This is a genomic window from Flavobacterium sp. ZB4R12, from assembly GCF_048276375.1.
Taxonomy (GTDB): Bacteria; Bacteroidota; Bacteroidia; order Flavobacteriales; family Flavobacteriaceae; genus Flavobacterium; species Flavobacterium gawalongense.
Map to the genome: position 1 here is coordinate 115344 of NZ_JBLNKS010000001.1, position 57671 is coordinate 173014.

Here is a 57671-nt window from a genome sequence, read left to right on the forward strand (position 1 = left end):
TGCGGGATGGGCTAAGAACGATATTTTCGGAATAAACATAGGTTCGTCTCGTGGCGCAACTGATTTATTTGAAAAGCACTATCAGGAATATTTAGAAACGGGGAAAGCACAAACTTTGGCATCTCCAACTACAACTTTAGGGAATATTTCTTCTTGGGTTGCCCACGATTTGCAAAGTTCTGGTCCAGAAATATCGCATTCTATAACCTGTTCTACGGCTTTGCATGCAGTTTTAAATGGGGTGGCTTGGCTTCGAGCAGGAATGGCTGATAAATTTCTGGTTGGAGGTAGCGAAGCTCCTTTAACAGATTTTACAATTGCGCAAATGCGGGCTTTGAAAATTTATTCGAATAGTAAAGAGGATTATCCTAACCGAGCTCTTGATTTCGAAAAGAAACAAAGCACCATGATTCTTGGTGAAGGTGCCGGCGTTTGTTGTCTTGAAATAGGTAAAAAAGAAAATGCGTTGGCTTATATCGAAGGGATTGGGTATGCTACGGAAATTTTGGAACATAATATTTCCATTTCGGCAGATGCGACTTGTTTCCAGAAATCAATGAAAATGGCTTTACAAAATACGGATTTGTCCGAAATTGATGCGATTGTGATGCACGCACCAGGAACCATAAAAGGTGATTTGACTGAATACAGAGCGATTGAGAAAGTTTTTGGTTCGAACTTGCCTTTGTTGACCACCAATAAATGGAAAATTGGACACACTTTTGGCGCTTCGGGAATCTTGAGCATGGAACTGGCTATTATGATGATGCAACACAATACCTTCATCGGAGTCCCTTTTGTGGAAGCGCAAATACAAACAAAACCTATTAGAAAAGTATTGATTAATGCAGTTGGTTTTGGAGGTAATGCGGTAAGCGTGCTCTTGAGTTTGTAATTGGCCAAAAAGATAGCATACGAATTGAGAAAGATTTTACAGATTCATATGGATTGAAAATTTTAAGCTAATCCGTTAAAGTCGTGTTTCAATTCTCAAAATGTTTAGCATGCAGATTATGCAGATTCATACGAATTGAAAAATTCAAAATGGGTGCTAATCCGTTAAATCCGTGTTCCAATTTTCAAAGCTTCGAGCTTTTTCATACACCAAATTGCTTTCAAATCCCCGGCGCAACATATAATCACAAAATTTCTTTCGTTTTTTTAGCATATTTGTTTCTCGGATGGATTCCCAATGTCTTTCTGCCAGCGTATTGAATGTTGCTGCATATTCCTCAGGTGTAATTTCTTTTAGGGCAATATTAATAAGGGTTTGTGTTATTTTTTTTGACTTTAATTCGTTCACAATTCTAATTTTCCCCCAATGTTTTATGCGGTGTTTGCCTCTTGCAAAACTACAGGCAAAACGTTCTTCGTTGAGAAAATTATCACTGATGAGATGGACCATAATGGTGTCAATTTCCTCGGAGTCCATCTTCATGCTTCTCAATTTTTGCACCACTTCTTCGTGACAACGTTCCTGATAGGCGCAAAAATGTTCTATTTTTTGTATAGCATCTTTAATTGAGAAAACGTTTTTCATGTGTCGGTTTTGGTTTTTTTGGAATTGTAATTTAACTATTAATAACGAACAAAACAGGTATTTATAAATAAATTATCTTATTCAAACTAGAGGATATTTTTTATTATGTAAAGGTTTCCTGCCTATTTTTAAAATACAAAAATATAGAATTTACATATAGCAGCAGTACAACGGACAAAGAGGTATTTGAACGGTTTATTTTTATTTATACCATAAGGTTTCTTAATTTTGTATAAGAGTTATGTTGTTAATTATCAATGACATAGGCTGTATTTTTTTATGATAATAATACACAAATAGTCATGAAAACACTATTACATAAACCAAGGGTTTTCATCATTGTGTTGCTGTTGTTCGCTTTTTCTGGAATTGTAAATGCACAATGTTCTATCGCGACAACGACGAATGCAAGCACACTAACTTGTAGCTCGTTTACGGGCTGCACTGTAATATATATCGGAAATGTTACTCCTACTCCAACCACAACCTTATACATGAATGCAGAATTAAATCTAACTTGTTTAGGTCCAATTCAATTAATTGTTAGAAGCGGAGCAACACTCGATTTTTCTTCGGGGAATAACCGTTTGTATCTTAAGGAAGGATCTTCAATAATTATTCAGTCTGGGGGAGGTTTGGTTGGAGGTTCGTGTAATGCATCGGAACGGATATATATCGGTACCAATTTACTTGCGAGTTGCAACGGTGGTGCCGGGGCGGATGTCAGTTTTGCTGATATAGTGACTTTAGGCGGGACAGGGAGTGCAACATCGAACTCCCCTGTTTGCGTTGGGAATCCCATCAATCTTTCGGCTGCTCCACCACCAAATGGAGGTCCCTATACTTATTCATGGTCCGGCCCTGGGATTACTGCTCCAACATACAGTAACAGTCCGAATTATACTTTGTCAGCTACGGTTAGTGGGATTTATCAAGTAAAAATGAAAAGCACAATGCTTAATACTAGTGTTACTCCTAATGTGCCTTTTATAATGATTGCTGAAACCACAGTAACTGTAAATACTGGGTTGTCGACAGCGGCGCCAACAGCAAGTGTAACATTACAGCCCACCTGTTCCACGCCAACAGGAACGATAACCATAACAGCACCAACTGCTGTCGGAATGACCTACAGTATTAATGGATTAACATATACAAACACAACAGGAGTTTTTACTTCAGTTGCTATAGGAACTTACAGCGTGACTGCAAAGAATTCGTCTGGGTGTATCTCACCAGGAACAAGTGTTATCATTGCACTGCCGACTAAAACTTGGGGTGGAAGTTCATGGTCTCCTAGTGCTCCAACAAGTGCAGATAATATCGTTTTTAATGGAAGTTACAGCTCTTCTTCTGACCTAGCAGGTTGTTCTTGTCAAGTCGCTACAGGTACTGTAGTCATTAATCCCGGACATACCTTAACCTTAACCAATGGGTTAACTGTTTCGGGAGGATCGTTGACATTCGAAAACAACGCCAGTTTAGTGCAAATAAATGATGCAGCTGTAAATACGGGCAATATAACTTACAAACGAAAAACTACTCCGGTTGGTAAATTCGATTATACGTATTGGTCATCACCAGTTTCTCCTCAATCACTGTATAATGTGTCGCCTAATACGGCTTCGGATACGTTTTTTTCATTTGATGCTACTGTAGAGAATTGGAAGCAAGAAAATTCAGCTTCCGTTATGTCAGTTGGTATTGGTTATATCATTCGAGGACCAGAAGGTAATCTGTCACCAGCTATTTATGAGGCCTTTTTTATAGGGGTGCCAAATAATGGGGCGAAATCGCTAACTGGTATTGGTGCAGATAGGTCATATCTTTTAGGAAATCCATATCCTTCTGCTTTGGATGCCGATAAATTTTTACTTGCAAACAACACGGTTTTAGATGGCACTATTTATTTCTGGACACACAATACGCCAATTGCTATAGGTACACCTAATCCGGGATCTGGGCTATATGCGTACTCTTCGGATGATTATGCTTCTTATAACGGAGTTGGAGGAACAGAAACGCTTTCCGCCGTAAGTGGCGGTGTAATGCCATCAGGGAAAATTGCAGCCGGACAAGGGTTCTTTACCTCAAGTCAACTTCCGTCTTCGTTTTCTGGAACTACGATTGTTTTCAATAACAGTATGCGTGTTGTGGGTAATAATTCTCAATTCTATAAACATAACACAGAATCGAACACAAAATCCGCTAACTCAGTTGTAAAAAATCGTATTTGGTTGAATTTAACTAATGCACAAGGTCTTTTCAAACAAACATTATTGGGCTATGTTACAGGTGCTACTAATGGATTAGACAGTTCTTTTGATGGGGAAAGTTTTAACGGAAATCAATATGCGGATTTTTACAGCATTATTCAAGATAAGAATTTAGTGATTCAAGGCAGGGCTTTGCCATTTGATGAAAATGATATGGTACCGTTAGGCTATAGTGTTACAATTGCAGGCGGTTTTACTATAAGTATTGATCAAACAGACGGTGTGTTAGCGAATCAAGAAGTATTTATTGAAGATAAAAAAACTAATGTTATCCATGACCTGAAACAAGGGCCTTATAGCTTTACCGCCGAGAAAGGAACATTCAATGACCGATTTGTATTGCGTTATACGAATAAAGCTGAAATAGGGAAAAGTTTTAATATACAAGAAAATGTAGTTTTGGTTTCCAGTAAAAACAGGCAAATAGAAATCAATTCATCAGTTGAAACGATAAATAAAGTTCAGATGTATGACTTGTCAGGAAGATTAATATATCAAAAAAGAAATGTAAACACCAATGAATTGGTTATTTCTAATTTAGTGCAAAATCATCAAACTTTGTTGGTTAAAATTGTATTGCAAAACGGTCAAACGGTCACTAAAAAAAATGTTAATTAAAGAGAATTAGAAAGGTATTTATTCGGATGATCTGATGTTTAAATACTGTTTATTACGCTTAAAGGCTTATTTTAATCCATGAATTGAATCCGTGTTATCCGTATTCCAAATGCTCCAACTCTTTTACTTTCTCAAAGACTAAATTATTTTCATAACCCCGACGTAACATGTAGTCGCAAAATTTATTTCGTTTTTTCATCAAATTAGTTTCTCGTATGGATTCCCAGTGTCTTTCTGCCAGCGCATGAAAAGTTGTCGCATATTCTTCAGGAGAGATTTCCTTTAGTGCACTATTGATAAGCGTTTGTGTTATTTTTTTAGACTTTAATTCATTGATAATTCTAATTTTACCCCAATGTTTAATGCGGTGTTTGCCTCTGGCAAAACTACAGGCAAAACGTTCTTCGTTAAGAAAATTATCACTTATAAGATGTACCATAATGGAGTCAATTTCTTCGGAATCCATTTTCATACTTCTTAATTTCTGTACTACTTCTTCATGGCAACGCTCTTGATAAGCACAAAAATGTTCAATTTTATTTATGGCCTCTTTTATGGAAAAAACTGGATTCATCAATTTTGGTTTTTAAGATTGGAAATTTAAGTGTTTATAATTAATTAAAGTACAGCTAAATGCGTTTGAAATAATTGAAATAATTTCTTAAGGAGTAAAGGTTTTTAAAATTATTTGTATAAATATAATTTTTTAATCTCCTAAAAACGGCGATACAACAGATAAATACGCATATGAACGACATTATTGTGCTTTTGTAATTTTTTTTATAAGGTTTGTGTGAATTATAGGTTTTTACTTATCGAATAATACAAGTTTAGAATTGAATTTATTTAAATTTCACATAAAATAATATGACCAAAAAATTACTCTTTACTCTTTTTATAGTCTTGATTCATACTTTTGGTTTTGGTGCAACTAAAACTTATTTAGGTTCTGGTAATTGGAATACAGCGGCTAATTGGTCTCCGGCTGGAATTCCAACATCTAGTGATGACGTAATTATCTCATCTGGAAAAACTGTTGCTATTACTGAAAATGCAGAAGCTAAAAGCATTAGTTTATCTGGATCTTTAACTATTAACGATGCGAAATTATTAACTGTAGGAAGTAACTCAGTTTGGGGTGATTTTACAGTTAATTCCGGAGGGAGTTTTACTATGGGGTCGGGTAGTGATTTAGCGACTCTAGTAGTCTACGGTAATTATATAAATAACGGAATTACTAATTTTTGGAAAAGTGATGTTGTAATTATTGGTGATTTATTAAGTCCTGCGACTTCAGAATTGCAAAAGCAAGGTAATGTTGTTGTTGGTGGAAATATTATTGGAGATTTTAAGATTACGGGAAGCGAAGTTGGGGTAATTTATGCTGTGAATCCCAATGCTACGGTAACAATTATTCCAGCATCAATTGATAGTAATGTTACACCGGGCACTCAAGTTCCGGCAACACCTAGTAATACTGCTTTATCAGCTTTAGTTAATGCCGTAATTTATGGAAGTGACTGTCCTTTTACTATAACCGGAACAACTAGTATTTCGGGGTGTGTAGGAGGTACAGCACTATTTACAGCTTCAACATCCGGAAGTTCGCCTTCCTATCAATGGGAGGTTAATATGGGTTCGGGCTGGAGTGATTTGGTTAATAACACTGTTTATTCTGGAGTAAATACTTCAAATCTTGCAGTTAGCAACATCACCGCAGGAATGAATAATTATAAATTTAGAGCTAGAATTACAGCATCTGGCTGTACTGAAAAGGGGAATTATGGCTTCTTAACGGTTAGTCCTTCGCCTACGTTTACTACTCAACCAGTAAATCAATTGGATTGTGAAGAAAGTATTGTTACTTTTAAAGTAGTTGCAGGCGGAACTGGGACATTGACCTATATTTGGCAACGCAAAAGACCTTCAGACGCTAGTTTTACTGCAATTCCCGTCGAGACGAATGTTTCTTATCCAAATCCAGGGGAAATTCGACTTCAGAATGTAGGGTCATCGCTTTCCCCAAATGGAACACAATACCAAGTTGTTGTTTCAAATGGTACTTGTAGTGTAACTTCTATCGCTGCACAACTTTCAGTAAATGAAATAACGGACATAACTTCACCGTCACTAACGCCTTCCCAATCTGTAATGGATGTAACGCTTTGTTATGGGACTAATTATTCTTATAGTGCTGCAATTTCAAATCCCTCAAATGGACCTGTTTCATACCAATGGAAAAGCCAGACAGTATCGGGGTCTTGGAATAATGTAGTTGATGGAGCTCATTTTTCGGGTTGTACAACAGCTACCTTGAATATAATTAACGGGACTCCCGCAGAATCTGCTAAATACCGTGTTGATATTGTGTATAGTCGAACAGGTGGAAATTGTAGTGTGAGCAGTTTTTCAAAAATCCGATTATTAACTTTTCTTCCGCTAATGTTATTTCCTGCGATCGTAATTACACAGCCAACCTGTTCAACACCTACAGGAGTTATAAATGTGACTGTTCAGAGTGCTACGGATACGTATAGTTTTGATAATGGTGCTAACTACCAGGTTAGTAATGTAAAATCAGGTTTAGTAGGTGGAACGTATAAAGTAATAATAAAAAACATAGGTGGATGTGTTTCCTCGGTTACGAATTGTGTTATAGCTGGATCAGTTGTGGCTACGTGGAATGGAAGTGCATGGTCGCCGAGTACTCCTACAAGCATTGATAAAATAATTTTTAATGGAAGTTATTTTTCTTCTGGGGATGTATCGGGCTGTTCGTGTCAGGTTACTTCAGGAACGGTTACTATTGCTTCGGGAAATACGATGGCTTTGACCAATGAAGTTACTGTTTCTGGAGGATCATTAACTCTCGAAAACAATGCCAGTTTAGTGCAAATAAATGAGAATGCTATAAATACAGGAAATATAACTTATAAACGAATCACTACTCCAATTCGTAAGTTTGATTATACCTATTGGTCTTCTCCAGTTGTTGGATATGCCTTAGGAGGTGTTTCCCCTAATACGAGTTTGTTCTATTCTTTTGATGCTGTTGTAAATAATTGGAAACAAGAATCAGCAGCAACTGTTATGTCAAAGGGGATTGGTTATATCGTCCGTGGACCCCAGAATTATGATTCAGTTACTGCTGCCGATTTTCCAGCCGTTTTTGTGGGTGTTCCTAATAACGGAGCTTTTTCCCTTACCGGTATTAGTGCAGATAAGTTGTATCTTATAGGAAATCCGTATCCGTCCGCCTTGGATGCAGATAAGTTTTTAACTGATAACAGCTCTGTTCTTGATGGAACTCTTTATTTCTGGACACATAATACGGCAATTCAATTGGCTACAAATATTACTAATGGTTCTGCAGGTTCTGGGACTTATGCGTATACTTCGGATGATTATGCCTCTTATAATCTTACCGGAGGAGTAGGTACAACTGCTATTTCTGGAGGAACCGTTCCTTCTGGTAAAATTGCGTCGGGTCAAGCATTTTTCACCAGTAGTAAACTTGCTCCAACAGGTAGTAGTGTTGTGTTTAATAATACTATGAGAGTAGGTGTAGGAGGAATAACAGGTGATAATTCCCAGTTTTTCAAGATGACTAAAAGTTCGAAAACGATAAGTGCAATCGAAAAACACCGTATTTGGCTTAATCTAACCAATACACAAGGTGCTTTCAAGCAAATGTTAGTTGGTTATGTTTCAAATGCTACCAATGGATATGATAATGCTTTTGATGGAGAAAGTTTTGATGGGAACCAGTTTGTTGATTTTTATAGTGTCAACCAAGATAAAAATTTAACAATACAGGGAAGGGCTTTGCCTTTTGATGAAAAAGATGAGGTGCCATTGGGCTATACTTCTACAATAGAAGGTGCTTTTTCAATAGCTATTGATCAAGTAGATGGATTACTAGTGTCACAGGATATTTTTATTGAAGACAAAAACACCAATGTTATTAATAACCTAAAACAAGGAGCGTATAATTTTTCTACAGAAGCAGGTACTTTCAACGACCGTTTTGTATTGCGGTATATCAATACTATTACCAATAAAACTTTAGTAACAGGTGATTTTGAGACATTAGATAATACAGTTTTAGTTTCTAATAAAAATAAACAAATAAAAATCAATTCATCGGTTGAAGCCATAAACAAAGTTCAGGTATATGATTTGTCAGGAAAATCAGTTTATCAAAAAATAAATGTATATACTAATGAGTTAACTATATCTAATTTAGTTATAAACTATCAGGCATTGCTTGTTAAAATTGTATTACAAAATGGTAAAACTGTAACTAAGAAAATTGTAAATTGAGATGTGTGAATATTAAACAGTCAAACTAAAAAATCAAAAAAAATGGATGTAGATATAAAACGGGATACCTTGACGAACTTTGGAGTTCGTCTCCTACTTTATATTTAATTTTTTGTGGGTACGAATTATGGATTCTTTGTTTTTATAATCTATCCATTTCTGCCCCTTTAGTTTACGCATCAAAACATCAAAATAACGCATAATAATTAGATTGTAGACTGCTTTGGATAAGTTTGAAATTTTTCAAGGAAAAGCCCGTAAACTCATTGAAAAACCAGGTTCGAGATATTTCATATAATGCCAATATCCTTCAGGTATGTATAACATTTCGCCATGATTTAGTGTGCAAATGTATCCTTTTGCTTGTTTTAAAGCGGGCCATTTATCGAAATCAGGATTGTCAAAATCAATATCTTCTCGACAGATTAATGAGTAGGGAATTTTATATAAAAAAAAGGAGTCTGATGTGGATCAAATAAAACGCATTGTTTTTGACCATCAAATTGAAAATGAAGTATGTTCGAATAATCGATATCAAAGTGCATGAATACTTTGGCGTTTTTACCTCCAAAAAAAAGCATCGGTAATTGTTTTATTAAACGTAATCCCACATCGGGGCATTGAAAATCCTTGTGAAGAATGGGTAATCTCTTCATTAAATCATAAAGAAATATTCTGTAATTGGTAGGTTTTGATTGTAATAAATCAATATAATCTGCCATCTTCATTTTGGCATGGGCCTCATTAAAACCATCTTTGTGAGAAACAGGTGTTATCATACAAAGGAACTGCTTTTTCACCTGCAATCGATTTGATATAGTTGAGGTTCCATTTTTTGTATGCTGGCCAATCTTGTGTCAATTTTTCAACAACTAGTGGCTTTTATTTTTTGATATAATTAGTATGAAAATCGTCTTTCGAAATGGTTTTAACACGTTCTATTTCGATGAGATTTATTTTCATGGATAAAAATTAAAAAATGCTCTTAATTTTTAGGCTAAGAGCAAAATTAGAAAAGCTTTAATTTAGGTAGAATCTATTATTTTTCTTTAGCCGATGCTTCAAGATTTCTGTCTATCGTATGTCCTGGTCTCGACCATTTTGGTTTTTCGCCAAGAGGAGCAAATTGAGAATCTGCAGCTTCAACCGTTTGTGGTTGAGAAACTTTTGTAAATGGTTTTTGAGGATTCAAACCTAACATTTCAAACATTTTCATGTCTTCATTTACATCAGGATTTGGGGTAGTTAACAGTTTATCTCCTGCAAAAATAGAATTGGCACCGGCAAAGAAACACATGGCTTGTCCCTCGCGGCTCATGTTCATTCTACCTGCTGATAGACGCACTTGAGTTTCCGGCATGATAATTCTGGTGGTAGCCACCATTCGGATCATTTCCCATATTTCAACTGGTTTTTCTTCTTCCATCGGGGTTCCTTCAACAGCAACCAATGCATTTATTGGCACTGATTCAGGTTGTGGATTTAATGTAGAAAGTGCTACAAGCATTCCTGCTCTGTCTTCGATACTTTCTCCCATCCCGATTATTCCACCACTACAAACAGTAACATTCGTTTTACGAACATTCTCTATGGTTTGCAAACGGTCTTCAAATCCGCGTGTTGAGATTACTTCTTTATAATATTCTTCTGAAGTGTCTAAATTGTGGTTGTAAGCGTATAAACCTGCTTCTGCCAAACGGTGTGCCTGGTTTTCAGTGATCATTCCAAGGGTGCAGCACACTTCCATATCCAGTTTGTTTATGGTACGAACCATTTCAAGCACTTGGTCAAATTCAGGACCGTCTTTTACATTTCTCCAAGCCGCTCCCATGCAAACACGAGAGGATCCGCTTGATTTTGCGCGCAAAGCCTGTGCTTTTACTTGGCTTACGGACATTAAATCATTGCCTTCAATTTCGGTATGATAACGGGCAGCTTGTGGACAATAGCCGCAATCTTCCGGGCATCCACCAGTTTTTATTGACAATAAGGTCGAAACTTGAACAACATTGGGGTCATGATGTTCTCTATGAATTGAAGCTGCTTCAAAAAGCAAATCCATCATAGGCTTGTTGTATATTGCGATAATTTCGTCTTTCGTCCAGTTATGTTTTGTAATGCTCATCGATACGATTTTTTGATGCGCCAAAAGTAGTCAAATTGTTCTAAAGAAGCAATGTAATAGCCTTGAAAAGCCAATTAGAAACAATTTAATGGCTAAAATTAATCCGTTGCATGGCGGTTGTTCCAATATAACATTAATAACATGGTAACAATTACTGAAGATGCGATCCCTTCAAAAAGCAAACAAATGGAATAAGTGTTGACTGATGGATTTCCGCCAAACAAAAAGGTTTTGGGCAATGATTTTACATAGGAACCACCATTCATGGAACTGTAAATAACTAATCCAATGATGCTTAAAAATACTCCTATGAGTGAAGTGATCATTGCCGAAATAGCATTAGCAACAAAATTTTTTTTGCCTTCTGCGAGATTCATTTCGATGGTCCTGTTTACGCCATAAAAAACAAAAAATACATTAATGAGACGCAAATAAAATACATCGGCGAATCCCAATGCATTCATCAGCAAAAAATAAACCCCAATTCCGATGAAAATAATACATCCGTTCAATAATTCTTTTGGTAGTTTCATGCGCTAGTTTTTAAAATTTAAAAATAGAATACATGTTTGAATTAAAAAAGGTATGTCTTTTTTGAAATCGATACAAATCAGTAAAATTTTGATTTCTTATTGATTTAATTTTGGTGTTTATCGGAAGTATAACGAGTGTCCCAATACAACATTAGCATAAATGTTACAATTACGGCTGATACGATTCCTTCGAAAAGCAAAGAAATGGAATAGGTCATCACTGATGGATTTCCTCCGAACAAAAATGTTTTTGACAATGATTCCACATAGGAATCACCACCTTTTGAAAAACTGTAAATGATTAGTCCAATGATGCTTAAAAACACCCCTGTGAGCGATGTGATCAATGCTGAAACAGCATTTGAAACAAGAATTGTGTTGCCTTCTGCAAAATTTGCTTTTAAGGTTCTGTTGGTTCCATAAAATACAAACAAGATGTTAAATAGGCGTAAGTAAAGCACGTCGGCAAGACCCAAAAGCTCCATTGACAAAAAGTAAAGTCCAATTCCGATGAAAATAATAAATCCGTTGTAAAATTCTTTTGGCAGTTTCATATGATTAGTTTTTAAAAAAGTTAAAAATAATACCGCTATGATAAACAATACATTATGTATCAAATTTACAGAAAATATGACAATATTTTATGAAATGTGTTAAAAAATAATTTATGAAAAATCTAAATTTTATTTAGATAGGCTATCGCAGTTTTTTTGTCTTTTTCAAGTTGCTCTTTTAAAAGCGCAACAGATTCAAATTTTTGCTCTGAACGAATTCTGTGTAAGATAGAAACCCTTATTTTTTGATTGTATAAATCTTCATTGAAATCAAAATAATGGATTTCTATAGATTGACTTTCTCCATCAACAGTAGGGTTGAATCCAATATTCATCATACCAAAAACGGTTTTTTGATTGATGGTGCTTTTTACAATATAGACCCCGTTTTGTGGGATAAGCTTGTAGTTTTCTTCGATTTTTAAGTTAGCCGTTGGAAAATTTATAGTTCTTCCCAATTGTTTTCCTTTGATAATAATTCCGGTCAGAAAATAATCGTATCCTAAATAGTTATTGGCCAAAGCCATATCTCCTTCTAATAAAGCTTTCCTGATTTTGGTAGAACTCACGGAAATATCATTTATTTCCTGAACGGATATTTGCTCCACTTCAAAATCATATTGTTTTCCAAAAGCTATAAGATCGTCAATGTTAGCAGTACGATTTCTTCCAAAACGGTGGTCGTAACCAATAATTATTTTTTGGATATGAAACCGATCCACAAGAACAGTTCTCACGAAATCTTCGGCAGTTAATCTGGAAAAAGTTTCATCAAAAGGATGGATGACAAGATTTTCAATGCCTATTTGTTCCAATAAGTCTATTTTTTCGTCTATGGTATTGAGTAGTTTTATGTCAGAGTGTTCCTGTAAAACCATTCTGGGATGAGGAAAAAAAGTAAGAACTAAACTTTCGTAATTCTCATTTTTAGTTTTTTGAATTACTCTCTCCAGAATTTTTTTGTGACCAATATGAACTCCGTCAAAAGTACCCAAAGTTAGGATTGTTTTTTTTGTGGAACTGAAATCGTTTATAGAATGAAAAATCTTCAAAGCAAATATTTTATAATAGTGCAAATTTATACTATCTATTTTAAAAGTAACGGTATGAGGAATTGATTTTCGATAGAATTTAGCGTAGGTTTCTAAAAAAAAGGGATTAAAAACCAAAAAGCGAGATATTGAAACTAATATTTCATTTAAAATATTAGCTAATGGATCCATACATTAACATAAATGCTTTAATTTTGAAGTACAAATATTTTCAAATCATGAAAAGAATTATACTATTCTTTATAATTGTTCTTTCTAATTCAACCATCCATGCTCAAAATGGCTCTCCTTGGAAAAGAATTAATCAAGATATGGTTGGTGTTTCAGACAGAAACGGTGCGAAGCCAAGTGCTGATAATCAATTGTTATTCAAATTAGACGAAGTTGCTATAAAACAATCTTTGGAGCCACTTCAGAATAAAACAGCCAAGGAAAACAGAATCGAAATTGCTGTTCCAAATAGGAATGGTGTTTTAGAAAAATTTTTGGTGTGGGAGTATTCTAATTTTGAACCGGAATTGCAAGCTAAATATCCAGATATACGGGCTTATGCCGGTATTGGAATTACAGATCGTAATGCGTCACTTTATTTCAGTTTGTCACCCAAAGGAATTCAGACCATGATTCTAAGAGGGGACAGTGGATCAGAATTTATTGAGCGGTATTCTAAAGACAAAACGGTTTATGTTCTTTTTGAGGCTAAAAGCAGAATTAGAGGAAGTTTGCCTTTTAGTTGCAAAACGGAAGATGTAGCTTTAAACAAACTGTTACTAAATAAAACCGGTAAAATTTCAGCGAGCAACCAAGTTTTTAAAACTTTAAAGCTTGCTTTGTCCTGTACGGGTGAATATACTGCTTATTTTGGGGGAACTGCAGCTGGTGCTCTGGCCGGAATGAATGCAACCATGAGCAGAGTGAATGGTATTTTCAATAAAGATTTGGCCGTAAAATTAAGCATTATCGCAAATGATACCGATATAATTTATACTGATGCCGCTACCGATCCATATTCTACAGTGGTTGATGAAGCTCCAGTAGGGTGGAGCCAAGAAGTACAGACCACTTTGACTACTGTTATTGGAAATGGAAATTATGATGTAGGACATTTATTTGGTGCCACAGGTAGCGGTGGAAATGCTGGCTGCATTGGCTGTGTGTGTGTAAATCCTACAATTGATAATCCTTTAGCAAAAGGGAGTGCTTATACTTCACCAAGCGATGCGAAACCAGAAGGTGATGCGTTTGATATAGATTTTGTAGCTCATGAAATGGGGCATCAGCTGGGTGCAGAACACACCTTTTCATATGTCCTTGAAGGTTCTGGAGTTAGTGTCGAGCCAGGAAGCGGTTCTACGATTATGGGGTATGCAGGAATTACTGCAAATTATGATGTTCAAGCTAATTCGGATGATTATTTTACTTATGTAAGCATTAAACAAATTCAAGATAATCTTTCTTTAAAAACTTGTGGAACAAGTACACCAATAAGTAATAGTCCTCCAACAATTAGTGCCGGTTTAGATTATACTATTCCTAATGGAACAGCTTTTAAGTTGATAGGAACGGGTTCTGATGTTGATGGTAATACTATTACTTATTGTTGGGAACAAAATGACACAGCTACCACAACGAGTGGAGCAAATAGTGTTGCTTTCTCAACTAAATTAGATGGCCCGCTTTTTAGATCTATGTATCCAAGCAGTTCCCCAATTCGCTATATGCCTGCTTACAGTACGGTGTTGTCTAATAAATTGACTACGACTTGGGAATCTGTTTCTACTATTGCGAGAACACTCCATTTTACCTTAACCGGCAGGGATAATGCGGCTCTTGGAACAGCACAAACCAATACCGATGAAATGATTGTAAATGTAAGCGGAACAGTTGGTCCATTTGCAGTTACGTCACAAAACACAGAAAATTCAAGTTGGTTTCAAGGAACAACACAAACGGTAACTTGGAGTGTAAATGGTTCAAATGCTTTGGTTGGATCAACAAATGTGAATATTAAGCTTTCTACGGATGGAGGGCTGACTTTTCCTACAATACTGGTTTCTAATACTCCAAATGATGGTTCTCAAACAATCACAGTTCCAAATATTACAGCAAAAAATTGCAGGATTTTAATTGAGCCAACAGGGAATATTTATTATGCTGTAAATGGCAAGTCATTTGCAATTGGATATTCGATTACTTCTTCTTGTGCTACTTATACTTTTGCAGCTCCTTTCTCCATACCGGAATCGCAGACTTATACCTCTAAAACAATTAGTGTTCCTAGTACAACTGGAACTATAGCAGATGTAAATTTTGCAGTAGGTCTTACCCATTCGTATTTGTCAGATGTGCAAATAGAGATGGTAAGTCCGCAAGGGACTACTGTGAAATTATTTGAAAGAAGTTGTGCAGCTATGAATAGTAGTTTGTCGTTGAATTACGATGATTTGGGAGGTTCGCTTGTTTGTGGAACAACTACCGCTCAAACTGTATCTCCATTTGAACCATTAGCGACTTTTAATGGGGAAAACCCTCAGGGTATTTGGACTTTTAGAGTTCGTGATGCTTATACAGGAGATACTGGTACATTGGATTCGGCATCAATAACTATTTGTACACAAACGTTTACTTTAGCGACATCTGATTTTAAAATTACTGATGTTGTCTTGTATCCAAATCCCAACAAAGGTAATTTTAACTTAAAATTTACCAGTGATTCTACTAGTAGAATAAAAGTACTAGTGCACGATTTGTCAGGCAGAAAAATTTTCGAAAAAGAATATGGAATTCAACAAAATTTCAATGAAAATATCCAATTGAAAAATGCTCAACCCGGACTTTATTTATTGACAGTGATTGATGGAGATAGGAAAGAATCGAAAAAAATAGTGATTGAATAATCAAAATAGAATTTACTAAAAAAGGGAAACGTGATTATGTTTTCCTTTTTTTATTTTCCATTAAATGTGGTCATGGTATTTTCTAATCCTGCAGTTCCAAAAGATTTTATAATCTCTGAAGCTAATTCTAATCGCTCCGGAAGTGCCGTTTTTTCAACATCATCCCAGTCGCCAAGGACATAATCAACTTGTTTTCCTTTCTTGAATTCGTCGCTAATCCCAAAACGGAATCGGGTGTAGTTCTGCGTATTCAGGACAAGATTGATGTTTTTCAATCCATTGTGTCCGCCATCGCTTCCTTTTGGTTTGATGCGAATAGTCCCAAAAGAAAGATTCAAATCATCTGTAATGACTAAAATATTTTCCAAAGGAATATTTGCTGCCGTCATCCAGTATTTAACGGCTTTTCCGCTCAAGTTCATATAGGTATTGGGTTTCAAAAGTAAAAAGGTTCTTCCCTTGAATTTATATTCGGCAAGGGAGCCCAGTTTTACGGTTTCGAAGTTGATTCCTTCTTTTCTGGCAAAGAAATCGACTATTTTAAAACCGATGTTGTGTCTCGTGTTTACATATTCGGCGCCAATGTTGCCGAGTCCAACTATTAAAAATTTCTTCATACAATCCGTATTGTCTTCTATTTTTGTTGATGAGAATAAATTTGAAATCCATTTTATCATGCTGCAAAAATAGACTTAATCTGTTAATTAAGGAAACTTGTGTGTTGGAAAATGTTTTGTGGGTAGCGGAAGAGGCCACCCCGCCTTGCAGGCACCCCTCCAGAGGAGGGGAATGCGCACGACTTCCCCTCCTCTGGAGGGGTGCCTGCAAGGCGGGGTGGTTTTTTTGCCAATCTTGTAATAACCCCAAGAACAAAACCATAAAACCCAATTAGCCCCGATGGAAGGGAAAATCCTTTTTTGAGGCGATTTTTTTTCGACTCAAAAAAGATTGGAATGACAGTGGGAAACCTATTTCCTAAAAAGCCTAATCTTTCGCTGCTATTCAAAAAAAAAGCATCAGTTTTACAACTGATGCTTTCTTGAATGATTGAAAAAATATTATTTTTTCTTTCCTTTTGCAGGAGCTTTCGCTGCTTTTGCTGCTTCTTGAGCTGCTTTCATAGCCGCACGAGAAATTCTTACTTGAGCAACAACAGTGTTGTCAGGGTGAATCAATTTGTAGTTGTCAGAAACAAGTTTCGTAACGTACAATTTGTTACCCATTTCAAGTGGAGTAATGTCAGCTTCAATAAAATCCGGAAGATTTTTTGGTAAAGCTTTTACTTTAAGTTTACGAGTGTTCAAGCGTAAAACACCACCAGCAAGAACTCCTTTAGAAGTTCCAACCACTTTTACAGGAACTTCCATAGTGATTTCTTTGTCATCAAATAATTGAAAGAAGTCAATATGTAAAATCTTGTCAGACACCGGGTGAACCTGGATGTCTTGTAAAACAGCGTTAAATGATTTTCCTTTTCCAAGATCGATCTCAACTGTGTGAGCGTTTGGAGTGTAAACCAAGTTTTTGAAAGCCATAACTTCTGCTGAGAAATGAACTGCCTGATTTCCTCCGTATAATACGCAAGGAACCAATCCAGCATTACGTAAGGCTTTAGTCGCAACTTTGCCCACGCTTTCTCTTTCTGATCCTTTAATTGTAATCGATTTCATTGTAAAAAAAATATAGTTATTAAATAATATTACTTGTTTGGCTTTTAGCTTTTGGCTATCGGCATTTTGTGTAATGAGATTGCTTCGTTGCTGGCAATGACAGTTACATTATAAATTTTCCACTAATGGAATTGTTGTGGTGCACCATGTGCATAACTTCAGCAAAAAGAGGTGCACAACTCAACACTCTTATTTTGTTTGATGCTGCCTTCAACGGAATAGAATCGGTAACTATCAATTCGCTCAATTGCGATTTTTCTATTTTTTCGTAAGCATCACCTGATAAAATGGCGTGTGTACAAATGGCTCTTACGCTTAATGCTCCTTTTTCGATCATTAAATCTGCGGCTTTCGCCAAAGTGCCTCCGGTATCAATCATGTCATCCACTAGGATTACATTTCTGCCTTTTACCTCACCAATTAATTCCATGGTGTCGATAATGTTTGCCTCTTTTCTTTGTTTGTAACAAATAACTACGTCAGATTCTAAGAATTTAGAATAGGCATAGGCTCTTTTTGAACCACCCATATCTGGCGAAGCAATCGTCAAATTATCTAAACCTAAACTTTCTACATAAGGTATAAAGATAGTTGAAGCAAAAAGATGATCTACTGGTTTTTCAAAGAATCCTTGAATTTGATCAGCATGCAAATCCATGGTCATTACTCTTGTTGCGCCTGCAGCATCTAATAAATTAGCTACTAATTTAGCTCCTATCGGAACTCTTGGCTTGTCTTTTCGGTCTTGTCTTGCCCAACCAAAGTAAGGAATTACTGCAGTAATGTGTCTTGCCGAAGCCCGTTTTGCAGCATCAATCATCAGTAACAATTCCATCAAATTATCTGCAGTTGGAAAAGTCGAACAAACGATAAAAACGCGTAAACCTCTGATAGACTCTTCGTAAGAAGGTTGAAATTCGCCATCGCTGTATTTAGCCATGGTAATTTTGCCTAACGGAATTCCGTATTTCTCAGCTATTTTTTCTGCAAGATAGACACTTTGTGAACAAGCAAAAATTTTAGCTTCTGGTTCTAGGTGTGACATTTAATTTGTTGTTTTTATTCCGCTACGCTCCATACAATTCGGCTTTGTCATTCTTCTAAAGCCGGATGTTTGTATACGCCTCGGGTGTAGTTAGTTGTGTGTTCCGTTTTTAGCGAGGTGCAAATTTATAAAATTTATTCAACTCTGAAAGGAAAAATTTAAGTATTTTTAGTTGAACATTTAATATTATTTTTTACATTTGCACCGTGTTAAAGGAATTGATGGTTGATTTAAATACAATCACATCTTTTATTGCGTTGAAATAACTGTCGTTATTTCATGTCTAGCTAAGCCCGGATGGCGGAATTGGTAGACGCGCTGGTCTCAAACACCTGTGGGAAACCGTGCCGGTTCGACTCCGGCTCCGGGTACAAAAACCGCTTCGAAAGAAGCGGTTTTTTTGGTTTTATGGGGTTTTCTATATTTTTATAAGCGATATTACTTGAAATAAGAAGGTAATTATTACGGAATGATTGTTTTGTAATAATGAAGGTTCAGGATCAATCAAATGTATTAAGACTATCGCTATTCGTACAATTGATAAAATAACTTTTGCCAATTTTTCTTTTTCTCTTTTTAAAAGTTGCTTTTTACGCTTTTTGGTTTTAAAGTTTTTTAGAAAATCTTCTAAAATGTTTTTTACCCCTGCGTTAATTTCGCTTTGTAGTTGTTGGGGTGTTGTTTGAAGGATTTGGAATTGTTGCATAGTTGAAATATTTTACATTTATTTCAACAAAATTAATTGGGGCAAAATTTAGATATTCGCCCATTCGTTCGCCCATCCTATCTATTTAAGTTTATCTAAATAGTTTTTGACCTCTTCTATGTGGTTATTCGAGGTGTATTTATTTCTGTCTTCCTGGCTGCCTTCATTTAAAACATTAATATTTCCTTTAATTGTTCTAGGCGTTCCGCTTATTAGTTTTTGAATAACTTTAAATGAGTTTTCTTTTGAAAGTTTTTTTATTTTATCTAATTCAAAAAATCCAAGTTCTTTGAGTAAAGCAATTTTATAAGGTGTTTTTTCTTCTTGTTCAATTTCCTCTTTTGTTGTCTCTGTATTAGGTAAACTTTTAAGTTTAGCCTTGTAAAATTTTGAACGTATGCCTTCCTCTCTTTTTTCTTTGAAAATGTATTTTTGTCTAAATTTTAAAAAGCGGTCTTCTAAATTGGCTTCAAAATCTTTTTTATCAGTTTTATCAAAGCCTCTTTTAATGAAATTTGCAACTATTCCTGTTTTCTTAATTTCCTGATATACTTCATCATCGGATAAATCGCATTTTCTTTTATATTCTAATTCTAATTGGTTGAATTGCTCAATCTTGCTTTCTATGAAGTTTCTTTCTGTCTTTTCAGGGTTTTCAATTAAGAAAATCATTTTATCTGTATTGTAACCTTCTTCATAGTATTTAATATTCATACGATTATTAAACGTTTTGTTATCTTCCATTTGCCTGTAATTTGAACTTTAAAATTATTGCTAATCAGAACATTTCTTTAAATTCCACAATGTTGTTTATCCCTTGAAATTTCTGTTTCGATTGAATATGTTATTTGATTCTTGTTCTTTTTCTAATTTTGCAGCATTATGATTAGGGTCTATTGACCTTGTGTAATCGGCTATAGAGCCTAAGTAGTTTCGTAAATGATATTTTGCAATCCCTCTGTTTTTATATGCATCTTTAAAATGTCTGTCAAGCTTTATGGCTTTTGTATAATCTTGTATCGCCCCTCGATAGTCTTGTAGAGAACGCTTTGCATTTCCTCTATAATAATAAGCACTCGCATAATTAGGATAAATTTCTATTGCTTTTGAGTAATCGGTAATTGCTCCTAGATAGTGCTTAAGGGAATGCATTACGAATCCTCTTCTATAGTAAGCTTCGCCATAATTTGGGTCAACTTCAATTGCTTTTGTGTAATCTTCAATTGCACTTTGGTAGTCTTGTAAGTGGAACTTTGCATTTCCTCTGCTATAATATGTACTTGCGTGGGCTGGCTTGTAAATTTCTATAGATTCGGTACACCTTTTTATTTCTCTTTGAAGGTGTTCCATAACATTTTTTTCATCCCTTTGTTTGCTTGTTTTGTTTTCTTTCATTAAATCATAATGGAATTTTATACCACAAATAACACAAAAAGGGAGAGCAGTCCATCCAACGGCATCTGTGTTTTTATAATATATGTCTTCTGAAATAATACCGAATTTTGATAATGCTAAACTACCTATAGTGAAAAGAAATATTATGCCTACCCAGAGTAAAAAAGGGATGAAAAAAAAACATATAAAGTACCTCATTATTTTGTTCATTGCTTATTTTGGAATTTAACTGCTTTTAACTTTCTTTCACTTGCAACGTCAACCCCAGCGCATTGATAATTTGTACAAAATTAGAAATCTGCAAATCGGTTTTACCTTGTTCTATTTTTGCAATGTAGGCACGTTCTTTGCCTATTTGGTCGGCTAATTGCTGTTGTGTTAAATGTTTTTCTTTGCGTTTTTCTTTTATTAATTCGCCATAGTAAAAAGACAATGCGTTTTTAGAAAACTCTTCTCTCTCAGGTGTTCCTTGTTTGCCGTATTGTTCGTCTAAATAGTCGTTAACACTATGAGTTTCTTTTTTTAACTTCTCGATATTTATTTTCATTCGTTCCATTGTTCTAATATTTTAATTGCCTTTTTTATTTGTTTGTCGTAGTCTTTAGTCGATTTTTTTATAAACCCATTTAGAAATAGTATCTCCTTACTTTGGGTTATATTATCGTGGTCTAATGTAAATACGATTACACGATATTCATTATTAACTAACTTCTTGGCGACTTTAGAATTAATTACCGATTGGGTTTTTATTACCTCAAATAAGTAATTTATTTTAGTCTTAACATTGGTTTCAGATAGGTTTATAAATTCTAAAAACTCATCTGTAAATTGTAAATTTCTCATTGGTTAATCTTTTGCAAATGTAATTAATTCGTTACTAAAAAACTAATTATTATTTATGCAACGTTTTTATTAGTTTGATTTGTGGTTGTTTTAATCTAAAATTACGATTATGCTCTTTAAAATTATTGGTAACTAGTCAAATATACTAAATGTCATAATACATTTTACTATTTTATCACACCTTCTTTATCACATAAGTCACAATTCCCCATATGATTAATTGGGTTTAGAATGCGTTAAGATTATTCGATTTTCTTAACACGTTATTCAAGTCGTGGAAAATTTAGGCCGTAATAAATTGCATAAAAAACCCCGGAAATTTTACTTCCGGGGTTACTAACTAATTCCATATGATAAACCAAACCATTCAACTTATTAATTATGGGTATAGAAAACTAATCTATAATAGTTAGTGTTTTTTATTGAATTTTTATTTAACCGAAAACTTAAATGTTGTTTTTGTCTTGTAATTCTCTCCGGGGTTTAAAACCGTAGATGGAAAATCTTTTTGATTTGGAGAATCTGGATAATGTTGTGTTTCTAAACATAAACCAGTTCTGTGAGCATAAGTTCCACCGTTTCTCATTGGTAAAGTTCCATCTAAAAAGTTTCCGGTATATAATTGTATTCCTGGTTGATCGGTGTATACTTCAAGCAATCTTCCGCTTCCTGCATCATAAGCAGAAGCTGCAAAACGTTCTCCTTTGCCTTGATTGTTTAGTACCCAACAATGATCGTAACCCAATCCTTTTTTCAACTGATCGTCTTTAGCTTCTATGGCTGCCCCAACAACTTTAGGTTTTCTAAAATCGAAAGGTGTATTCGTTACATCGGTCAATTTACCAGTTGGAATCAATGTCGCATCTACTGGAACTAATTTATCCGCATCGATAGTTATTTCATGATCTAAAATTGGTTTAGAAAAATCAGATGATAGGTTAAAATAAGAATGTTGCGTCAAATTCACAATTGTTTTCTTGTCTGTAGTCGCTTCGTAAAGTACGTCTAATGAATTATCATTTTTTAGCGTGTAGGTTACAAAAACAGTCAGGTTTCCTGGATAACCTTCTTCCATATCTTTACTCACATACTTCAATTTTAAGGATGCGCTGTCTCCACCTTTTGCTTCAGCAGCAGTCCAAACGACTCTGTGGAATCCTTCTGGCCCACCGTGTAATGCATTTGGTGTATTATTGATCGCTAAAGAATATTCTTTTCCGTCCAAAGTAAATTTACCTTTTGCAATTCGGTTGCCATATCTTCCGATAAGGGCTCCAAAATACGGATTGGGTTTCATGTATTGTTCCAAAGAATTAAAACCAATAACAACTTCTTCTGAAACTCCAGCTTTGTTAGGAACTTTTAGAGAAGAAATAATACCACCATACGTGATTATATTTACTTCCATTCCTTTTTGGTTTTTAAGCGTGTAACTGTCAATTTTTTCGCCTTTTGGAGTAGTTCCGTAAGCGGATTTTTCGATAGTTACCATTTCTGTAGCTTTTGCCTCTTTAGTCGTTTCTTCCACTTTTTTATCACCTTTACATTGAACATTCATACCTGCTAAACTTATTATGGAAACACCATAAATACAACGTTTTAATACATTCATAATTACTTGTTTTTAGTTATTATAATCCATGTTGAAAAAGATGGTAATAGGCTTCATTGGCATTGATTTTATCCTTGAAGTCTCTGATAGTAGTTTTCTCATCAATTACAAGCAATTCTATTCCTGCAATATCGGCAAAATCTTCCATATATTCTGTTGTAATCACTTGGCTGTAAACCGTATGATGTGCACCACCAGCCAATATCCATGTTGTTGCAGCAATATCAAGGTCCGGTTTGCAATCCCATAATACACGGGCAACAGGAAGTTTCGGTAAATCAGCCATAGGAGCAACGGCTTCTACTTCGTTTACAATCAATCGGAATCGGTTACCCATATCAATCAATGAAGCATTAATAGCATTTCCTGCAACTACATTAAACACCAAACGAACAGGATCTTCTTTTCCTCCAATTCCTAAAGGATGTACTTCGCAAGAAGGTTTAGCATCAGCAATAGAAGAACAGATTTCCAACATATGAGAACCTAAAACATATGATTTTTCAGGTGTAAAATGGTAGGTGTAGTCTTCCATGAATGAAGTTCCACCTTGATTTTCAAGACCTACATTCATTACTTTCATCGCACGGAGTAAAGCTGCTGTCTTCCAGTCCCCTTCGCCACCAAAACCATATCCATCCGCCATAAGACGTTGTACCGCAATTCCAGGAAGTTGTTTTAACGAACCAAGATTTTCGAAAGTATCTGTAAATGCTTTGAACCCGCCTTCTTCAAGGAATGCTCTTAATCCTAATTCAATTTTTGCAGCTTCTACTAATGAGTCTCTTTTTTCTCCACCTTTTTGAAGTGCCGGAGCCAAATTATATGACGTTTCATATACTTCAACCAGTTTATTGGTATCAGCATCAGAAACTGTATCAATATGTTTTGTTATATCCGAAGAGTCGAAACCATTTACCGAAAAACCAAAACGGATTTGGGCTTCAACTTTATCTCCTTCGGTTACAGCAACTTCACGCATATTGTCTCCAATTCGAGCTACTTTTAAGTTTTGGAATTCATCCCAACCTAAAACCACTCTGGACCAAATGCCTAATTTCTTTTGAACACGTTCGTCTTCCCAATGTCCTACAACCACTTTGCGTTTTTTACGCATTCTGGACATGATAAAACCAAATTCTCTATCTCCGTGAGCTGATTGATTTAAATTCATAAAGTCCATATCCATAGAAGCCCATGGAATTTCCGCATTGAATTGGGTATGTAAGTGACATAATGGTTTTTTAAGAATACTTAAACCGCCAATCCACATTTTAGCAGGCGAAAAAGTATGCATCCAAGCCACAATACCAATACAGTTTTTGTTAGAATTCGCTTCTAGACATACATTAGTAATTTGAGATGGAGACTTTACCACATCTTTATACACGATTTTCACTGGAATATGTGATGAGCCATCCAATCCTTTTGCAATGTGTTGTGAGTGTTCAGCTACTTTTCTTAGCGTTTCTTCACCGTATAATTCTTGGCTTCCTACTACAAACCAAACTTCCTTTTGAGATATATCGATCATATTTTTTGTTTAATGTTTTCTTTGTCTATTATTATAAAGCTTTCGGGATTCAATAGAAATCGTATAAAAAATGCACTTTAAAGAACCTCGCCCCAGCCCTCTCCAAAGGAGAGGGAGTCGGAACTATAGGAATATAAGTGGTCTATTATCTTCAAAATTTATTTTTGCCCGTAATAGGAATCTTTCCCGTGCTTACGTTCGTAATGTTTTTTTATTAATGAATCTTTTAGTCTTGGTGCATTTGGATTTATCAGTAATGTTAAGTGAGCCATTTCGGCCACTACTTCTAAAACTTTACTATTATAAACCGCTTTCGCAGCGTTTTTTCCCCAAGCAAAAGAACCGTGATTGCCTATAAGAACCATTTCAACTTCTTCATAGGAAAGGTTTTTTTCTTTAAAGCAATCCAAAATTTGGATTCCGGTATTGTGTTCGTAATTTCCCTCGATAAGCGCGTCGCTCATTGGAGCTGCACAAGGAATATCAGATGTTAAGTGATCGGCATGCGTTGTTCCAAATATTGGAATGTCTCTTTGTGCTTGTGCCCAAGCCACAGAATACGTAGCATGAGTGTGTGCCACACCACCAATGTTTGGCCAATTTTTGTATAAATATGCATGCGTTTTTGTATCCGATGAAGGACGCATACTGCCTTCGACAATGTTATTGTCAAAATCAACAATAACGATATCTTCCGGTTTTAAATCTTCGTAAGGAACTCCGCTAGGTTTTATGGCGAAAACACCATTTTTTCTATCTACTGCGCTCACATTTCCAAAAGTATAGACTACCAAATTTAATGCATTCAATTGCATGTTTGCTTCGTAGCATTCTTGTTTTAAATCTTTATACATAGTGCTCTTTTTGTAGTTTTTTAAGAGATGGATCTGCAAAAGAACTTAACTGGTCATACGCTAACAACAATTTGTGATAGGCTGCAACTTTGTCTAATTGAGGGAAATATTCTCCATCAAAATCACTTCCCATTTTTTGACTGGCTTCAATTACATTAGGATAAATTCCTGCTGCAACTGCTGCATAGATAGCGGCGCCTAATGCTGGTGTTTGATCTGAAGCTGCAATTTTAATAGGCTTGTTCAAAACATTAGCCAAAGTTTGCATAATATAAGGTGATTTTCTGGCTACACCACCAATTCCGATGACACTGTTTATTTTTACCCCTTCTTCTTCAAAACGGTCTACGATTTTTTTAGAACCAAAACAGATGGCGTTAACCAAAGATTTGAATAAATGTGGCGCTTTTGTGCCTAATGATAAATTAGAAATGGCACTTTTTATTTCCTGATTGGCATCTGGAGTTCTTCTTCCGTTAATCCAATCTAAGGCGATTGGAACACTTTCTGATAATGGGATTTTTTCTGCCTCTGCCGTTAATTTTATAATTAAATTATCGCTCATTTCTTCTTTTAGTTGCTCTTTTTGAGCGTCTGTCAAAAGGGAAGAAGTAGCTAATAAATGATCCGTTGGCCACAGTAGTAATTCTTTATACCAAGCCAATAAATCTCCAAAAGCGGATTGACCTGCTTCCAGACCTATAAATCCTGGAATTACCGAGCCATCAACTTGTCCGCAGATGCCACGTACGGTTTTTGTTCCGATTGACTTTTTCGAATCTACAATAATATCACACGTTGAGGTTCCCATAACACGAACCAATGTATGTTCTTCTATTTTTGCTCCAACAGCACCTGAGTGCGCATCGAATGTTCCAACAGCGACAACTGTATTTGTGGTAAGCCCCAATCTTGTTGCCCATTCTTGGCTTAAATTCCCTGCTACAAGATCAGATGTATAGGTTTCATCGTATAATCTTCCGCGAAGTGCTGCAAGATAAGGATGTAGTTTTCCTAGAAATTCTTCTGGAGGTAAACCATTCCAGTCTTCATGCCACATGGCTTTATGGCCAGCTGCACAACGACTTCTTTTAAACGATTTCAAATCTTTGTTATCAATCAATAGATAGGTCATTAAATCGCAATGTTCCATCCAAGTGTAAGCCGCATTTTTTACCGCTTCATCTGTTCTTGCGATATGCAAAATTTTGGCCCAAAACCATTCTGATGAATAAATTCCTCCAACATATTTTGTGAAATTTTCTCCACCCCAATTAGCGGCAAGTTCATTGATTTCATTTGCTTCATTTACAGAAGTATGATCTTTCCAAAGTACCATCATCGCATTTGGATTGTTCTCAAAGCCCTTTGTTAAAGCCAAAGGGATTCCGTCTTCAGTAACGGGTACTGGAGAAGATCCTGTTGTGTCGATGCAAATGCTTCGTATCAGAGAAGGATCTATAGTACTGTTTTCAACAACATATTTTATTGTGGCTTCTAATCCTTCGATATGATCTAAAGGATGTTGACGAAACTGATTTATAGATGCGTTACAATATTCTTTGTTTTTCCATCGCTTGTATTGACAAACATTCGATGCCAATTCCTGCCCGTTTTCAGTGTCTATTAATATTGCTCGAACAGAGTCTGTTCCATAATCTAATCCTATAACATAATTTTTCATTCGAGATCCTTATTAATTATAATGACAAATATAGTATAAATAATTCATAAGTGTATAAAAAACACTTAATTTAATTTAGCATTGTAATTTTTATCAAAACGTTAGTAAAATAGGTATTTAAGAATATTACAAATAATAAATGTGTGTTGTACATTTATTTTATTGCGATTATCTCATCTTTAACTTCAAAACTGTTACAGAATAGGCAGGTAAGCTCATCTGTGCTTTGTCACCTTTCAACTTATATTCGCTTTCTGTCGGGCTTATTTTTTTAGGAGAAGCAAAAGAATTCTCATCTTGTAAATTCGGACTTGTAAGCGTTGTAAGAGTTCCTTTAGATTGTAATTTGCTTCCTTTTAAATCGATATTAACGTCTTGTGCATTCGCTGAAGTGTTCACCAGTTTTACGATTACTTCTTTGGCATTAACATCTTTCACCGCTGATGCGTACAGATTATTTTGACCTGTTACCGGTTTTCCATCCTTGGTTATGGTTATTAGATCGGTTCCTTTATTGGTTGCAAATAATTTTTGTACATAATAATTGGCAGAGCCATACGCTTCTAAATTGTTGAACCAAAGTAAATCCGGTGTCCATTGCCAAGCTTCTTCATGCGCCATCAATGGAGCATAGGAAGTTAGGTTAACGACTTCAGCGTTTCTTTCTAATCCAGTCATAAAAGCGGCTTCAGAAAAAGCACATTCCCAATTGTTTCTGTTATCAGGACTCGCAATAGCTACACTTTGAGCAGCATATTCTCCCGCAAAAACTTTAGGTCCTTTTCTGTCGTAACTGTCGTAACGGGTTGCATTTTCCCTGAACCATTGTGGACTTTTATAATAATGCTCATCTACGATTTCAGCATTCAACTTTTTAAGTTCTTGCATACCATATTCAAAATAGTCTCCCTCTGGAAATGGACCGCTTCCGGAAACAATAATCATTTTGGGATATTTTGATTTTATGGCTTTTTCAAAAACTTTATATCTCGCGATGTAATCTGGTCCCCATTGTTCATTTCCAACACCAATGAATTTCAAATTAAAAGATTTTGGATGTCCCATTTCAGATCGTATTCTACCCCAAGGAGTTTCTACTGACCCATTTGCAAATTCAATTAAGTCTAATGCATCTTGCACATAAGGATCTAATTCCTCCATTGGCACCAATTCACCGGTATTGAACTGACACGCCATTCCACAACTCAAAATAGGTAAAGGTTGTGCGCCCAAATCTTCTGAAAGTTGGAAATACTCAAAAAATCCTAATCCAAAAGTCTGGAAATAATCGGGTGCTGGTTTGTGACTGAACTCCGTATTCCAACGGTTGATTAAGGTTTCTCTTTTCTCTACATCGCCCACGGTTTTTTTCCATTGGTAGCGTTGTGCCAAAGTTCTTCCTTCAACAATACAACCTCCGGGAAATCTCAAGAATCCTGGTTTCATATCATATAGCAACTGAACGATGTCTTTACGCATCCCGTTTTTTCTATTTTTCCAAGTCTCTTCCGGGAATAGCGAAATCATATCTAAATCGATTGTTCCTGTTCCTTCAAAAGTAATTTTTAACTTTGCTTTTGCTTCTGTTTGAGTAGCTGTAAATTGCGCAGTATAAGTCTGCCAATCATTTGATGTTGGTGCAATGCTGGTTTCACCAAGAATTTTATTGTCTTTATCAACAAATTGAATAATGATTTTTTTGATGGCTCCATTGTGATTGGCAGCTTTTAAAGATAGGTTGTATTTTGCGTCTTTTTTGACTCCCATTCCCCTGAATCCTTCATTTATCATTTCAAATACCTTGTCATTATTTATAAGAAATCTGCAAAATCTTGGGTTTGTTTTGTTTTCTAATGCTTTGATAATTGTAGCAGAGCCCGATTGTTTATTGAAAGCATATTTGTCAGTGTTAGGCTGGTCCCAACCCATAAGCGGTGCTTCAAATTCAAAAGAGCGGTTTTTGATCATTTCGGCATACAATCCGCCATCCGCAGCAAAGTTGATGTCTTCAAAAAAAGCACCGTACATTGTTGGTTGAATTTTAGTAACAGTATTGGCGATATTAACTTCCAGATTTGTTTTTTGGGCATTGGCATATATACCATTTAGTAACAGGCCACAAAGGGTGATTTTGGTGATTAAATTGGGTTTCATTTTTTTTAAAATTTGTTTAAGGTTTAGGGTTTAAAGTTGTTGGAATTGAACTTTAAACTTTAATAATTTTTACTATTTCGTCTACTATCTTAAAGTCTTTTATCTCTTTTATTCTTTATAATCTATCCAAACTTTCATTTTTCCAACGCCTCTGTTAGACCAGGAATAATATGGAATGGCTTTTAATTTTTCAGTTTGAATGGTATTCACACCTTCTAAAAGGGCTGGTTCTTTTACCACTTTAAAAGTGTCACCAGCATCGATAGTGATTTTATCAAAATCAGTTGCATTGTCAATTTCCTCAATAGCATATACAATCGGTCCATATTCTAAAGCTACTTTTCCGATGTTGCCTGCTACTTTGGTATTGGTCACAACTTCTTTCACTTCCATTGGGAAATTAAGTGCTATCGTTTCTCCTTTTTTCCATTTTCTGGTGATGGTAATGTATCCGTTATCTTGTTGATAAGCAAAAGGTTTTCCATTTATAGTAACTGAAGTTTTTGCAGTTGAGGTGTTTTTATAACTGTATAAATCTCCCGGTAAAACTTGGTTTCTCGCCCAACTTGGGATGCGTAATTTTATGGTGAATTCGGTTTCTTTTTTAGGAGTAACGGTAAGTGTAACTTTGCCATCCCAAGGGTAATTTGTTTTTTGAGAAATTTCCAAATTAGTATTTTCCAATGCTATTGTCGCCGTATTCGAAGCGTATAAATTCACATAAAGCATATCTTTTGTTTTAGAATAAATCAATCCCGGAATCGAAGGAATAAATCGAATTAAATTGGTTGGACAACAAGAACAATCAAACCAAGATTGACGGGTGCATTCACCACGGTTGAATTTATAAACCCCATCGGATTCTAATGCATTTGGATAAAAGAATTTTTTTCCGTCCAAAGACAATCCGGAGATCAATCCGTTATATAAAGTGCGTTCAATCACATCAAAATAATCAGAACTACCAGATAAATTATGCAGCCTGTGATTCCAATATACATTTCCAATAGCGGCGCAGGTTTCGTTATAAGCGGTAAGGTTTGGTAACTCATAGTTTTCTCCAAAAGCTTCTCCATCATGTTTGGCACCAATGCCTCCTGTGATGTACATTTTTTTGTTCACCATGTTGCTCCATAATTTGTTTACCGCATTACGATAGGCAGAGTCATTTTCGATGGCGGCAATGTCCGTCATTCCGGCATACATATACACCGCTCTTACGGCATGACCCACTGCTTCTTTTTGTTGAATAACAGGAATGTCATCTTGTGAATAGGCTCCGTATAATTGATGATTTTTTGGATTTCCTCTGTTGTCCAAAAAGTATTTGGCCAAATTCAAATAGGCTTTATTATTGGTGATTTGATATAGTTTTACCAAACCCGTTTCCACTATTTGATGTCCGGGTACACCATGAACTTGATCTTTACCATCGCCAAAAGTGCGCACTAACATATCGGCATTTTTGATGGCAATGTCCAAGAAATTTCTTTTTCCGGTAGCTTGATAATGCACAACGGCAGCTTCTATCAAGTGGCCTGAGTTATACAATTCATGACTTATTTGCAAGGATTCCCAACGCTTTCCTTCTATCACGGGCACCCATGGGGCTGGTGGTTTAGCTGGATTTATAGTTCTCCAAGTCGTTAAATAGCCATCTTTTTCCTGACCAATTTTCACAATGCTTATTAGCGAATCTAGTAAAGTTTCTAGTTTTGGATTGGGTTCGCTGATTAAGGTATTCGAAGCGCCTTCTATTATTTTGTACACATCAGTATCGTCAAAAGGCATTTGCCCTTTAACGGTTCCTTCCATTTTACCGCCTGCAATTAAAAAATTATCAAGACGTCCTTCTTCTTCACATTTATGAATGGCATATTCGATAGTTTTTTCTTGAACCTTTTTGATAATGGGTAACCAAAAGGCATCGGTTAATTTTACATTCTGAATGTCAACGGGGGTGATGGTATAACCTGATTTTTGTGGTGTGCCCGATTTTTTTGAACGCTGTTGACAATGTCCATAAAAGGTCATTAATACCGAAACTGCTATTGTTGTTTTTTTGATGAAGGTCATTTTAATTTCGTTTAATCGTTTTTATAAAATAGTGTATTTATAAATATTGATTGTTGCCGCACCAACCAATATTTTTTTTTCTTTAGTAATGGTATTCTCTTTCAAGCTTACTTCAGCCTCTTTTCCTATGATGTTTCGGACCATATAGGAACTGCCTGAAATAGTCCACTTTGTAATTTTATTGGAAGTTTTAACTCCATTTAAATCAATAGTAATTTCTTGATCTGTTTCAGTTGGGTTAACTATTGCAACGGTTAATGTTTTTTTATCGCTTGATAAAGTAGCAACAATATCAAGCGGATAGGTGTCACCTCCGGCATTTACTTTTGGTTGTTCCCCGCCAATAGGCCATTTAGGCTGAGGTTGTGGAGTATTTCCTGCTACCTGAACTGGGATGTTTCCAAATTGGGATTGGTATAATTTAAATAATAAACCAGTTGTGTTATAGGTGGCATCAACATCGTTAAATGAAAGACAAGAAGTCCCAAAGGTGAAGCCAGACATTTTGATTAAATCGGTATTGCGAAAAATTTCATTTAAAGCTCTCGCATATCCTATTGTAACGCCCAATGTTGGAGTAGGGTGAACCCAGTTGGTATAATAGGCCCACTCATCTAAATATACAGGGATTTTTTCACTTCCAGGAATTCGGTTATGATACTCTTTATAATGCTCGGCTTTGGCTCTAATTCTGTTTGCGGGTCTTCTGGTCCAATCTACTAATGGTTCATTTGCGTCAACATAATCACCAACTGTAATGTCAAATCTTTTGTCAACGGAGCAGTAAAAATGCTCACTCATAAAATCAATGTTGTTTTTCGCGTTGCGCAACATTCCTCCAGTCCAATCGGAAGGTGTATCATATTCGGCCAGCACTTTACCGGTAGTTTTTAAAGCATTTCCCGTTACGGTCATTTCTTCAATCGAAGCGCCGGAAGCAATCAACTTTATAGTTGGATCTACTTCCAACATTTTGTCGGCAAACATTTTATGTTTAATGATGTGGTTTTTTAAGCTAATTTGGCCCAGTTGCCAATGTCCATAGCTTTCATTTCCCACACACCAAAATTTGATGTTGAACGGATTCGGATGTCCATTTTCGGTTCTCAATTTCCCCATTGGAGTTGTAGTTGCGCCATTCACATACTCAACCCATCTGGCTGCAGAATAGGCATCGCCAAATCCTGTATTTACGGTCAAGCCGAGTTCAACGCCTATCAGTTCGGCAAATTTTATCATTTCATGAGTGCCAACATCGTTGTCTTCAACCCCTTCCCAAGCGTATTCATAACGAGGTGGTCTTTGGTCTGGATCTCCAACACCGTCTTTCCAGTCGTATCCGGAAATGAAATTTCCTCCCCATCTGTAGATACCAGAATTTAAACCTTTAAGTAATTTTATAACTTCTGGACGAAATCCTTCAATATTATCTTCGGGCATTAAGGAAACAGCTCCAATAGAAAAAGTTCCATTTACTAATCCTGTAATTTCTAATTTTGCATTAGTACTGCTTTCTTTACAGCTAAAGGAAAAATTGTATTTTTTATAGTTGTTTGCTAAAGGGTCTATGGTAACAGATGATTTTTGATTTGGCTTTTCTCCCCATACTAAACTTACCGTCACTTTTACATTTGAACTTCCGGATAATACAATTCGTCCAACATAATTTTTATTGGCTACAACTGAGATTCCAGATTGATAAATACCTTGCGGAATTTCATTGTTTGTGCTGATTTTTGGTGAGGAAACGCCAACATATGGATGAATGGAATCCATAACCACAGCAGTCTGATTAGTTGGTTTCCATTGATTAATAGTTGCTCTTGTATTTACAGGATTTAATTTTTCGTTTAAATCAACCGGATAAAAGAATTTTCGATCATCTAACATTTCCGCCCAAAGGCCATCATCCACTAAATTACCTACATCTTTATTCCCTAAATTTTCGATAAATTGACCATATAGATATTTTGTAATCGGTTCTCTTGTAGAGTCCAATTTTATTTTAGCCACAATTTGTTTTGGTTTAATCGCTTTCTTTTGGGCATTACACCCATTGAAAGCGATTAAGCCAAGAACAAGAATCAATATGTGCTTTAAATTAGACATTTACTTTATTTTTTTAATTCAAAGGTTCTAGAATAGGCCATAAATCGGTATCCCATTTTAACTGGTTTATTTTTAAAACAGGTCTTCCTTTTTGTTTGGCATCATACGCATGGTAAATGATATAATCTTTTCCGTCAAAAGTATAAGCACTGTTATGTCCTGCTCCATACCAATTTTCATTTCCTTGAATAAGTAATGTTCCGCCGCCTTCGTTTAATGATTTTCCGTCTTTATCTACGTAAGGACCGGTAATGCTTTTTGATCTTCCAACCACAACCTTGTAGGTGCTTTTTTCACCTCTGCAGCACAAATCCCAAGAAAGGAATTGATAATAATAGCCGTTCTTTTTAAATATAAAAGGAGCTTCGAGTGCGCCATCTCCGGGATCGGTATCTGCTAATTCGAAGGTTCTTTTACGTTTTGATATGGTGTACCATTGTTCGGGTTGTGCCACTGATTTTAAATCCGGATTTAATTTTACCATTTTCAGCCCATCCCAAAAAGAGCCAAAAGCCAGCCAAGGCGTATTGTTTTCGTCAAAAGTTAAATTGGGATCTATCGCATTCCACATATCCCGGTTGGGAACCGATTGGACAACAATTCCATGATCCACCCATTTGTATGCTGGGTCTTTTGGATTTAAAGTTGTATTGGTTGCCAATGCTATCGCCGACGTATTTTTTGCGAAAGCAGAAACCGAATAATATAAATAATAGGTGTTGTTATGAAAGGAAACATCCGGTGCCCAAATGTGATTGTTGAAATCTGGAACAACACTATCTACCCAAACCGGTTTTTCTTTAAAAATAGCGGGTTCTTGATTCCAGTTTTTTAAGTCCTTAGAACTAAAAACACTTATTCCTTGACCCGTACAATATAAATAATACGTGTCTTTTTGTTTAATCATCACCGGATCGTGAACAGTAATGTCTTGTGCCCATGACGAAGTCGTCATGATTAGTAAAAGGAACAGAGGCTGTATTTTTTGATATAATTTCATGTTTTACTTTTTTTAAACCATATAAGTCATTTAAGAAAAATATAAGTTTTTACTATTTTGTACTTACAGAACTGTTTTGTTTTTTTAATTCCAACTTTTAAAACATATAAGATATTTAAGAAAATATAAGTTTAAAATGTTTAACGGTTTCAGAACTGTTTTTAATTTCATCTTTAATGAACTTATATGGTTTAACTTTTTCAGCCATAAGCTTTTACTATTTACTAAACGGTATTCAAAACTGCGACTGAAAACTGTTAACTAATTATTTTGCTATGCCTTCTGTTGTCATAATTACTCGTTTCATTGTTCCGTCTTCATTGTAAAATAAATGATCTATACAAACGGATCTTCTGAAACTACCGCCATTAGGTTGAATAGCGCCATTGTGATAAATAAAATAATCTTTTCCTTTGAATTCAATGATGGATTGATGGTTTGTATTTGAATTTCCGGCGATTTCATTCAAAATGCCTTTGTATTCCCAAGGCCCATTAATAGATTTACTCATGGCGTAGGCTATTTTTTCAGGAAATTGATACGCATACGATAAATAATACCAGTCATTTTTTTTGTGAATCCATGGCGCTTCGGTGAAATTAGGTAAAGAGATGGTCTCTATCGGACCATCGAGCTCTATCATATTCGACTTCAATTTTGCGTAATGACAAACGGTGTTTCCCCAAAATAAATAGGCTTGACCATCATCATCAATCATTACTGTTGGGTCGATGTCATCCCAATCAATTTTGGTTTGGGTGGTCATATCATTGGTAATAAGTGCTTTCCCTAAGGCATCTTTAAACGGACTCGTTGGACTATCCGAAACAGCAACACCTATTGCTTTCCCATTGATGGTTCCGTGGGTAACGGTCACGTACCAATAAAATTTTCCGTTGCGTTCAATGACTTGTGAAGCCCAAGCATCTGATTTTGCCCAAGTAAAATCGGTTACTTTTAGTGGTACAGGATGTTCTTGCCAATTCACCATATCGGAGGAGGAATACACCAACCATTCATTCATTTTATAAAAATTAAAATCATTTGGTGCCTCATCATGACCCGCATAGAGATATACTTTGTCTTTGTAAACCAAAGCCGCAGGATCGCCTGTGTACTTGTCTTTGATGATGGGATTGTTGATTGGTAGGGTTTGACTCGTATTTATACCATTGGCGGAAGCCATAACTTCATCTTGTTTTATTGTTTTACAAGCCGAAACAAGCACCAAAAGGGATAGCGTTATAATTGTATTTTTCATTTTCATTTTTTCTATAAAAAGAATGTATTATTGGTAATAAATGCCTTTTCTAATGATTGGAAAAGGCATTTACGTTTGGTATCAAAAAGATTAGTTTATTTTTTTAGCCCAAACGGGTTGTCCACCAGAAGTGAATCCGGAATAGGTTAAGGTCACTTTTCTAGGAGTGGCTTCCCAATCCCAGGCATCGCTTACTTTACATTTATTTCCATTTACGGTAAGTACTTCTTTTGTAGTGTCATACGACCATGCTCCGATAACACTGCCACTCACTTTTTTATCAGCAGTCAAGAATATAGAAACTGATTTTTGAATCGTTCTATACTGATAATTCATTGTAATCTGTTCCCAAGTTCCTATAAATGAAGTCTCAGTAATAGCGGTTTTAGGTACTCCGGCATAGCGTTCAGGAGCAATTACAGGCCAACCGTCTTCGGTCCATTGAATGGCTCGTACGTGACCCATCATTACAGCATTAGATACGTTAATCCCAGGTACTCCTTCAGGTAAACGGGCTTGTGAGGAGTAAAACCATTCTTTGGTATCTGGATTTTGGAATACGGAGCAATGAGAAAAACCAACCCATCCTGTATGGTAGTTAAAGGAGTGGGGGTGTGTCAACATTGGCCAACACTCCGCTCCATTAGTTACATCGCCCCCATTGATACCAATGTACGGACCCATTATGTTTTTGGAACGGGCAACACGAGTATTATAGGCTACTGATAATTCATCATAGGCCATAAATAAATAATAATAACCGGTGTTTTCGTTATAAATAATTTCGGGACCTTCGGAAGCTTGCCAACGACTGTTTCCTCGTTTTGCAATGCGAGTCCCATAGTCACTTAGTGTTTTTAATTGATCTGGTTTGCCTGTTGCTGGATTTAATTTTAATGCTGCAATACCAGAATGCCAGGAACCGTAAATTAAATAATGTTCGCCCTCTGGAGTAATTGTAAAAGTAGGATCGATAGCGTTGAATTTGAAATAAGCCTCCCAGTCATTACCGCCATTTCTAACATAACTTTTTACGCCATCCGGTTCTGAACAGACTACCATTCCTTTGTCTGTCCAAACATTTGTAGCTAAGTCATCGGATTCCGCAAGACCAATGAATGCTCTTTCCGACCATGAGGTATTATAATCTGTCCCTACAATAGGTTCAGTAACTACAATACTGTAATACATTCGGTATTTGTTACCTACTTTTTTGATATAAGGAGCCCAATATCCATACGTTGGGTTTGCGATAGCTGGTAAAGCCGGAACCATTCGTGCTCTTTTGTTGTTCAAGGAATCTTTTACCCAAGCAGGTGCTTGAGTCATGGCTGAACCCATGTATTCCCAAGTTATAAGATCTTTGGATCGTCTATAAGGGAAATGACCATGTCCATCATGTGCATTTCCATAGGAAGCATCTGTTTGGTACATATAATAATAATCGCCACATTTTTCAACAGAAGGATCATGTACGTTAGCCAGATTCCATTGGGAACGGCTATCCCAAGAGGCAATAGAAGTATAATTATCCGGGTAAGTAGGTCCGGGAAAAGTATTTGGTACAACCACTACTGGGGGAACTACCGGGTCTGGAGCTGAGGCAGGATCATCACTGGAACAACTACTGAAAAGTACTACCAACAATAGCATTATTGGGTAAGACCTTAAATTGAAAATGGGAAGGGAATTTTTCATCTTTATATGCTTTTATTTGGCTTCTAACACCACTACAGAAAATGCAGGTATTGTTATTTCCAGTTTACCCTTTTTTGTTTCAAAACCTTTGAATACAGCAGGTTTAATTTTTGTTGGGTTATCAAATGAATTATGGTCTTGTAATTTTGATGATGCTAAAATAGTTCCGGCAACATTTTTGATTCCAAGTTCTTTTATGTCGATTTCTATTTTGTGTTCTTTTTTAGAGTCAATATTTACTAATGAAATATGAACTAATCCATTTTTATCTTTTGATGCCGAAGCCGATAATGCTGGAAGTGTTTCGCCATTATAGGTATATAAAGGGGAATTAAATGTAAGGGGTAATAATTGAGCATCTTGATGTTCGCTGTACATTTTCATTACATGATAGGTCGGCGTTAAAATCATTTTGGCTTTATCCGTAAGAATAACAGCTTGCAAAACATTTACACATTGTGCTAGATTAGCCATACGTACCCTACTGGCGTGGTTGTTAAAAATATTAAGCGTTGCTCCAGCCAAAACTGCATCTCTCATGGTGTTTTGTTGGTATAAAAAACCAGGATTAGTTCCTTTCTCTACATCGTACCAACCGCCCCATTCATCTACTACCAAAGCAATTTTTTGCTCAGGATCATATTTGTCCATAATGGCGCCATGTTTGGTAATTAGTTCATCCATTTTCAAGGCTTCTTTCATGGTTGTGAAATACTGTCCTTCCGTAAAATCTACTCCATCTCCTTTTTTATTCCATTCAATCACAGAATAATGATGCATGGCAACGCCACCCAACATGTTTCCTGGAATATTCTTCATCAATGTTTCGGTCCAATTATAGTCGGCATCACTTGCACCGGAAGCAATACGCATTAAACCGCCTGTGTTTTCCCAATCAGACATAAATGTGGCATATTTACGGTATTCGCCAGCATAATATTCTGGTTTCATATTACCACCACAACCCCAAGCTTCATTACCAATTCCCCACATTTTTACTTTCCAAGGTTCAGTTCTTCCATTTTTTTTACGTAAATCACTCATTGGGCTTTTGCCTCCAAAGTTGGCGTATTGTACCCAATCTGAAAGTTCTTGTACAGTGCCACTGCCAACATTTCCAGACAGGTAAGGTTCTGTTCCAAGTAATTCACACAAGTTTAAAAAATCATGTGTGCCAAAACTATTGTCTTCAGTAGTTCCTCCCCACCATTGGTTTACTATTGTTGGTCTGTTTTCTTTTGGACCAATACCATCTTTCCAGTGATAGGTATCTGCAAAACAGCCACCCGGCCATCTTAAATTAGGGATTTTTAATTTTTTAAGAGCATCAATAATATCATTACGCACCCCGTTTGTATTGGGTATTTTTGAAGTATCCCCAACAAAAAAACCACCATAGATAGATCTTCCTAAGTGCTCTGCAAAATGTCCATAGATATTTTTATTGATGGTAGGTGCATTTGCAGTATTTTTTATAGAAAGTACTGTAGTCTCTTTTTGTGCAAAAGTAATTTGATTACAAAAAGTAAAAATAAATAAGATTAATAAGGCTTTTTTCATGTTGCTTTTAAGTTATAATATCATGTGGTAAACTTTATAAGGCTTGCCACATGATATTAAGAATTCTAACTAAATCAAATAAATAGTATTAATAACCCGCATTTTGAATCGTTCCAGGATTATTGTCCGATTCAGATTGTGGAATTGGGAAGAAGTCTCTACCTGTTTTATAGGTTTCAAATTCAGCATCTCTAGATTTTAACCAGGCTAATTTTGTTGGATTTTCTAACCATCCCCATCTACGAATATCATCAAAACGATGTCCTTCCAGTGGGAATTCCAAGAATCTTTCATGTCCAATTTGCTCTCTCATGCCTTCTTGTGTCAAGCCAGGTTTTGCAGTACTTAAGTTAGGCAAACCTACTCTGTTTCTTACCAATTGGATATAGGTGTATGCTCCAGATGTGTCTCCAGTTTCGTTTAAACATTCCGCATACATTAATAATATATCTGCATATCTTAAAATACGCTCATTAATGCCTGAACGCCAGTCAAATTCATTAGCATAATTTCCATCTGAATTTTGATATTTTCTACAAAATAAGTTATTTAGGTCTGATGGGTTATTAGCATAAAAAGTTGCAAAATCTTGACCATACAATGTCATTCCTCCAGATTTGTTGTAGAACATGGTGGCATCTAAACGAGGGTCAACTGTATTGCTAACTGTTTTTTCTTCTTGAAACTCATTAAATAAAGTTCTGGTAGGATTTACATCCGTCCATCCAAAAGCTCTGGGAGCATAGGTGATTGCTCTTGCTGAAGTTTTTCCCCAAGCTGCTTCAGGAGTTCCTCCCCAACCTAAATTAACACCACCTGCGCTTCTGCTGAATTGTACTTCAAAAACAGATTCAGAATTGTTTTCATTAGTGTCGGTGAAATTATCACGATAATTAGATACTAACGAATATACGCCTAAATCGATGACTTGTTTAAATGCAGTTTTTGCATTTGTAAAATCTTTATTAAATAGGTATGCTTTACCTAAATAGCCTAAGGCAGCTCCTTTAGTTGCTCTTCCTTTTTGTCCTCCATCTAAACCAGTTACACTAGTGTAAGAAGCAGGCAATAAATCTGCAGCAGCTTTAAAATCAGCAATTACTTGAGCCCATCCTTCTTCCTGTGTCTTTTGTGGATGGATTAATTCAGTCGTGTTTAACGGTATAGGAACATTTTTAAATAGGTTTACTGCGTGAAACAAAAATAAACCTCTTAAAAAATGAGCTTGACCTAAAATTCTGTTTTTAAGTGCCACATCTGTCATTTCGATGTTTGGTACGTTTTCCAGTACTTGATTTGCACGGTTAATCCCTTGATAATAGGTTTCAAAAGCCCAGCCGTATATCGCTCCGTTTGATGGGCTAGAGTTAAACCTGCCTACATTGTACATGGCATCCCAAGGGCTAAAGCTTTGGCTATCGTCTCCTTTAAGATCAAGTAATAAAGGCGTACTTCTCATGTACGTACCATCGGTTAGTAAGCTTCCGTATGCGGCATTTATACCTTGGATAGCATCCTCGTCCGTTTTCCAAAAAGACCCTGTAGTAGCTACATTTGGATCAACTTGAACTAAGTCTTCTTCATTAACACAACTCGTTAGTACAACGGATAGTGAAAAGAAAACTGTAAGATAATTGAATATTTTATGTTTCATTTTGATTCTTTTTTTAATTTTTTAGCTATTTTAGAAATCTATCTCTACGCCCATAGCAAAGGTTCTTGGATTTGGGAATGAACCCCCTTCGTAACCTCTAGAAAACAATCCGTCGCTAATAAAATCAGGATCGTAACCTCTGTACTTGGTAATAGTTAATACATTTTGACCGGTAACATATACTTTTGCTCTTCGCACAAACTTATTGTCTTTTAAAGGGAAAGAATAACCAATTTGAATATTCTGTAGTTTTATAAAGTCCCCATTTTCTATAAATCGGTTAGAATCTCTAGAGTTGGCATTAGGGTCTCCAATAATCGGACGTGGAACATTTGTATTAGTGTTTGTAGGCGTCCAAAAGTTAAGCATATCTGTACTTCCGTTAGAATATTGCCCACCCATTAAATTGCGGTAAGTAGCATCAAATACTTTGTTTCCACCGCTACCTTGCCAGAAGAATGAGAAATCCCAATTTTTATAGGAGCTGTCAAAATTTAAACCATAACTGTATTTAGGAATAGTAACTCCTTGGTATATTCTGTCATCTTCATTAATGATGTTGTCTCCATTTACATCTTTAAATTTTACATCTCCGGGAGCAGCACCAGATTGGAAAGCAGAAGCTGCAATCTCAGCCTGATCTTGGAAAATTCCATCAGTTTGGTAAGCAAATATTTCCCCGATAGATCTACCTACTTCAGTTTTTGAAGCGGCACCATAAATAGGTAAATTATCTGCACCAATTTGTAAAAATTTATTTTTTAACGTACCTAAATTAGCTGATATGCCATATTTAAAAGCATTGTCGTTATTGCGATAGCTTACTGCAAATTCTAACCCTTGGTTTCTTACAGCTGCGGCATTAGTTACAATACTTGCAGGGAAAGATCCTGTTGAATACGGTAACGGAACAGAAGCTAAAAGATCTGTGGATTCCTTTACAAAATACTCACCAGTGAATTGTAATTTATTGTTGAAAAGCCCTAATTCTAATGCTACATTGGTTGTTTCTGTGTTTTCCCATTTCACATTTGAATCTAATGCTGCAACTACAGTTGTGCCTGGAGCTAAAGTGTTTCCAAACGTATAACCTGCAAAAGGATTAATAGTTGAACTATAAGAATAAACACCTATTGTGTTGTTCCCTAAAATCCCATAACCTCCTCTTATTTTAACGCTATTGATCCACTCTGGAAGTTTCATGAATTTTTCACTGCTCAATTTCCAAGCTCCTGAAAAGGAGTAAAAATTTTCTGAATTATTCTTAGGACTGAAAAGTGATGATCTGTCACGTCTAAAGTTTGCGGTTACTAAATAACGATCGTCATAACTATAGTTTAATCTGCTTAAATAAGATATTCCTGTTATTTTATTTTCATACTCTCTCCCTGAAATATCATCAGCATATTCTAAATGATTGATCTCACCTGGCTGATATCCTACACCTCTTGATATATGATTATTGTGTACGTTATTTTCTTGAATCCAACCTGCTAAAACATCAAAGTTATGTTTGTTTACCGAAAGATTGTAAGTAAGTAAATTATCAACAATAGTTCTTGTTTGACTACCGTTAGTAACGTCTAACGCCGCTTCTTCATTGGTAGTAATATAGTACCAACCTAAATCACTTGGCGGATTAAAAAGTCTGGTATGCCAGTCCAATCTGTCTGCACTTGCATTGATTTTATATTTTAAACCTTTAAGGATTTCAAGCTCTCCCCAGATGTTACCAATAAATCTATTTCTCTTATTGGAATTTTCCATTAAGTTATTGAATCCGATAACGTTTAAGGTTATGGCTCTTTGTGTTAAGTTATCGGCTCCACCAAAACCACCCAATCTATTAGGATCATAAACAGGCATTGTTGGGATTGCTAATAATAACTGACCTACAGCAGATTGTCCAGGTAAGTATTCATTGAAATTTTCTTTATCAGATTGAGTATAACCCAATTTGGCACCATATTTAAATTTACCTTTTTTACCATTTAAATTTAAAGTAGTAGATAGTCTGCTGTAATCTTGAGGTGTTCTTAAATAACTACTATTCTCGAAGTAATCAACGTTTAAACTATACCCTAAACTTTCAGCTCCACCAGAAAATGTAAGGGCATGATTTTCAATAACACCAGTTTTATAAACTTCGTCTTGCCAGTTCGTATCTACATTATTGATATAAAGCGGATTAGAAGGGTCGTTGCCAGGAGCTAAAGATAAACCTGCATTTGCTTCAGCGGCATTTGTGATTTTTTGATATCCTTCTCTATTATTTAGAGACCATGTTTTAGGTACATTTTGAAAACCTAAAAGGGATTTGTATTTTATACTAATTTCGCCAGCTTTACCTTTTTTAGTGGTAATAATTACAACTCCATTTGCACCACGAACACCATAAATAGCAGCTGATGAGGCATCTTTCAATACTTGCATTGATTCAATTTCGCCAGGGGCAAAATCATAAGGACTGTCTACAATCACTCCATCAATTACAAAAAGAGGGTTGTTGTTGCTAAAGGAAGTAATTCCTCTAATTTTAATATTCACAAAACCTCCAGGCTCTCCAGAAGATTGGACAGTTACTCCTGGTACTTGACCTTGAAGCATTTTTCCAACATCATAAGTAATTGTTTTTTTAGCATCTTTAACATTTACTACACTAACAGCTCCTGTTAAGTCTGATTTTTTTTGTGTCCCGTATCCAACAACTACAACCTCTTCAAGTGTAGTGAGATCATCTTTTAAAGAAATATTCAGTTGAGATTTATTTCCAACTGTAACTTCCTGATTGATATAACCTACATAGGAAAAAACAAGAACGTCTTTTGGCGCGGCTTTTATGGAATATTTACCATCAAAATCAGTAACAGTAACAGTGTTGGTTCCTTTAATTAAAATATTTACTCCAGGAACGGGCATTACGTCTTTTCCTGACGTAACAATTCCATTTACTGTAGTAGCCTCTTGAGCAGAAAGGTTATAAGTAGAAATTAGCATAACTAGTATTGCTAGAAGCCATTCTTTTTTTGGCAATAAAAAATTGCAATAAAGAAATAATCGGTGGTTTGTTTTCATTCTTTTTTATTTAGGTTAATTATAAGTGTGTGTTTTACATTTGTAAATTTAATTAAAAAAAATCTACAAAAACAAATTAATCTGATAAAAAAACAGCAAAAAAAAATACATTTCGTAAATTAAGTGTAAAAAACACATTTAAACATTGTGGTTTTGTAAAAAACACACCTGTTTTGGCAATTAATTTGTGTAAAACATACACTTTTAATCAAAAAACAAAGATTTCTACAAAAAACCGTTGGTGTTAATTATTTTGATAAAATATCGAAATATTTACCTTTTAATCTCATTTCAGCTTATTAATCAAAGTGATATTGTAAAAAAAGTCTTGTTTATAGCTTGTGCTTTTCAGTAAATGAACCAGATTTCAAACCGATAAATCGCTGCTAATCATCTCAATTGATCGAAATAGAAAAAAAATCTGCATTTATTAATCTATTTTGCTCCTTATAAAAGCATTCAGAATAACGCAAATTGTTGTTTTTAATAAAGTTTCTAACATCTTATTTTATACCGATTTAAGGCTGTTATTTTTTTCTTTTAAGCTTGCTAAGTGTAAAATCTACATTAATAAATTATGAAACCTATAAGGAAGTTTATATATTTACCCTAAAAAATGGAGTATGTTAAATAGTTATAGTTCTGCTGACAAGGTTTTAATGGCAGTAGATTGTATCATTTTCGGATTTGATGAGGAAGGATTAAAAATACTTTTAATAAAGAGAGATTTTGAACCTGAAAAAGGGAAGTGGTCTTTAATAGGAGGATTTCTTAAAAAAGAAGAAGTATTAGACACTGCGGCCATTAGAATTCTTGATCGGTATACGGGTCTTCAGGACATCTATATGGAGCAACTATATGCTTACAGTGAAATAAATCGTGACCCTGTCGAAAGAACTATTTCGGTAGCTTATTATGCATTAATTAATATTGAGAATCATAACGAAGAGTTGACACAAAACTATCATGCACAATGGTTTAGTATTGCTCAAGCTCCTAAATTAATTTTTGACCATGATTCTATGGTAGAACACGCCATTAGAAGATTGCGTTACCGAACGTCTATAAAACCTGTTGGATTTGAGCTTTTGCCGGAAAAATTTACCATGCGCCAATTGCTGGAATTATACGAAGCCATTTTAAGCAAAGAACTGGATAAGAGAAATTTTATCAGCAAGATAAACTCGTTAGATATTCTTGTGAAATTAGATGAAAAAGACATGATGTCCTCCAGAAAAGGGTCTTATCTGTATACGTTTGACAAAGAAAAATATGATGCAAAATTATTGAATGATTTTGTTTTGAATTTATAAATGGTTTTAGATTCTGAATCCCAAATCAATTTTTGGAATAAGAAATTAGCTTCAGAATTTTAAGAAATAAAAAAGGAAGTCTCGTAAATGAGGCTTCCTTTTTTTTGGGAACCAACTAAAAATGGTCAGAAATAATGGTATTCTCTTGATCTACTACAATTTCGATGATTTTAGATTATTTCTTATGAATTAAAACTACCTTAAGTAATGAGATTGAAATAATGTCATATTTGTTTTTTAACTCAACCTCAGTCTTTATTGAGGGTTTGACATTATAATATGCGACAATATATCGTTCCTATTACTTAGTATATAAAATGGCTGAAAATAGGGTAGTTCTAAATGATTAAAGGTTTCCGTGTTTAACTATTCCCTTTGTTATAATCTGCCAAGAAAGTAGCTAAACCACTATCAGTAAGTGGGTGTTTTAATAATCCTTCAATAGCGCTTAATGGGCCTGTTATTACATCGGCTCCAATTTTGGCACAATTCAAAATATGCATGACGTGACGCACTGATGCAGCCAAAATTTGTGTTTCATAACCGTAATTGTCATAAATCAATTTGATTTCAGCAATTAATGCCATCCCATCGGTAGAGATGTCATCTAATCTTCCGATGAAGGGAGATACATAAGTGGCTCCGGCTTTTGCGGCAAGCAATGCCTGACCTGCAGAAAACACTAAAGTACAGTTGGTTCTTATTCCTTTGTCCGAAAAGTATTTTATCGCTTTTATCCCTTCTTTAATCATTGGAATTTTTACTACGATTTGAGGATGCAAAGCTGCTAATCTTTCTCCTTCGGCAATCATTCCTGCTAAATCAGTTGAAATCACTTCGGCACTAACATCACCATCTACCAACTCACATATTTTTACATAATGAGCAATAATATTTTCAGCTCCCGTAATTCCTTCCTTCGCCATTAGCGATGGGTTGGTGGTTACGCCGTCTAGGATCCCTAAATCATTGGCTTCTTTTATGTCTTTTAAATTTGCGGTATCGATAAAAAATTTCATGTCTTTTGTTGTTTAGTTTTTTGTTGTTTTTTTATTTACTTTCTTCAATATATTTAAGGATTGCTGCGCAAGCATGTTCACTGGTAAATCCAAATTTTTCGTCCAATACACTTGCCGGAGCAGAATAACCAAAATGGTCCAATCCAATCACTTTTCCACTATCTCCTATCAAACCTTCAAGATTTACCGGAAGCCCGGCAGTCAATCCAAATACCAATTTCCCTTTTGGGATAATACTTTCTTGGTATGCTTTTGATTGTTGTTTGAATAAACCTTCGGATATAATTGACGCTACGTTTATTTTTAGATTTTTCTCTTTTTCCAATATAGATGCAGCGGCTAAAAGCGTAGCCACTTCCGATCCATTTGCGATTAAAGTGATATCAGGATTTGTTGTAGTTTTTACTAAATATCCACCTTTCACTGCCTCGGTTGCCTCTTCATATCTTGAAGTTCCTTGTGCAGGAATGTCTTTGATATTTTGTCTCGAAAGAATCAAACCGGTTGGCGTTTTGGTATTGTTTAATGCCATGTTCCAGGCTACCGAAGTTTCTATAGCATCCGCTGGACGTAGTGCCAATAAACTTTGATTTCCAGAATGGTTTTTTATTTTTTCCATTAAACGAATTTGTGCTTCCTGTTCAATAGGTTGGTGCGTAGGTCCGTCTTCACCCACTCGGAAGGAATCGTGTGTCCAAACATATTTTACCGGTAATTCTTGAATGGCTGCTAATCGAATCGCAGGTTTCATATAATCGGAGAATACAAAAAATGTTGCCACCACAGGAATAACGCCTCCGTGAAGTGCAATTCCGTTAGCTATAGCAGTCATGGTCAGTTCCGCAACTCCGGCTTGTAAAAAAGCTCCGCTGAAATCATTTTTTTGCAATATGGATGATTTTTTTAGGAATCCGTCTGTTTTATCACTGTTGGACAAATCTGCCGAAGAAACAATCATGTTTTCCACATGTTCTGCTAAATAGGCAAGTACTGCAGAAGAAGCATCTCTTGTGGCTGCATTAGGTTTTTGGACAACACTGCTTAAATCTAATTCTGGGAGTTTTCCGGATAAAAATAAATCCATCTTTTGAGACAGTTCAGGATTTTCTTTTTTCCAAGTGGCTATTTGAAGCTTTTTATAGGCTGATTTTTCAGCTTTTATTGCTACTATTTTTGCATAATGTGCTTCAACTTCTTCAAAAATAACAAATGGATTTTCAGGATTTGCATTTAGATTAATAAGTGTTTTTATATAATCTGCTTTGGTATCGCCAATTGGTTTTCCGTGCAATTCACATTCTCCTTCATACATGTCACCAGTTGCAGTAACGGTACCTTTCCCCATAATTGTTTTTCCAATTATTAGAGTTGGTTTTTCTGATTCTTCGTGAGCTTCGTTCAGCGCTTTTCTAATTTGCGCATGGTCATGGCCGTCTATAGTTATTACATTCCACCCCCAAGCTTCGTATTTCATCGCTGTATCTTCGGATGTTACTTCATCGGTCATGGATGAAAGCTGCACATCATTAGAATCATAAAACATAATAAAATTGTTCAATCCTAAATGTCCCGCTATTCTCCCTGCCCCCTGAGAAATTTCTTCCTGAACACCACCATCGGTAATGAAACCATATATTTTGTGATTAAAGAGCCCTTTAAATCGGGCATCTAAAAATTTAGCTGCAATGGCGGCTCCCACACCCATAGCGTGTCCTTGACCTAGAGGGCCTGAGGTGTTTTCTATTCCTCTGAGTACGTCTACTTCCGGGTGACCTGGTGTAACCGAACCCCATTGTCTAAAATTTTGAAGGTCTTCTTTTTTATAATTTCCCAACAAATAATACTGAGAATACATTAATGCTGATAAATGTCCCGCATCCATAAAGAAACGGTCTCTAAAAGTCCAATCCATTTCCGTTGGATCAAAATTCAGATATTCAGTGTACAAAATGTGCATGTAATCTGCAGCTCCCATGGCACCTCCGGGATGCCCCGATTTTGCTTTTTCTACCATAGAAATGGCGAGTGCTCTTATATTATTAGCTGCTAATTGGTCAATTTTTTTATTCATAATTTAATTATAATAGTTTCGTGTAATTAGAAAAAAGGACATCATTTGTTTTCATTATAGACATCCCAACATAGAAAATTTTTGTTTCTAAATCCATTTCAAATGGTTTTGCTTTGAAGGGGTTGGTTCAAGATTAAACTTGTTAATAGCTCTAAAAACGTATTGTTGTATTTAATTATTGTCATCTGTTATTCTTAAGTACGTCAAATAAAATGCTGTTTTTGAGGATTTAACGCGGGAATTAATAATAAGTGTAAAAAACACATTTGCAAATGTATGAAAATTTATTTTACAATAACAAATAAATTATTGTTCTTGCTTTTTTAAAACGGGAATCACATTTTCTTTGCCAATAAAAAATAACATCTCTATTTTTTTAAAATTAGGAATGCAAATAAGGCGATTGTTTTTACAAAGAATTCCTAATAATCAAAGCGCACTTGTTTTCTATTTGTTCCTTTTTTCCTTTTAAAATCATCTGCGCCAAAATTTTTCCCATCGCTTCAAAATTGGTAGAAATAGTGGTTATTCCATTTGCAACTACTTTTTTGAGAGGAGTTTCGTTATAGGAAATAATCCCAAAATCACTGCCTAATTTTAAGTTTTGAAGCTTTGATTTTTCAATCACACGAACCAGATCCCTGTCGTTTGGAATTATATATACTTCACCGATGCTTATTTCTCTGTCAGTAAATTCAGTGATCACTTCATAATCAAATGAATAATCGTTACAAAAATTCAAAAAACCTTCTTTCATTCCCGGCGGTTCTCTAAATCCCGGAAAAATCATAATGAGTTTTTTATATTTATTTAACCTGGATTTTCCTTTGCATAACCCATCAAAGATGTCTTTCTTATGATTCTGGTAAATTGCGGGATAGGATTCTAGTTCAAGATTGGTCTGATCTAGTATAAAAACTTCATTTACTGGTAGGGTTTTTATAAATTCTGCTACATCGATTAAGTTCGTTGGCATTATAATGTACTTCGTGTAATTTCCGTTATTGTCATTTATTAATTTTTTAAAAACCTGCACATTAAAATAATGGAAGAAGATATCCACTTGTGCATTTTTTCCAATATTTTTTACAAATGAGTTGTAGGTGTCCTCCTTGAAAATGTTTAACTCATCAAAAAGTAAAAAAATCCTTTGTTTTATAGTGATTTCAACACTTTTAATGTAGTATCCTTTACCGGGAATGGCGTATACAATACCTCTTTTTTTCAATTCATCGTATGCCTGTAGAACAGTGTCACGTGATAATGAAGAGGCCAAACAAACTTTATTTACGGAGGGAAGTCGGTCTCCTTTTTTTAATTTTTCTTCTTCTATTGCCTTTTCTACTGAAAGAATTATCTGCTTATATTTTGGTAAACCAAGATTATTTTGGATCGAAATAATTTTCATAAATAAACATTTTTTGCGCAATATACGAAAAACTGGTAGGTACTGGTATGCTAATGTAGATTAATCGTATAATTTTGAATTTAATATTTCGTAAAAAAAGAATCAAAATAAAACACATATCATATTTTATGTCTAATTATATAATGGAATTATTTGGTTTGATGCCTGGAGGTGAAGTTATCGATTCTTATGAATTGACTAACAAAAATGGATTGCAATTGAATGTTATCAATTATGGTGCTACCATTACATCATTGAAAATGCCACTAAAAAACGGAGAAATTGTGGATGTAGTTTTGGGGTTTGATACTTTAGAAGCCTACATGGAATCCTTTGATTTAGAAAGTGCTCCCTATTTTGGAGCAACAGTTGGGAGATTTTCCGGAAGAATAAATGATGGAACTTTTAGTTTGAATGGAAAAAAATTTGATTTAAATAAAAACAACAATAATCATTCGTTACATGGTGGAAACAAGAACTTCAGCCAAAAGGTTTGGAAGATTGAAAATGTTAATGAAGGTAAAAACCCATCGATAACTTTATCGTATTTCAGTCCAAACAATGAAGAGAATTATCCTGGAGATTTATCAGTTGTGTTAACCTATACTTTATCTGAGGAAAACGAATTAATTATAGAATACAAAGCAAACACTACTGAGGATACCATTGTGAATTTAACGCATCACAGTTATTTTAATCTTGATGGTCACGAATCCGATATCTCAGAACAGGAATTGATTGTAAATTCCGAAAAAATATTGGAGACTACAAATGAAAATATTCCAACCGGAAGGTTCTTAAACACTGCTAATTCTTCTTTTGATTTTAGTCAGCCAAAAAAATGTCCTTCAAAAATTGATACTACGTTTGTTTTAGAAAAAGAAAATGAATTTTCGGCTTCGCTTTTTAATAAAAAGAATAATCTAAAAATGGCAGTTTATACCAATCAACCCGGAGTTCACATTTATGTTGGCGGTAATTGTTTCAATACTGTAAAAGGAAAAGAAAATGCGGATTATCATTCGTTGAGCGGTATTTGTTTTGAAACACAAAATTTTCCTGATGCACCGAATCACGAACATTTTCCGAATTCGGTTTTGAAAAAAGAGGAGACTTATCATCATAAAACGATTTACAAGTTTCAATCCTTTTAACAAAAAATAATTATAATAATTGCTGTTTTTTATTTGTTTAAAATTTTTATCGTATCCAAAAAATGAAATCGATTTCGAAACCTATTATTTTTCTATTACTAATTGTACTGACTTTTTCTTTTGGAAAAATACAGGCACAATCAAGAACGAAAGTCAATTTTGGGTCGGATTGGGAATTCAAAAGGGAAGAAAAAGCAGCTTCCAATTGGGAGAAAATAACGATTCCTCACACTGCAAAGATTGAACCTTTGGTGGTGAACAACCAGTTTCAGGGAACTTCATGGTATCAAAAAAAGTTCAAAGTCGGAAATTTTAAAAACAAAAAAGTCTTCCTATATTTTGAAGGGGTGATGCAAGAAGCGGATGTTTGGATAAATGACCAAAAAGTGACCAATCATAAAGGCGGTTATTTACCATTTACGGTTGATGCAACTCCTTTTTTGAAAGCAAAAAAAGACAACATTATTAAAGTCAAAGTCAACAACGAAGACAATCCGGAATTTTTGCCAGGAAAGCCATTGAAGGATTTAGACTTTAATTATTATGGTGGAATTTACAGAAATGTTTATCTCATTACAACGGATAAATTATACATTACTAATGCGGTTCAGGCTGATAAAAAAGCAAGTGGCGGAATTTATGTGAACTTTGATGATGTTAATAAAAATAAGGTTTCAGGAGCAGTACAGGTTCATTTAAAAAACGAATTCGCTGCCGCAAAAGATATTTCGGTGAAATTTATTTTGACTAATAAAGAAGGAGAAAAACTGGAATTCAAATCGGAAGTATTTACGATAAAAACTAATTCAGATAAATCAATTACCCAAAAGATTGTGGTGAAAAACCCAAAATTATGGTCAATTTCAAATCCAAATTTATACCATTTAGAAGTTCAGGTAATTTCAAATAATAAAATTATTGACAGTTATTCGGAAAAAGTAGGAATCCGAAAATCGGAAATAAAAGACGATGGCTATTATCTCAATGATGAAAAATTATACATCACAGGAACAAACGAACATCAGGAATATCCATATTTAGGATATGCGATTTCCGATGAAGCACAGTATCGCGATGCAGTAAAAATTAAAAATGCAGGTTTAGATTTCGTAAGATTATCGCATTATCCACATGCCGAAGCATTCTTGAATGCTTGTGATGAATTGGGTATTTTGGTCATGAATAGTTTAACGGGTTGGCAGTTTTTTGGTAATGAAACCTTTCAAAAAAATGCTATTCAGGATATTCGCGATATGGCGAGAAGAGACAGGAATCATCCCAGTATTATTTTTTGGGAAGCCTCTTTGAACGAAACCGAAATGAGCGAAAGTTTCATGAATGAAGCCGCCAAAGCATTAAAAGAAGAATTGCCTTTTCCGCACAATTACAGTGCCTGTTGGATTGACAATCCAAATTATGATATTTTTATTCCGGCGCGCCAACACGGAAAAGCACCGGATTATTGGACAAAATACAACAAAGGGAATAGAAAAATTTTCATAGCGGAGTATGGTGATTGGGAATATTATGCGCAGAATGCCGGATTCAATCAAACCGAATTTGCTAATTTGAAAGAAGAAGAAAGAACTTCTCGTCAGTTGCGTAGCAATGGTGAAAAAAGATTGTTGCAACAAGCCTATAATTTTCAGGAAGCGGCCAATTCGAATAGAAAAGGAGCACAGACTATTGGCGAAGCAAATTGGGTTATGTTTGATTACAATCGCGGATACAGCAATGATTTAGAGAGTTCTGGAATAAGCGATATTTTTAGAATTCCAAAATTTGCCTACCATTTTTACCAAAGTCAGCGTGATGCTACTATTACTTTGGACAAAAAATTAGTTTCTGGTTCGATGGTGCATATTGTAAATTATTGGACATCAGATTCGCCATTGAATGTGACCGTTTACAGTAATTGTGATGAAATGGTGCTGTATCTGAATGATGTTTTGGTTGGCAAACAAAAACCAACAATAAATCAAAATAGTGATGAATTAAAACATGCGCCATTTGTTTTTAAAGTAGAAAAATTTATTGCTGGAACATTACGAGCCGAAGGTTTTGTTAAAGGAGAAAAAGTAGTTTCAAATGCAGCCCAAAACTTTTCATTGATTACTAAAATAGCACTAAATATTTTGAAGAACGACAATTCTTCAAAATTGGGAATTAAAGGAAAACGCCTTAAAGCTGGCTGGAGCAACAGTTATCTTGAAAAGCTATTAGGAATTAATTAAAAAACTCATGCGTTTGCCCTGAGTTCTTCTGTGGTAATTCATTGAATTGAAATAATTAGTAAGAGTTTTAAGTATCTAATCTAAACATAAAAAGCCTATGAAATAAATGGAAATGTGACAAGAAAATTCATCAGAAAAAAAACGCCTATAAATATGGTTGTAGTGAATTTTCTAAATTTAATTGAGTTCGTATTAGTAATTAAACTCAGAGAGTAAAAAAACAAAAACAATTAAAATTTAAGTTTAATGGTATGGTAAGGAATATTTTATTATTTATATTCACATTTATTTTTTTTAATGTGAATGCACAACAAGTTAGTGTAAAAGGGAGAGTAGTAGATGATAAAAACAATCCGATTCCTGGTGCAAATATTATTGTAAAAGGGACTACTAATGGGGTGCAAACAAACTTTGAGGGTGATTTTTCTATAAATGTAGAAAAAAATCAAGTTTTGGTTTTTTCTTATATTGGTATGGTAGATAAAGAGGTAGTATATAAAGGACAATCCATTGGAAATGTTGTAATGAAAGAGTCTTCCCAAGTATTGGAGGAAGTTGTTGTTATCGGTTATCAAGCTGTAAAGAAGAAAGATTTGACTGGTGCGGTTTCTAGTTATGATAAGAAAACCATGAAAAATGCAGTTGTAACCGGTGGGGTTGGGGACGCTTTAGTTGCAATTTCAGGGGTTGACGTTCGCTCTTCTGGTGCTCCAGGGGGTGAGGGGAAAGTGACCATTAGAGGAACTGCTACTTTTGGTAACGGAGATCCATTGTATGTTATTGATGGTGTCGTATCGGGAAGTGCCAATCGCGATTTTAATTTTAATGACGTAGAAAGTATTCAAGTGCTTAAAGACGCATCTGCCGCCGCCATTTATGGGTCAAGAGCGGCAAATGGAGTTATCTTGGTCACGACAAAAAAAGGGAGTGGCGGGGCAATGAAAATTGATTTTTCATACAAAAGCACACTTCAGACTTTGCCTGAATATGATTTAGCAGGAAGAGATAAATGGGTTGAAATAAATGACATGGCATTTAAAAATGCAGGTTTATCTGTCGCAAATCATTTTGACGGCAATACAGATTGGCAGAAAGAAGTTTTTAAAACGGGCATGATTCAAGATTATAATATTTCATTTTCCGGAGGAGAAAAAGCGGCTAATTATTTTATGTCAGCCAATTACCAAACTAATTCAGGTGCTGTAGAAGGAGCAAGTACAGAGCGATTAGCATTCCGTTCCAATACTGCTACAGAAAAAAAACTTGGTGATAAAATGATTTTTAGAGTGGGTGAAAATATTACGTTTAGTAATTATTCTGTTGATGAATTGACTTCAACTCCGTTTATAGATGTGATTCGTATGTTGCCTACTATGAATGTGTATAATCCCAATAATCCTGGAGGATATGAATACGGTAGTCCACTTAGAGATGTTACTTTCGGAACAAATCCTGTTGCTAAAGAAAATTTAGACCATCTTAATAACGAAAATCTTCGTTTGCAAGGGAATTTATTTGCAGAATTGCAATTTTCGGATGCATTAAAGTATCGATTTAATTTTGGATTTAATAGAAGTAGTGATAAGCAGGAAAGATTAAGAAAAGATGGAACTTGGAGAATGAATGAACCAATAGTTCCTACGGATTTATTCAAGCAACAATCTCAATCGGGGGACTATGTATTTGACAATACAATTGAATATAATAAAACTTTCGCCAAACATCAATTAGGTGTTGTTGGGGGAATTAGTTTTCAAGATTTTTTTTATGAAAAAGTTTGGGGAGCAAAAAGTAATGTATTACAAAATGGAGGGGATTACTTTTTGGAATTAGATCCTGCACTGTCAAACCCTAGAACAGGTAGTTATAAAGAAACCCAAAAATTGTTTTCTCTGTTTGGTCGTGTAAATTATGCCTACGACGAAAAATACCTTTTTAGTTTCACGATAAGACGTGATGAGTCATCAAAATTTTCGTCGGTAAACAATGTAGGTGTTTTTCCTTCTATTGCAGGAGCTTGGCGTGTTAGTAAAGAAAAGTTCTTTAAGATCGATTGGATTAATGATTTTAAAGTCAGAGCAAATTATGGGGTGTTAGGAAGTTCTAATATTGGACCTTATGATTGGAATTCTTACATTGTTAGTTTTCCACAGGCAATTTTTGGAGATGATCAGCACATTGAAAATGGGGCAACACAAGTTAAACTCTCTAATCCAGATATTGGATGGGAAAAACTGAAAGAGTTTAATACTGGATTTGATTTGGTGGTATTGAATAACCGATTGCAAATAGGGTTCGATTATTTTATTAAAAACACTCAAGATGTATTAACACCTCTGCCAATTTTGCTGGCAACAGGAAATTCGGGTGGAAATCCATTAGTAAATGCGGCCAGTATAAAAAATTCTGGAGTAGATTTAACAGCAACATGGAGAGATAAAGTGGGAGACGTTAATTATAGTGTAAATGTTAATGGTTCCTATCTTCAAAATGAAATTCAGGAGTTAGGATATGGGCGAACAGGATTTGAAACAAATTATACTAAATCTAAAGTTGGTGGATCTATAGGAGAATGGTATTTGATAAAAACAGAAGGGTTGTTCAGAAGTGATACTGAAGTTCAAGCACATAAAAATAGTGAAGGAAAATTGATACAGCCTAATGCAAAACCAGGAGATTTTAAATATGCAGATTTTAACGATGATGGTCAAATTACGGATGCGGATAGACAATATTGTGGGGCTTCAATACCGAAATTAAAGTTTGCCACAATTCTAAGCATGGATTATAAAGGATTTGATGTAATGGCTCAATTTCAATCAGCCTTTGGACAAAAATATTATAACGAACCCAATTTTTGGTTTTCCAGATCGGATGAAGGAAATAATTACAGAGCCGATTATGCTCCTTGGACACCTGAAAATCCTAATGCATCAGATCCTAGAGCAATTTGGGGAGATACAAGAAATGCGCGTCGAAATACGGATACTTATTTAGAAAACGGTAATTATTTAAGGTTGTCCCAATTAGCTTTTGGTTATAGTTTTTCTAAATTGAAAGTAGGAAATGATGTTTTGAATGCTCGTGTATTTATCAATTTTCAGAACCTTTTGACAATCACTTCGTATGACGGTCTTGATCCTGAATTTTTAAATTCAAACATTTGGGAGAGTGGATATGATTATGGAACTTATCCTAAAGCAAAAGGATTTACTTTAGGTGCTCAAATTTCATTTTAAATTTTATAAAATAAATCATGAAAAATATATTTTTTAGTCTATTAATAGTACTTGTATTTTCAGCATGTAATGTTGAGGTCGAAAATCCAAATGCCTTGACAGTTGATGCATATTGGAAAACAGAGGCAGATGCCCAAGCGGGTTTAAATGCAGTTTACAACACTTTTTATAAACCAGACGTTTATACCCGTTGGTTTTGGTTTCGTACCGATTTAACTTCTGATGAAGGATTTAGTTCTAGTCCTTGGGGAGAATTAAAAGAATGGACCCAGTTTGTTTATAATAATTATGATTTTGGGGAGGGAAATAGATTTACTTATGCTCAAAGTTATAAAGCTATCTTTCGTTGTAATCAGGTTATAGCTAATATGCCTGGGATAGCCATGGATGAAACCAAGAAAAACCAGATATTGGGGCAAGCCTATTTTGTAAGGGCATTAAATTTTTATAACCTTGCAGTATTGTGGGGAAGCTCAAATAAAAGTATTCCAATTGTATTAGAACCTTCTACCAATAATCCAGGTATGCAACCTGAGGGGCATACCGAAGGAGAGGTGTTTAATCAAGCAATTTCGGATTTGACATTTGCAACAATAAACCTTCCAGAGACTTGGGGTAGTTCAGAAAAGGGTCGTGCATCAAAAGGTGCAGCCTTGGCATTGCGTGCTAAGTGTTATATGCAATTAAAACAATGGAGCGATGCTTCTGCCGATTTAGCATGGCTTGTTGAAGGACAAGGGGCTTCTATCTATAATTTAACGCCAAATTATTCGGATAATTTCACTAAAGATGCTGAAAACAATATTGAATCTGTTTTTGAAATACAATATTCAGATGTTAACGGCTCTCCAGCTGGAGATGGTGACTATGATATGAATCCAAATTTAGGTCAAAATAGAGGTCAATTTTTTGCGCCTCCAGGCATTGGATGGACAGATGGAGAAATAAGACCTTGGATAGTTACGGAGTTTAAAAAAGAAAAAGACAATAGTGGAAATGTAGATATTCGTTTGAAAAGCACTGCGTTTTATGAAGGACAAGAAGTCGATTTTGTCAATAATGCCAAGATTTACAAATACACAAGTTCTCCGGTATTATGGTCACAGGGAAATATGAAAGGTCGAGTGTTTATCCGTAAATATGGTGCGGATTATAAAGATTATGATGATTATTATAACCCTATTAACATTCGTTTAATACGCTATGCAGATGTATTGTTGTTGTATGCAGAATGTTTGGCAAATTCTGGTAATTTACCTAAAGCAGTTGGTTTGGTCGATAGGGTACGTACCCGTGTAAACATGCCTTCGCTTGCAACAAATCATCTTTCATCAACCCTTACTCCAGCGGCTTTTTTGAAACAATTGCAAATGGAAAGAACACTT

At 35.3% G+C, this 57671-nt stretch carries 38 protein-coding genes, 1 tRNA gene and 3 pseudogenes (2 of these 42 cut by a window edge); 11 read left to right on the forward strand and 31 right to left on the reverse strand.

What is annotated here, in order from left to right; all coding sequences use genetic code 11:
• Nucleotides 1-895, forward strand: the 3' portion of a protein-coding gene (locus ACNO7W_RS00475) for a beta-ketoacyl synthase N-terminal-like domain-containing protein (protein ID WP_417936599.1). Its footprint begins 260 nt before the window's first position; the window shows 895 of its 1155 coding nt (coding positions 261-1155); its start codon lies off the left edge, out of view; it ends in the stop codon at nt 893-895.
• Nucleotides 896-1051: 156 nt separating this feature from the next.
• Here ACNO7W_RS00475 and ACNO7W_RS00480 read toward each other — a convergent pair whose 3' ends face one another.
• Nucleotides 1052-1540, reverse strand: coding sequence for a regulatory protein RecX (locus ACNO7W_RS00480; RefSeq protein ID WP_417936600.1), 489 nt, complete (start codon nt 1538-1540; stop codon nt 1052-1054).
• Nucleotides 1541-1842: 302 nt separating this feature from the next.
• On the opposite strand from ACNO7W_RS00480, the gene ACNO7W_RS00485 reads away from it, so the two are divergent.
• Entirely contained in the window at nt 1843-4434 is a 2592-nt protein-coding gene (locus tag ACNO7W_RS00485; protein ID WP_417936601.1) for a T9SS sorting signal type C domain-containing protein, read from the forward strand.
• A 94-nt stretch (nt 4435-4528) separates the two neighbouring features.
• On the opposite strand, the gene ACNO7W_RS00490 is transcribed toward ACNO7W_RS00485, so the two are convergent.
• On the reverse strand, nt 4529-5008 hold the full coding sequence (locus tag ACNO7W_RS00490; protein ID WP_417936602.1) for a regulatory protein RecX: 480 nt from the start codon (nt 5006-5008) through the stop codon (nt 4529-4531).
• A gap of 293 nt (nt 5009-5301) precedes the next feature.
• Between ACNO7W_RS00490 and ACNO7W_RS00495 the strand changes: the two genes are divergently transcribed.
• A complete protein-coding gene (locus tag ACNO7W_RS00495) occupies nt 5302-8757 on the forward strand; it encodes a T9SS sorting signal type C domain-containing protein (RefSeq protein ID WP_417936603.1) in 3456 nt (1151 codons plus the stop codon).
• 93 nt (nt 8758-8850) lie between these two features.
• On the opposite strand, the pseudogene ACNO7W_RS00500 reads toward ACNO7W_RS00495, so the two are convergent.
• The 5 genes and pseudogenes from ACNO7W_RS00500 to ACNO7W_RS00520 form a co-directional block, all read right to left on the reverse strand.
• A pseudogene (locus ACNO7W_RS00500) lies at nt 8851-9618 on the reverse strand (cupin-like domain-containing protein).
• A 178-nt stretch (nt 9619-9796) separates the two neighbouring features.
• Entirely contained in the window at nt 9797-10882 is a 1086-nt protein-coding gene (gene bioB / locus ACNO7W_RS00505; RefSeq protein ID WP_143387225.1) for a biotin synthase BioB, read from the reverse strand.
• Nucleotides 10883-10980: 98 nt separating this feature from the next.
• A complete protein-coding gene (locus tag ACNO7W_RS00510) occupies nt 10981-11415 on the reverse strand; it encodes a hypothetical protein (RefSeq protein WP_143387224.1) in 435 nt (144 codons plus the stop codon).
• A gap of 104 nt (nt 11416-11519) precedes the next feature.
• Nucleotides 11520-11969, reverse strand: a complete 450-nt coding sequence (locus tag ACNO7W_RS00515; RefSeq protein ID WP_143387223.1) for a hypothetical protein — start codon at nt 11967-11969, stop codon at nt 11520-11522.
• 122 nt (nt 11970-12091) lie between these two features.
• On the reverse strand, nt 12092-13021 hold the full coding sequence (locus ACNO7W_RS00520) for a bifunctional riboflavin kinase/FAD synthetase (protein WP_143387247.1): 930 nt from the start codon (nt 13019-13021) through the stop codon (nt 12092-12094).
• A gap of 161 nt (nt 13022-13182) precedes the next feature.
• Here ACNO7W_RS00520 and ACNO7W_RS00525 point away from each other — a divergent pair, with 161 nt between their 5' ends.
• A complete protein-coding gene (locus ACNO7W_RS00525) occupies nt 13183-15918 on the forward strand; it encodes a reprolysin-like metallopeptidase (protein ID WP_417936604.1) in 2736 nt (911 codons plus the stop codon).
• A 50-nt stretch (nt 15919-15968) separates the two neighbouring features.
• On the opposite strand, the gene pth is transcribed toward ACNO7W_RS00525, so the two are convergent.
• The 3 genes from pth to ACNO7W_RS00540 all read right to left on the reverse strand — a co-directional run bounded on the left by pth (nt 15969) and on the right by ACNO7W_RS00540 (nt 18633).
• Nucleotides 15969-16595 (reverse strand): aminoacyl-tRNA hydrolase, encoded by a 627-nt coding sequence (gene pth / locus ACNO7W_RS00530; protein WP_417936605.1) that lies wholly within the window; start codon nt 16593-16595, stop codon nt 15969-15971.
• A 381-nt stretch (nt 16596-16976) separates the two neighbouring features.
• A complete protein-coding gene (locus ACNO7W_RS00535) occupies nt 16977-17588 on the reverse strand; it encodes a 50S ribosomal protein L25/general stress protein Ctc (RefSeq protein ID WP_143387221.1) in 612 nt (203 codons plus the stop codon).
• Nucleotides 17589-17691: 103 nt separating this feature from the next.
• On the reverse strand, nt 17692-18633 hold the full coding sequence (locus tag ACNO7W_RS00540; protein ID WP_417936606.1) for a ribose-phosphate pyrophosphokinase: 942 nt from the start codon (nt 18631-18633) through the stop codon (nt 17692-17694).
• 291 nt (nt 18634-18924) lie between these two features.
• Here ACNO7W_RS00540 and ACNO7W_RS00545 point away from each other — a divergent pair.
• Nucleotides 18925-19004 (forward strand) — tRNA-Leu (locus ACNO7W_RS00545).
• A gap of 47 nt (nt 19005-19051) precedes the next feature.
• Here the strand turns inward: ACNO7W_RS00545 and ACNO7W_RS00550 are convergent.
• From ACNO7W_RS00550 to ACNO7W_RS00635, 18 genes are all read right to left on the reverse strand, one after another.
• Entirely contained in the window at nt 19052-19339 is a 288-nt protein-coding gene (locus tag ACNO7W_RS00550) for a hypothetical protein (protein WP_417936607.1), read from the reverse strand.
• A gap of 81 nt (nt 19340-19420) precedes the next feature.
• Nucleotides 19421-20083 (reverse strand): hypothetical protein, encoded by a 663-nt coding sequence (locus ACNO7W_RS00555; protein WP_417936608.1) that lies wholly within the window; start codon nt 20081-20083, stop codon nt 19421-19423.
• A 66-nt stretch (nt 20084-20149) separates the two neighbouring features.
• Nucleotides 20150-20944: a tetratricopeptide repeat protein gene (locus ACNO7W_RS00560; protein WP_417936609.1), complete on the reverse strand. Its 795-nt coding sequence runs from the start codon at nt 20942-20944 to the stop codon at nt 20150-20152.
• A gap of 25 nt (nt 20945-20969) precedes the next feature.
• Nucleotides 20970-21281: a helix-turn-helix domain-containing protein gene (locus ACNO7W_RS00565; RefSeq protein WP_417936610.1), complete on the reverse strand. Its 312-nt coding sequence runs from the start codon at nt 21279-21281 to the stop codon at nt 20970-20972.
• Entirely contained in the window at nt 21278-21577 is a 300-nt protein-coding gene (locus ACNO7W_RS00570) for an addiction module toxin RelE (protein WP_417936611.1), read from the reverse strand. The genes ACNO7W_RS00565 and ACNO7W_RS00570 overlap by 4 nt, the downstream gene beginning before the upstream one ends.
• 430 nt (nt 21578-22007) lie before the next feature.
• On the reverse strand, nt 22008-23189 hold the full coding sequence (locus ACNO7W_RS00575) for an aldose epimerase family protein (RefSeq protein ID WP_417936612.1): 1182 nt from the start codon (nt 23187-23189) through the stop codon (nt 22008-22010).
• 19 nt (nt 23190-23208) lie between these two features.
• The gene (gene araA, locus ACNO7W_RS00580) at nt 23209-24723 is read right to left on the reverse strand and encodes an L-arabinose isomerase (RefSeq protein WP_417936613.1); all 1515 of its coding nucleotides are present in this window, start codon (nt 24721-24723) and stop codon (nt 23209-23211) included.
• Nucleotides 24724-24881: 158 nt separating this feature from the next.
• Complete coding sequence (locus tag ACNO7W_RS00585; protein ID WP_417936614.1) at nt 24882-25577, reverse strand: L-ribulose-5-phosphate 4-epimerase; 696 nt, start codon at nt 25575-25577, stop codon at nt 24882-24884.
• Entirely contained in the window at nt 25570-27261 is a 1692-nt protein-coding gene (locus tag ACNO7W_RS00590) for a ribulokinase (protein ID WP_417936615.1), read from the reverse strand. The genes ACNO7W_RS00585 and ACNO7W_RS00590 overlap by 8 nt, the downstream gene beginning before the upstream one ends.
• A 168-nt stretch (nt 27262-27429) precedes the next feature.
• Complete coding sequence (locus ACNO7W_RS00595; protein WP_417936616.1) at nt 27430-29415, reverse strand: alpha-L-arabinofuranosidase C-terminal domain-containing protein; 1986 nt, start codon at nt 29413-29415, stop codon at nt 27430-27432.
• A gap of 108 nt (nt 29416-29523) precedes the next feature.
• The gene (locus ACNO7W_RS00600; protein WP_417936617.1) at nt 29524-31491 is read right to left on the reverse strand and encodes a glycoside hydrolase family 127 protein; all 1968 of its coding nucleotides are present in this window, start codon (nt 31489-31491) and stop codon (nt 29524-29526) included.
• Between the two features lie 21 nt (nt 31492-31512).
• A complete protein-coding gene (locus tag ACNO7W_RS00605) occupies nt 31513-33600 on the reverse strand; it encodes a hypothetical protein (protein ID WP_417936618.1) in 2088 nt (695 codons plus the stop codon).
• 13 nt (nt 33601-33613) lie between these two features.
• On the reverse strand, nt 33614-34600 hold the full coding sequence (locus ACNO7W_RS00610) for an arabinan endo-1,5-alpha-L-arabinosidase (RefSeq protein WP_417936619.1): 987 nt from the start codon (nt 34598-34600) through the stop codon (nt 33614-33616).
• 265 nt (nt 34601-34865) lie between these two features.
• Nucleotides 34866-35861 carry a glycoside hydrolase family 43 protein gene (locus tag ACNO7W_RS00615; RefSeq protein ID WP_417936620.1) on the reverse strand — a complete coding sequence of 332 codons (996 nt, stop codon included), beginning with the start codon at nt 35859-35861 and terminating at the stop codon, nt 34866-34868.
• Between the two features lie 90 nt (nt 35862-35951).
• Nucleotides 35952-37559, reverse strand: coding sequence for an arabinan endo-1,5-alpha-L-arabinosidase (locus ACNO7W_RS00620; RefSeq protein WP_417936621.1), 1608 nt, complete (start codon nt 37557-37559; stop codon nt 35952-35954).
• Nucleotides 37560-37571: 12 nt separating this feature from the next.
• Nucleotides 37572-39119 carry an alpha-N-arabinofuranosidase gene (locus tag ACNO7W_RS00625; protein WP_417936622.1) on the reverse strand — a complete coding sequence of 516 codons (1548 nt, stop codon included), beginning with the start codon at nt 39117-39119 and terminating at the stop codon, nt 37572-37574.
• An 88-nt stretch (nt 39120-39207) separates the two neighbouring features.
• A complete protein-coding gene (locus ACNO7W_RS00630) occupies nt 39208-40773 on the reverse strand; it encodes a RagB/SusD family nutrient uptake outer membrane protein (protein WP_417936623.1) in 1566 nt (521 codons plus the stop codon).
• Between the two features lie 30 nt (nt 40774-40803).
• Nucleotides 40804-43848 carry a SusC/RagA family TonB-linked outer membrane protein gene (locus ACNO7W_RS00635; RefSeq protein ID WP_417936624.1) on the reverse strand — a complete coding sequence of 1015 codons (3045 nt, stop codon included), beginning with the start codon at nt 43846-43848 and terminating at the stop codon, nt 40804-40806.
• A gap of 623 nt (nt 43849-44471) precedes the next feature.
• On the opposite strand from ACNO7W_RS00635, the gene ACNO7W_RS00640 reads away from it, so the two are divergent.
• Nucleotides 44472-45161, forward strand: coding sequence for an NUDIX hydrolase (locus ACNO7W_RS00640; RefSeq protein WP_417936625.1), 690 nt, complete (start codon nt 44472-44474; stop codon nt 45159-45161).
• Nucleotides 45162-45523: 362 nt separating this feature from the next.
• Here the strand turns inward: ACNO7W_RS00640 and fsa are convergent, their stop codons facing one another.
• From fsa to ACNO7W_RS00655, 3 genes are all read right to left on the reverse strand, one after another.
• A complete protein-coding gene (gene fsa / locus ACNO7W_RS00645) occupies nt 45524-46180 on the reverse strand; it encodes a fructose-6-phosphate aldolase (protein ID WP_143387200.1) in 657 nt (218 codons plus the stop codon).
• Nucleotides 46181-46211: 31 nt separating this feature from the next.
• Nucleotides 46212-48251 carry a transketolase family protein gene (locus tag ACNO7W_RS00650; RefSeq protein WP_417936626.1) on the reverse strand — a complete coding sequence of 680 codons (2040 nt, stop codon included), beginning with the start codon at nt 48249-48251 and terminating at the stop codon, nt 46212-46214.
• 409 nt (nt 48252-48660) lie between these two features.
• On the reverse strand, nt 48661-49659 hold the full coding sequence (locus ACNO7W_RS00655; protein WP_417936627.1) for a GntR family transcriptional regulator: 999 nt from the start codon (nt 49657-49659) through the stop codon (nt 48661-48663).
• Between the two features lie 128 nt (nt 49660-49787).
• Here ACNO7W_RS00655 and ACNO7W_RS00660 point away from each other — a divergent pair, with 128 nt between their 5' ends.
• From ACNO7W_RS00660 to ACNO7W_RS00680, 5 genes and pseudogenes are all read left to right on the forward strand, one after another.
• Complete coding sequence (locus ACNO7W_RS00660; protein WP_417936628.1) at nt 49788-50813, forward strand: aldose epimerase family protein; 1026 nt, start codon at nt 49788-49790, stop codon at nt 50811-50813.
• Nucleotides 50814-50875: 62 nt separating this feature from the next.
• Nucleotides 50876-52882, forward strand: a pseudogene (locus tag ACNO7W_RS00665) (glycoside hydrolase family 2 protein); the annotation flags it as partial.
• Nucleotides 52883-52909: 27 nt separating this feature from the next.
• Nucleotides 52910-53047, forward strand: a pseudogene (locus ACNO7W_RS00670) (ISAs1 family transposase); the annotation flags it as partial.
• A 251-nt stretch (nt 53048-53298) separates the two neighbouring features.
• The gene (locus ACNO7W_RS00675) at nt 53299-56286 is read left to right on the forward strand and encodes a SusC/RagA family TonB-linked outer membrane protein (RefSeq protein WP_417936629.1); all 2988 of its coding nucleotides are present in this window, start codon (nt 53299-53301) and stop codon (nt 56284-56286) included.
• A 17-nt stretch (nt 56287-56303) separates the two neighbouring features.
• Nucleotides 56304-57671 carry the 5' portion of a RagB/SusD family nutrient uptake outer membrane protein gene (locus ACNO7W_RS00680; RefSeq protein ID WP_417936630.1) on the forward strand. 195 nt of this gene lie beyond the right edge of the window, so 1368 of the gene's 1563 nt are visible here — the first part of the coding sequence; its start codon is at nt 56304-56306; the stop codon falls past the right edge of the window.

Excerpts from the sequence above, each read along its gene's own strand:
- ACNO7W_RS00480 (WP_417936600.1), bottom strand. The coding sequence starts at position 1,540 with ATGAAAAACGTTTTCTCAATTAAAGATGCTATACAAAAAATAGAACAT.
- ACNO7W_RS00485 (WP_417936601.1), top strand. The coding sequence starts at position 1,843 with ATGAAAACACTATTACATAAACCAAGGGTTTTCATCATTGTGTTGCTG.
- ACNO7W_RS00490 (WP_417936602.1), bottom strand. The coding sequence starts at position 5,008 with ATGAATCCAGTTTTTTCCATAAAAGAGGCCATAAATAAAATTGAACAT.
- ACNO7W_RS00495 (WP_417936603.1), top strand. The coding sequence starts at position 5,302 with ATGACCAAAAAATTACTCTTTACTCTTTTTATAGTCTTGATTCATACT.
- bioB (WP_143387225.1), bottom strand. The coding sequence starts at position 10,882 with ATGAGCATTACAAAACATAACTGGACGAAAGACGAAATTATCGCAATA.
- ACNO7W_RS00510 (WP_143387224.1), bottom strand. The coding sequence starts at position 11,415 with ATGAAACTACCAAAAGAATTATTGAACGGATGTATTATTTTCATCGGA.
- ACNO7W_RS00515 (WP_143387223.1), bottom strand. The coding sequence starts at position 11,969 with ATGAAACTGCCAAAAGAATTTTACAACGGATTTATTATTTTCATCGGA.
- ACNO7W_RS00525 (WP_417936604.1), top strand. The coding sequence starts at position 13,183 with ATGGATCCATACATTAACATAAATGCTTTAATTTTGAAGTACAAATAT.
- pth (WP_417936605.1), bottom strand. The coding sequence starts at position 16,595 with ATGATAAAATGGATTTCAAATTTATTCTCATCAACAAAAATAGAAGAC.
- ACNO7W_RS00535 (WP_143387221.1), bottom strand. The coding sequence starts at position 17,588 with ATGAAATCGATTACAATTAAAGGATCAGAAAGAGAAAGCGTGGGCAAA.
- ACNO7W_RS00540 (WP_417936606.1), bottom strand. The coding sequence starts at position 18,633 with ATGTCACACCTAGAACCAGAAGCTAAAATTTTTGCTTGTTCACAAAGT.
- ACNO7W_RS00550 (WP_417936607.1), bottom strand. The coding sequence starts at position 19,339 with ATGCAACAATTCCAAATCCTTCAAACAACACCCCAACAACTACAAAGC.
- ACNO7W_RS00555 (WP_417936608.1), bottom strand. The coding sequence starts at position 20,083 with ATGGAAGATAACAAAACGTTTAATAATCGTATGAATATTAAATACTAT.
- ACNO7W_RS00560 (WP_417936609.1), bottom strand. The coding sequence starts at position 20,944 with ATGAACAAAATAATGAGGTACTTTATATGTTTTTTTTTCATCCCTTTT.
- ACNO7W_RS00565 (WP_417936610.1), bottom strand. The coding sequence starts at position 21,281 with ATGAAAATAAATATCGAGAAGTTAAAAAAAGAAACTCATAGTGTTAAC.
- ACNO7W_RS00570 (WP_417936611.1), bottom strand. The coding sequence starts at position 21,577 with ATGAGAAATTTACAATTTACAGATGAGTTTTTAGAATTTATAAACCTA.
- ACNO7W_RS00575 (WP_417936612.1), bottom strand. The coding sequence starts at position 23,189 with ATGAATGTATTAAAACGTTGTATTTATGGTGTTTCCATAATAAGTTTA.
- araA (WP_417936613.1), bottom strand. The coding sequence starts at position 24,723 with ATGATCGATATATCTCAAAAGGAAGTTTGGTTTGTAGTAGGAAGCCAA.
- ACNO7W_RS00585 (WP_417936614.1), bottom strand. The coding sequence starts at position 25,577 with ATGTATAAAGATTTAAAACAAGAATGCTACGAAGCAAACATGCAATTG.
- ACNO7W_RS00590 (WP_417936615.1), bottom strand. The coding sequence starts at position 27,261 with ATGAAAAATTATGTTATAGGATTAGATTATGGAACAGACTCTGTTCGA.
- ACNO7W_RS00595 (WP_417936616.1), bottom strand. The coding sequence starts at position 29,415 with ATGAAACCCAATTTAATCACCAAAATCACCCTTTGTGGCCTGTTACTA.
- ACNO7W_RS00600 (WP_417936617.1), bottom strand. The coding sequence starts at position 31,491 with ATGACCTTCATCAAAAAAACAACAATAGCAGTTTCGGTATTAATGACC.
- ACNO7W_RS00605 (WP_417936618.1), bottom strand. The coding sequence starts at position 33,600 with ATGTCTAATTTAAAGCACATATTGATTCTTGTTCTTGGCTTAATCGCT.
- ACNO7W_RS00610 (WP_417936619.1), bottom strand. The coding sequence starts at position 34,600 with ATGAAATTATATCAAAAAATACAGCCTCTGTTCCTTTTACTAATCATG.
- ACNO7W_RS00615 (WP_417936620.1), bottom strand. The coding sequence starts at position 35,861 with ATGAAAAATACAATTATAACGCTATCCCTTTTGGTGCTTGTTTCGGCT.
- ACNO7W_RS00620 (WP_417936621.1), bottom strand. The coding sequence starts at position 37,559 with ATGAAAAATTCCCTTCCCATTTTCAATTTAAGGTCTTACCCAATAATG.
- ACNO7W_RS00625 (WP_417936622.1), bottom strand. The coding sequence starts at position 39,119 with ATGAAAAAAGCCTTATTAATCTTATTTATTTTTACTTTTTGTAATCAA.
- ACNO7W_RS00630 (WP_417936623.1), bottom strand. The coding sequence starts at position 40,773 with ATGAAACATAAAATATTCAATTATCTTACAGTTTTCTTTTCACTATCC.
- ACNO7W_RS00635 (WP_417936624.1), bottom strand. The coding sequence starts at position 43,848 with ATGAAAACAAACCACCGATTATTTCTTTATTGCAATTTTTTATTGCCA.
- ACNO7W_RS00640 (WP_417936625.1), top strand. The coding sequence starts at position 44,472 with ATGTTAAATAGTTATAGTTCTGCTGACAAGGTTTTAATGGCAGTAGAT.
- fsa (WP_143387200.1), bottom strand. The coding sequence starts at position 46,180 with ATGAAATTTTTTATCGATACCGCAAATTTAAAAGACATAAAAGAAGCC.
- ACNO7W_RS00650 (WP_417936626.1), bottom strand. The coding sequence starts at position 48,251 with ATGAATAAAAAAATTGACCAATTAGCAGCTAATAATATAAGAGCACTC.
- ACNO7W_RS00655 (WP_417936627.1), bottom strand. The coding sequence starts at position 49,659 with ATGAAAATTATTTCGATCCAAAATAATCTTGGTTTACCAAAATATAAG.
- ACNO7W_RS00660 (WP_417936628.1), top strand. The coding sequence starts at position 49,788 with ATGTCTAATTATATAATGGAATTATTTGGTTTGATGCCTGGAGGTGAA.
- ACNO7W_RS00675 (WP_417936629.1), top strand. The coding sequence starts at position 53,299 with ATGGTAAGGAATATTTTATTATTTATATTCACATTTATTTTTTTTAAT.